Source organism: Flavobacterium sp. ASW18X (assembly GCF_005144745.1).
Taxonomy (GTDB): Bacteria; Bacteroidota; Bacteroidia; order Flavobacteriales; family Flavobacteriaceae; genus Croceivirga.
The window spans coordinates 1-57671 of sequence record NZ_SWKK01000022.1 but is presented as its reverse complement, the minus strand read 5'-3'; the positions used below and the strand labels follow the sequence as shown (position 1 = coordinate 57671).

Here is a 57671-nt window from a genome sequence, read left to right as displayed (position 1 = left end):
AAGAGTTGTACAACTTGTAGGTTATCTTCATTAAACTCTAGCAGTTTTTTACAAACATCTTCGTTGTCCAAAAAATCAAAAGCATTACCGCTATTAGATGGACTAATACCTGCGCTTTTCTCTAAATCATAATAATAGGTTAGGTCGTTGCTACAAAAAATTTCATAAACGGTTTTACAACCATTACAGCAAAATTGTTTGTCATCAAATTCTATATTTTGTGTGGTGCATAAATCGCCACAATGATAGCAAGTTGATTTGTCCATAACCTAGATTTAACTCATACCTTGTGCAAAATTCAAGGATGGACGCTTCTTAAAACATGATAATTGTCATAAATTAGGGCAACCTAACTTTTTACCTTTACCTCGTCAGGTAAAAACAACTTTAGTAGTATGGAAAGCAGATGCGAAAATTGTATTATAAGGCAATTTAATTCCCTCAGGGCCATGAGCAAAGAGGAGTTAAAGCAAGTTTCCGATTCTAAGATTACAAAGAAAGTGAAGAAAGGAGAACCCCTTTTTAATGAAGGGGATAAGCTGAACGGAGTGTATTGTGTTAGAAACGGGGTGTCTAAACTGTCTAAATTAAGTGAAAACGGGAAAGACCAAATTGTTAAATTGGCTTCTAAGGGCGAAGTTATTGGTCAACGTTCCGTGATTGCAGAGGAGCATACCAACCTATCTGCTGTAGCCGTGAGTGATATGGAGCTGTGCTTTATTCCTAAAAATAGCATTACAGATACCCTGCATAAAAATCCAAACTTTACCTTGGAGGTACTTAGACATATGGCGCACGATTTAAAAGAGGCCGATGATGTGATTGTAAACATGTCTCAAAAAACCGTGAAACAACGTATTGCAGAAGCCTTTCTGTACTTAAAGAACAATTTTGGCGAAGACAAAGATGGCTATTTGGCTTTAACATTGAGTAGGGAAGATATTTCTAATGTAGTCGGTACCGCCACGGAATCTGCCATCCGTATTATTTCTGAGTTTAAAAAGAAAGGCTTAATTAAAAGTTCTGGTAAACGTATTGCTATTGCGGATGAGCAAGGACTACTAGATTTGGTAGAAGGTTTTTAAATTTAGATTACCAAACCTGACAATTGTCATAGAATAGGCTTCCATTAGACTTTAATTTTATACCAACTAAAATGAAGTTGGAATGAAAAGTGTCTTAATACCCACAGATTTTTCGGATAATGCATGGAATGCTATTACATATGGTATGCAACTATTTGCAAAAGAGCGCGTAACTTTCTATTTGCTGAATACCTACACCCCAGCTATCACTAGTAGTCGGTTTATGGCGCCCATGGTAGATGGTGTAAGGGTAGAAGATGCGGTAAAAGCCTATTCAGAAAAAGGCTTACAAAAAACGGTTGCTAAGATTAAAACTGTTTTTGACAATCCACTACACGATTTTGAAACCATTTCTAGCTTTAATTTATTGATAGATGAGGTTAAGGATGTTGTTGAAACCTTTAAGATTGATTTGATTTTAACAGGAACCAAAGGAGCATCCGGGATAGATGAGGTGTTTATGGGTAGCAATACAGTACGTATTATAAAGAATACCAAAAAATGTCCCATATTGGTTATTCCACAACACTTTGAGTTTGTAAGACCACAAGAGATTGCTTTTGCTACAGATTTTACACGTTTTTATGCTGCCTCAGAATTGATGCCTTTACTACAGCTGGCGAAGAGTTTTAAAGCCACCATACGCATTGTACATGTTCAATATGAGATAAAACCCCTAACGGAATTGCAACAGTTTAATTTAATCATGCTTAGAAGATACATGGGGGATGTTGAACATTATATACATACGGTATCTGAGTTAAATTCGGTATCTAAAACTTTAGAAGTTTTTTCTGAGGAGATGCAAATTCACCTTTTAGCAATGCTCCATTATCAGCATTCTTACATGGAAAAAATGACAAGAGAACCTGTGGTTAAACGTACTGCGTTCCACGCACAAGTTCCGTTATTAGTAATTCCAGAATTGGGATTGGCTACTTCTAGTAATTTAAATAAAGTGTCAGAACTAGAAGGCACAATAAAAGTATCTTAAAGTTTACTTTTTAAGGGTTGGTCTGCATATCCATCTTTAAAGGTATAAGTGGTAGTATGTTTATCCGTTAAAACTTTATAAACCATTGCAATTACAGCGGCTTGCCCAGCAACAGTTAGGTAAAAAATAATTGAAAAAGATACATTAAAACTGGCTAATAGCGTTAAGGTTACCAATAATAGGGTAGTAAAGAGTACCCAAGACATACTTTTATCTTTCATAGCTTTTTAATTAAAAATTACAAAATTGCAAGAAGATACTTAGGATTCACTGGTGTAATTAACTAAGATTTATACTTTTTTTATTAGGATAAGCACTTGAATATGAATTGATAATAAGAAAGGTGAAAATAGTTTTGTAAATTATTCTTGTAAAAATGTATATAAATAGTAAATTTGCACCGCTCTAATACAGAGTAAATAGGTCGCGTAGCTCAGCTGGATAGAGCATCTGCCTTCTAAGCAGACGGTCGAAGGTTCGAATCCTTCCGCGATCACTAAATAAAAACCACGCAAATAGCGTGGTTTTTTGTTTTGTATACTATCCAATTGAAACTTGAGAAACTAATAAAGCCCAGAATTCACTGGGCTTTTATTTATATTAAGTTGAAAAAGTACTAATTCTTAATAAGGCCTTGCCCTTCTATCCAAGGTGCGCCAGCGGCTTTCAATTCCTTTTCTATCGTAGGAATCGTTGTCTCCACTATTGGGGTTAATTTGCGCTTTACCTTTTTTAGCTGACTCTCCACTCTACTTAGCAACGCTTTATGTTCACCAGTTGGACCATAAGTGTTACCAAAGGCACGCCATCCTAGACTATTGCCATCACTAGCCGTAGGGGCGGAGCGTTCTCCTATTTCGTCTTTTATGCTATCTCCATTCAATTCTTTGTCAATATCTAATAGCTGATTCTTGGTCGTTTTTAGCTGTTGATACAAAGTAGGTGAAAAAGTATTGGATTTATCCATAGTACGCTCCATGGCAGCTACCGTTTTTAAGCTGTTTTCTAAAGCCATACTGGTGGCCATTAAATCTTGCTGAAAAGCAAAAACATCTTCTCTAAAAGAATTTATTTCGTCATAGCTTTTTCTAGGTAAAGAACTTTCTAGCAGCGGTTCTACTTTAAAGCTTTCCGGTTCCTGGAGCTGTATTTGTTCACCATTATGTCTTTTTACCAAGGTTACACTATAGGTGCCTGGTGTTGCCATAATACCACTCCCTCTAAAATTGCCACCCCGACTACTGTCGGTAGTTAAACGTTCTCCGCGCTTACTAGGATAGGTTAAGTCCCAGCTTACACGGTTAAACCCTTTTTTATTGGTACCCTTAACGGTAGCAATTAACTTGTTGTTACTATCCTTAATTAATAGAAAAATAGCAGGTCCGTCTTCTCTGCTTTCTGCCTCTAAATTCTCCCAACCCGGGAATTTACTGCTATTGGTTTTCTCGCTATTTTTTCTCAGGTCTTTTTTTGACTTGTAGTTATCTGCCAAATAATAGGTGAAGTTTGCTCCAAACTCTGGGTTTTTAGCAATCCATTCGGCATCTCCTTGGCTACCCACACGGCTAGCCTGTCTATACCATTTCGCTGTTTTAACAGGGAACAAACGCGCTTCCTTTATTTTAGTTTGGGTAGCAAAATCTCTAAAAGGGGTTATATCATCTAATATAAATATTCCTCTACCAAAAGAGCCCGCTACCAAATCGTTTTCACGACGCTGAATGGTAATATCTCTAATGGGTATGGTGGGCATTCCGTCTTTCAATGCAATCCAATTTGCACCGCCGTTAGTAGTAACATACACACCAAATTCGGTAGCCGCAAAAAGCAAATCTTTCTCTACCTGATCTTGAACCAATCGCCAGATTAATAATTTATTTGGTAAATCACCATTAATGATTTTCCAACTTTTTCCTTTATCGGTACTTTTTATAATGTAGGGTTTATAATCACCATATTTATGATTGTCCAAGGCTGCATAAACCGTATTGGCGTCAAATAAATCTGCTCTTACATCATTTACAAATGGGGTAGAAGGCAACCCTTTAATGGTATTTAATGTGGTTTTACGCCAGGTAGCGCCACCGTCCTCGGTTACTTGTATAAGACCATCGTCTGTACCCGCGTAAATGAGTCCGTCTTGTTTTGGGGATTCAGCTAAAGAAGTGATGGTATTATAGTTAGACATAGCTTTGACATCCCACGCGTTATCCCAACTTTGAGAAGTACCGTAATAAGGAAACGTCATTCGGTTTTCATTCAAGGTTAAGTCGCTAGAAATAGGCTCCCAGCTATCCCCTCGGTTTTCTGATTTCCAAACACGTTGCGAAGCAAAATATAAGCGTTTAGGGTTGTGACTACTCACAACAATGGGTGCATCCCAATTAAAACGTTCATGTGGGTCACCCTCCCTAGCTTGTGGTTGTATAAAAACAGTTTCTCTTGTTTTACTATCTATACGCCATAATGCACCTTGTTGAAATTCACCATAGGTAATATCTGGATTACCGGGCTCTGTGGCGGTTTGTGCACCATCTGCACCCAGAGTCTTCCACCAGTCGGCACTCGCAATCCCATCAGAATAAATGGTTTGTGAAGGCCCTCCGTGAGAACCGTTATCTTGTGTACCACCATAAACATTATAAAACGGAGTAGCATCATCTACCGCTATTTTAAAGTATTGGGTAATAGGTAAATTGCGTACGTACTTCCAACTACCGGTATCATCAAAACTTTCATACAATCCACCATCTGTTCCTATCAATAAATAATTTGGGTCCGATTTTTTAAACACTAAGGCATGACTATCACTATGCTGATTAGACCTTTTCATTCTAGAAAAAGTTTTTCCATGGTCCATGGATTCTAAGGCATAATTATTCATTAAAAATAATCTACCTTCTTGGTGCGGGGATGCAATCAATTCTTGGTAATAGTGCGGACCTGTACCGCCAGATACCGTATTAGATTGCTTAGCCCAGCTGGTACCACCATTAGTAGTCATGAAGATTCCACCTTGAGTACGGTCTAATTCAATTGCGGCATAAATAGTATCAGGATTAAAAGGAGACATTGCTAAGCCAATTTTACCTAGATTAGATTTAGGAATACCATTGGTAAGGGCTGTCCAAGTGGTACCACCATCTGTACTTTTGTGCAGGCCAGACCCAGGTCCACCACCTAAATATCCGGCAACGGTTCTATGTCTCTGCCATGTTGCAGCATATAAAATATTAGGGTTCTCTGGGTTTATTACTAAATCCGTAGCACCTACCCATTCCGCATCACCCAAAGTACGTTCCCAATTTTTGCCGCCATTTGTGGTTTTGTAGACACCACGGTCTCCGCCTTTACTCCAAAGTGGTCCTTGAGAGGCAACCCAAATAGTATTGATGTCTTCTGGATGTACAATAATTTTAGAAATGTGTTCGGAGTTAGGTAATCCCATATTCTTCCATGACTTACCATCATCATGACTCACATATACTCCATCACCAAAACCAGCATGTCTTCCTCCTACATTTTCACCTGTTCCTACCCATATAGTACTAGGGTTAGTTGGGTCTATGGTTACGCATCCGATAGAATAGACCGACTCTTTCTCAAAAATTGGGTCCCAAGTAGTGCCCGCATTGCTGGTTTTCCAGACTCCGCCGGAACCTACAGCTACGTACCACACATTTTCATTGTCTGGATGTATGGCTATATCTGCTATTCTACCGGAAGTCATTGCAGGGCCAATGTTTCTAAAAGCCAAACCATTAAAGGGATTGTTGTTTTTTTCTTGAGCTTGTAAATGTCCTAAAGTACAGACGGAACAGAGCCACAAGAGTACAACTCTTTGTACGTTTTTCATTTGAAGTTGGTTTAAGTTAGTTAAATTCTTAAAAGCTAAATCTAACAAAAAATGAAGTGGATAAGTACTGGTTACAGCTGTATAGAACTTAGATTAACTAGATATTAACAGTATTCCGCAAATAATTGGGGACCTGTCTTTTAAGTGTATAATGGCTTTTTAGTAGACTTGCTTATAAAAACGATAAATCACTCCAAGTAACCAGCAATGGAAATTCTAATTTACTTTTACAACTTGCTCAAAGTAAAAATGGTTAAATTACCTTATGAGAAAGATATTAGTGCTTTTTGCACACCCTAAATTAGAACAATCTAAAGCAAACACCACGCTTGTACAAGAGGTAATGGATTTGGATGGGGTAACCCTACACGATTTATATCAGGAATATCCAGATTTTAATATTCATATAGAACGAGAAAAAGAGCTGCTATCAGTGCATGATGTCGTAGTTTGGCATCACCCTTTTTACTGGTACAGTTGTCCTCCTTTATTAAAACAATGGATAGATATGGTACTAGAATATAATTGGGCGTACGGACCTAAAGGTAAAGCCTTGTGGAACAAAATTTGTTTTAATACCATTACTACCGGCGGTACTAGAGAATTGTATTGTGCCACGGGTAATAATCATTTTACAATACGGGAGTTTCTGAGACCGTTTGAGCAGACAGCCACCTTATGTGGCATGGAATATCTGCCGCCATTTGCATTAATGGGTACACACCAATTAGACCCTTCTGAATATGCAGATTACGCTATCAAATACAAAAAGTTGCTGCAATTAATCAGGGACGGAGAACCATCTGAAGAATTAGCAGAAAGTAGTTTTTTAAACGAACATCTAAAAGTAATATAAGATGGGAGCAGGGATACTTTTACAGGCAATAATTTTTCTACTAGGAGCCATCATTTTTGTGCCACTTGCCAAAAGGCTGGGTTTAAGCTCTGTTCTGGGGTACTTAATCGCTGGGGTGGTAATAGGTCCATTTTTGTTCGGTTTTGTGGGTGAAGAAGGACAAGATATTTTGCATTTTGCAGAGTTTGGCGTGGTAATGATGCTCTTCTTAATTGGGTTAGAGATAGAACCTAAATCTTTTTGGAAAATGAGGAAGCTCATAACCGGTATGGGCGGATTACAAGTAGGGGTAACCCTTGCTACGTCTTTTGTATTGTTTTATTATATCGGCTTTTCTACAGAGGTAGCCCTAACTATAGCTATGGCCGTAGCGCTTTCCTCTACCGCCATTACGCTACAAACATTAAAAGAGAAGAACTTAATGGATACCACCTACGGTACTTCTTCTTTTTCCATTTTGCTTTTTCAGGATATAATCGTTATTCCTATGTTGGCTATTTTGCCTTTACTATCTTCTGTGGAGGTTGTAAAAGCTAATGAGGATGCGCATACAAATGAATCCTTGACCATGTTAGATGGGCTATCTTTAGGTTGGCAGACCTTGGCCATTTTAGGGTCTATCATAGCTATAATTGTGGCTGGGCGTTATTTAATAGTACCTATGCTTAGAGTGGTAGCAAAAACGAGAACGCAAGAATTACTTGCTGCTGCCGCACTTTTTATTGTTTTAGGTATTTCTTTTTTAATGGAGTTTGTAGGGCTTAGTCCTGCTTTAGGCGCCTTTTTGGGTGGTGTGGTTTTGGCTACGAGCGAGTTTAAGCACGAGTTAGAGAGCAATCTAGAACCTTTTAAAGGACTATTATTAGGCTTATTTTTTATTACGGTTGGGGTAAGTATCAACTTTACGGTTATTGCAAACAATCCTGTTTTTATTATTGCCGTAGTATTGGCAGTAATAGCATTAAAAGCGTTGGTTATTTTTATGGTTGGTAGAATATTTAAGCTGAAACTAGACCAAAATTTAATGCTGATGCTTGGCTTAGCACAGGTGGGCGAATTTGCTTTTGTATTGTTCTCCTTTGCTTTTCAGCTGGAAATAATAGACCAGTTTACCTTAGACACCATGTTGGTTGTTACGGCTTTATCCATGGCTTTATCCCCTATACTCTCCTTATTAAATGAGCGATTAGTGTTACCAAAAGTTGGGACTAAAAAAGAGACTAAAAGAACCATGGACCATATTGCTAAAGCACATAAAGTTATTTTAGTTGGTTTTGGACATTTCGGTAGTACTGTGGGCCGTTTTCTACGCTCCTTTGGCGTAGAAGCTACGGTTTTAGACCATGATTCTAATCGGGTAGATTTTCTTAGAAAAATGGGGTTCGAAGTGTATTATGGCGATGCTACTCGGATGGAGCTTCTAGAATCTGCGGGTATTGCAGACGCCAAATTATTGATTTGCGCTACGGGGCTGCCAGAGACCAATTATAAGTTAGTACAGATGGTGAAGCATAAATACCCAAACTTAAAAATCATGACAAGAGCAGAAAACAGATATGATGCTTATGAACTTTTGGAATTGGGAATAGATGATATTTACAGAGAAAGTTTGGATACTTCTGTAAAATTAGCAAGTGATGTTCTAAGCTTTCTAGGACATAGAAATTACACGGTATATAGGCAAGCTCAAAATTTTATTCGGTATGATGAAATTGGTTTACGCAAGTTAGCTCAAGAACCTAAAGACGCTAATGAATATGTGTTCAAGGCACGTAAAGAAATAGAATTGCAAGAAAAATTGTTAGAAGAAGATTGGAAACGTGGACTGGTAAGTTATGATATGCATTGGAATACGGACCAAATGAGAGCTTCTGCCGTGGCAAAAAGAAAAGCAAAGAATCAGCCCGAAAATAACCGGACTGACTCTTAATGGATTTAGCAACAACCACCATTTGGGTCGCAGCTGCCTTGTGCTTGTAAGGTGCTTAATCTTATACGTGGTTTTTCTTCTGGGATGCCGCACTTATCTTTAGCTAAACAATCGGTTTCTGTGGTAGTTAACGTAAAATGCTTGCCATTATAACCCAAACCATAGGTTTCAATGGTGTTACCTTGGTATTCCACTTCAATCTCTAAATCGGATAGTTCTAATGTTTTTTCAGACAATTCAATAATGTGCACTAACTTTTCTGGATGCAATCTATGGTCATAATCATCTGCATTCCAAAGCTGAAAGTTTATTTTCTCTTCCTTTCTAACTGTTCCTCCGCAGTCTATAAAATGTTTACTAACCTTACCCACTTCGGTAACGTGGAAGTGGCTAGGAACTAATTCGCCATTAGGTAACTCAAAAGCAATGGCAGATTCCTTTTTTAAAATTTCTTTTATTTCTGATAGTTTCATCTAAATATTTTTTAAAATGCAATACTACTTCAACAGCAGTTGTTCGCAGTATTATCTTGGTTCAAGAATAAGGATAATTCGGTTTTCATTTTTTTCCAGTTATCGGTATCTATACAATAGCAAATACTGGTGCCTTCTATGGTACCTTTAATCAACCCAATTTGCTTCAACTCTCGTAAATGTTGAGATATCGTCGCTTGCGCTAGACCAATCTCCTCCACCAAATCGCCGCAAATACAACTATCAATCTTAAAAAGATGATTTAATATCGCAACCCGGGCAGGATGTCCTAGTACTTTGGCATAAGTTGCTATACTGTTCTGATTTTGGGTGAATTTTTCTGTTTTTGTAAGCCCCATAGTTAATTTATTAATTGCAATATTACGATGAATATAAGAAAAGAGACAATAATTTGTAAATTTTAACGCAATACCCTACAAACATTAAACAGAAGTTAAGCTTTGCTAATAGATTGCGAACACAGGTGATTTAGTGTAATTTGTAGATCTAATTAATATTTTATAGGATGCGAATTTTTATAGATATGGACGAGGTTATTGCAGATACCTATCAAGCCCATATAGACCTCCATAATAGTAAATACGGAACTAATTTTACTAAAGATGATTGTTATGGAAAAGAATTTTGGATGTGTGTAGAAAAAGAGCACCAACAAGAAGTGCGTGACCATGCCTACCAAATTGGTTTTTTTAAAGATTTAAAAGTGATAGGCAATGCTGTAGAGGTCATTAAGAGCTTAAGTAAAAAGCATGAAGTATATATTGCTAGTGCCGCTATGCAGTTTCCTAATTCTCTCATAGAAAAGTCAGATTGGTTAGATGAACATCTGCCCTTTATACCTTGGCAAAACCGTATTTTACTTGGGCATAAACATGTGCTTAAAGGTGATGTTTTAATAGACGACCGTAGTTTTAATTTGGAAACGTTCGAGGGCAGAGCTATACAATTCACCTCTCCACATAATGTACATACTACGGCATTTGAGCGCGCAGATGATTGGAATATTGTAGCTTCCTTACTTTTGTAAAATGTTACGTATTCTCTTGTTGGGTTTATTTGTTTTTGCGGGCTGTTCCAAAGGGGCTAAAAAACCCATTCAAAAAGGTGAATTTACCACAACTGCATCAGAAACTTTAGAATACTACCTATATTACCCAAGTAATGTAAAAGAAGAACATCCTGGGTTATTGCTGTTTTTACATGGTGGGGGAGAAGCAGGGGCAGAATTAAAGCATTTAAAAATAAGTGGACCACCGAGTTTAATGGAAGAAAAGTACCCCTTTCCTTTTTTAGTTTTAGCGCCACAAAATCCACACGCCCAAAAATGGTGGAATGTGGCTGCGGTACATCAGTTGTTAGAGAAGGTAGTAGAAGAGCATAATATAGACCCTTCTAGAATTTATCTTACAGGTTTAAGTAGAGGTGGCTATGCTGCTTGGGAAATGGCGATGAATTATCCAGACACTTTTGCAGCTACCGCCATTGTTTCTGCTATGGCACCTACACCCTATGCCCATTGGTTAGACCGTTCTACGCCAATATGGGTATTTCATGGTGAAGAAGATGCTATCATGCCAGTAAAAGAAGCAGACGAAATGGTCGCTAAGTTGCAACAATTAAATTTTAATGTACGTTATACTAGGTATCCAAGAACCGGGCATAATGCTTGGGATAAGGCCTATACAACAGATTCCCTGTATATTTGGATGGCCCAACAAAAACGCCTTTAATATGAAATACTTATCCTTAACACTGCTCTTATTTCTAATATTTAGTTGTAGACAAGAGGTTAAAACCAAGGAGGAAGCAACAGATATGCCTTTAATTAATGCTACAGAAGCACTTCAAGATACTAGTAAAAAAGAAAAGACTGAACAGAAATTGGAGTACAAATCTTTAGAAGGATTGTCAGATACCACTTTTGTGCGTTTAAAAGAGTATTCTGGGGACTTTGCTTATGATTTACGCTATGCGACTACCAATAATTTTTTAAAAGCTAAAGTATATGATTGTGCTGAGTGCTATACGCGTGTTAAAACGGCTAAAGCGCTGTTGAAAGCCAATGCCGAATTATTAAAGAAAGGCTACAAAATAAAATTTTTTGATTGCTATAGACCCAATTCTGTTCAATATAAAATGTGGGAAATAGTCCCTAATCCTCAGTATGTAGCCAATCCGGTTAAAGGTAGTATACACAACAAAGGCGGGGCGGTAGACATCACCTTAGTTACAGTAGACGGAGAAGAGTTAGATATGGGGACGGACTTTGATTATTTTGGTAAGCGGGCCTACCATGATAATCTTAACCTTCCAGATACCATTTTAGCGAATAGAAAGTTGTTAAAAGAAACCATGGAAAAATATGGTTTTTGGTCTATAAGAACAGAGTGGTGGCATTACAACTTGTCAGCAGGTTCAAGAGCTAAAATAGCCAACTTTAAATGGCCTTGTGAAGATTAGAGCTTTTCGCAAATTAGAATTATTCGCTCATTTTTAAAATTGGTGGTGAAGAATACATAAAGATTGCCACCGTCTTTAATTTTATGCTTTTTTCTTAGTTGCGCGACGGTTTCTGGAAAGTTGCGTGTGGTTACGTTGGCTTTGGTTAAACCTAATTGTTTTGCGCTTTTTTTGCTGTAGGGGGCGTGTTGGATTATTTTAAAGCTTCTCCCGGGAAAATCGGATAGCAAACAATTACTAGTATATAGGTGACTATGTTCGTGTAGTTTCATAAGTTTAAAACGATGGCCAATGGTTTTAAAGGCACCTGCTTTTAAAAGGGCTGCATTGGGTTCGTAAAGGTAGTTGAAGGGGGCTCCAATTTCGGCTTGATGTTGTTGTTCCTCTTCTTGCAAAAACGAAAAAGTTTCTACAGTTTTATCATCCAAAATATTGGCGCAAATAAGGGTAGGGATTCCGTTAAAATCGCGCTCTAAAACCCATAACAATTCCTTCACCTCATTCTTTACCGCAACTATGTGTATGGCTTTAACAAATTGCAATTCTCGCAATCCGTTGGTTATATCTAAAAGGGGAGAGGTCTTTACTAATACAGCGACTGTTTTCTCTAAAATAACGTTTAGATGTTCCGGTACATTGGGTAGACAGTCTTGTAATAAAAACACTTTACCTTTAACGTTGTCTCGTCTAGAAGGGTCTATATACACCCAATCCATAGCTGTGCTTTGTTGCTTTAAAAATTGCAATCCATCAATAACAGTTGAGTGTATGTTGTTTGCGCCCAAAACGTAAAAATTATGTTTTGCTAATGCAGCAAGTTCAGGGTCTAATTCGGTATGAAAAACGTGTGGTACATGTTGTGCAAAAAAGTAACTATCTATGCCAAAACCACCAGTAACATCTAGCAATCTATTTCCATCCACTAGCTTACTTTTATACTTAGCGGTATATTCAGAACTTGTTTGTTCTAAATTGAGTTTGGGAGGATATAAAATATCTGGTTCTTTGAACCAAGTAGGGAGTTTGCTTTTTGCCTTTTGTTTACCTAATAATTGTTGCCCTAGTTCTTTTTGTGTGATGCCTTTAAATTGTGGTGATTTTAATAAAACTGACACGATGTCAGTATTTAAGTTTTCATTTATAAAATTTTGAACACCAGTATGTAATAAATTTTTATTCAAACTAAAACTTAAACATTTTTTGTAAACTTTTTAACGAACTTATTATCGTTTAAAAACTCCTTTAAAATAACTTTTATTGCGGTATACCCTGGTACGGCAACCACCATACCTACTACACCAAATAGTAAGCCTGCTATTATAATAACAAGAAAGATTTCTAAGGGATGACTTTTTACGCTTGTTGAAAAAATAAACGGTTGTGAAAAGAAATTATCGATAAGTTGTCCTATAACAATTCCTATTAAAACATAAGTTGCTTTTGGTAAGATAACACTACTAAAATCCATTCCTAAGTGACTCGTCATAGTAAGGATAATCATGACCGCACCACCAACTAACGGCCCAACATATGGTATTATGTTAAAAAGTGCACATAAAAATGCAATAACAATGGCGTTTTCGACACCCACTATAAGTAGGGTGATGGTATAGATGACAAACAGAATAGACAACTGTAAAAGAATGCCAATAAAATACCTAGAAAGTAAGCTGTTTATTTTCTCTATGGAAGTAACCAAATTTAGTTCTCTTTCTTTAGGAATAAAGATTAGAATACCGTTTTGCATCAAATTAGAATCCTTTAAAAAGAAGAATGAAATAAAAAGTACAGAGAATAATCCAATGCTAAATTCGCTCAAAATATTAAAGAAGGAATTCAAAAAGTCAGGTATAAAATTTAGGTCTAATCCCTCTACTACACTTTTCTCAATTTCCGTTTCTTTAATCAACTCATCAACATCTGCTTTAGTAGTACCAAAATAGTCCATAACTTCAAAATACAACACATCTAAATCGGACTTTAATTGGTCAATATCAAGTAGCGATAAGCTTTTACTTTGTTCACTAATTAATGGAATAAATAAGGCGATTAATCCTGCCAGTAAACCAATAAAAATAAACATGGTAGCGATTACGGCTAAGGTTTCTGGAAATTTAAGACGTTTTTGTAAAAAACGTTTTATAGGTCTCCCTAATAACGCTAGAACGGCTGCAATAGCTAAGTAGGCTAAAACGGATCCTATGAGATAAAAGAAATAGAGGATGAGTACAATACCGGTAATAATACCTACGGCTTTTAATATACCGTTTGCAATGTTGTTGGCTTGTTGGTTCATGAGCTAAATACGTAGGCTATAATATTGCTGCCCATTTGTAGGGCTTTTGTTCTTATTGCTTCTGGGTCGTTATGTACTGCGGGGTCCTCCCAACCATCTCCTAAATCGCACTCTAAGGTGTACAAAAGTAAAAGTCGGCCATCTTCAAAAATACCAAGTGCTTGTGGTCTTTTTCCATCATGCTCATGTATTTTAGGTAGTCCTTCTGTAAAAGTGTATTTCTGATTAAAAACAGGATGGTCTGCTCCTAGTTCTACAAGCTCTTTATTAGGAAATAACTTTTTCAGTTCTCGTCGTAAGTATTTTTCCATGCCATAGTTGTCATCAATGTGTAAGAAACCACCAGAAAGTAAGTAAGTGCGCAAATTTTGTAGGTCTTCTTCATTAAAAAACACATTACCATGCCCGGTCATATGTAAAAAAGGATATTGAAAAATCTCCGAACTACTTGGTGTTACCGTTTTTGGTTTTTCTGCTAGAGTTGTTCCAATGTTGGCATTGCAAAAGCGAATTAAGTTAGGTAGTGCGGTAGGATTGCTATACCAATCACCTCCACCATTATATTTTAAAATGGCTAATTCTTGCCCAAACGAATGAAGCATACCAAATAAAGAAAGGCATAATACAAAGTGTTTCATCTATAACCTCTTGTAAGTGCTAAAGGTAGAAATAAATTCTGGCTAATTATTAAGTAATGCCATGGTTGCTGCCGTAAAAATTGCAGCAGTTTCTGTGCGTAAACGATTTTTGCCAAGTGCCACTGCTTTGTAACCATTTTTTAAGGATTGTTCTATTTCTTCAGGAGAAAAATCGCCCTCTGGTCCAATAAGAATTGTGCTAGCACAATTAGGTTTAGCTAGGTCTTTTAGTTCTTTTTTATCCAACTCCTCACAATGGGCTATAAACTTTTGAGTGGATTCATGCGTAGCAATAAAATCAGTAAGTGGTATTAGTGGATTTAATTTTGGTAAATAGGTCTGTAAAGACTGTTTCATTGCGGACTGCAATACTTTTTCAAAACGTTCTGGTTTTATTACTTTTCGTTCCGAGTGGTGGCAGAGAATAGGGGTTATCTCTGTAACGCCTATCTCCGTTGCCTTTTCTAGGAACCATTCAAAACGTTCGTTCATTTTAGTGGGGGCAACCGCTAAATGTAAATGATATTTACGTGCTGCGTGCTGTTCTACCTTTGTTATCGCTACCTCGCAACGTTTTTGGTCTGCAAGTGTTAAAGAGGCAGTAAAGAGCGCACCTTTACCGTTGGTAATGTGTAAAAGGTCACCCTCCTTTTTCCGAAGTACACGTGCAATATGTTTGCTTTCGTCTTTGTCAAACGTAAAAGTGTCTTTCTTAGCGTTAATTTCTGAATTGTAGAACAACTGCATGACTATAATTAGATTTTATAGCGGGCCTGAGCAGCAACATTTTGTGCTGCAAATTCCCCTTTTAAAAATTTTAAATAGCCTACTATGCCAATCATCCCTGCATTATCTGTGCAATACGCAAATTTTGGGATGTAAGTTTGCCATCCTTTGGTTTCTTCCGCCTCTTTAAGTTTTGCTCGTATCCCAGAATTGGCAGCTACACCGCCACCTATGGCTACGTGTTTTACTCCGGTTTCTTTCACAGCCCTATTCAATTTTTGCATTAAAATAGTAATAATAGTATGCTGTATTGAGGCGCAGATATCAGCTAAATTTTCTTTTATAAAATTGGGGTTCTTTTGGGTGTTTCGTTGTATAAAATAAAGAATACTCGTTTTTAAGCCACTGAAGCTAAAATTTAGCCCTTCTACCTTAGGTTTTGGAAACTCAAATCGTAACGGATTACCCTCTTTAGCATATTTATCTATCAAAGGACCTCCAGGGTATGGCAATCCTAAAAGCTTCGCACTTTTGTCAAAAGCTTCGCCAACAGCATCATCTAGTGTTTCACCTAAAACCTCCATTGTAAAATGGTCTTTGACCAAAACAATTTGGGTATGCCCACCGCTAATTGTCATGGCAAGAAAAGGAAAAGGAGGTTCTTTTTGAGCATCGTCTTTAATAAAATGAGCTAAAATATGGGCTTGCATGTGGTTAACCTCTATTAACGGAATGTCTAAACCAAGGGCTAAAGACTTGGCAAAAGAGGTGCCAACCAATAAAGATCCTAAAAGTCCTGGACCTTTAGTAAAAGCTATGGCAGATAGCTGTTTTTTATCGATATTTGCTTTAACCAAAGCTTGGTGTACCACAGGTACAATATTTTGTTGGTGCGCCCTTGAGGCCAACTCAGGTACAACACCACCATATTGCTCATGTATCTCTTGGTTGGCTATGACATTGCTCAGCACCGTATTGTTGCATAAAACGGCTGCAGATGTGTCATCACAAGAAGATTCTATGGCTAGTATGTATTTTTTAGAATTGTCCACTGGCTTTGGAATAAAATTTGTTCATACAAAGATAAACGCTTAGGACCTATCAAAAAACTTAGAAAAATACTTATCCGACTTTTATTGGTCATCTTATTGGTGGGGGTACTAACTACCGTAGTGTTTTCTTTGCCGATAGTACAAACCAAATTAGCCCAATATGCTACTGAGCAAATTAATAAAGAGTTTGGAACCAATATTAACATAGATAAACTTAAGTTTTCTCCCTTTACTCTAAACGCAGCACTCAAAGGAGTGTATGTAGAAGATTATAAAAAAGACACCTTAATACACGTAAAAGAACTTTCTACATCTGTGCTTAGCGCCCGTAATCTATTTAAAAGCAGATTAGAGTTTGGAACTATAGATGTAGATGGGCTTTATTTTAAAATGCATACTTATGAGGGAGAATCTAAAACCAATCTAGATGTATTTGTAGAAAAGTTAGATGATGGTAAACCAAGACCTCCTGGCACACCACCCTTTTATATGTCTGCAGAAGCTATCAATTTGCAAAATAGTAGGTATAAGTTGGTAAATGATAATTTAGAACAAAAAGGTATTTTAAATTTTTTTAATCTAAACCTGGCGGCTACAGCATTTCAAATTCTAGGGCCAGAGGTAGATGTTGCCATTGGCGATTTGAATTTTGATACAGAGAAAGGAATCCGCATGCAACAAATGCAAACCAATTTTAGGTATACTAAAGAACGGATGCAATTTGATTCACTATTGATTAAAACTCCGGAGTCTGATTTACATGGAGAATTGGCTTTTATTTATAAAAGAGAAGATTTTCAGGATTTTATAAACAAAGTACAGTTAGCGGCATCTTTTAATGAATCTACCGTTGCTTTTAACGAGCTTAATCGGTATTTTAATGAATTTGGGCAAAATAAGACAGCCACCTTCACGGCAAATTTTGATGGCGTATTAAATGAGCTTGGTGTAAATGATTTATTATTGTTTTCTGATAATACAGGCATTAGAGGAGATTTTGTCTTTAAAAATATGTTTAACGACATGGAGCCCTTTAAGATGACCGCTAAGATGGATGATGTAAGCTCTAGTTATTATCAATTACGTGCTTTGCTGCCAAAAATTCTGGGAGAGACCATACCTTCTTCATTTCAAAAATTTGGTCAATTTACTGTACGGGGTAATGCAGAGGTAACAGAAACTTCTGTAGATGCACAAATAAACCTTACCACAGCTATTGGTAGTAGTTATTCAGATTTACAGATGACCAATATAGACCAGATAGATGATGCTAGTTATCGTGGGTTTATTTCTTTAATAGATTTTGATTTGGGTTCTTTTTTAGAAAATCCATCACTAGGTAAAACTTCCTTAGATGTAAACGTAGAAGGTCGTGGCTTTACTGCAGATTATTTAAATACAGAGGCTATAGGAGAAATATATAGTATCGTCTTTAACAATTACGAGTACAACAACATTAAAATGTCTGGTATTTTTAAAGAAGAACTTTTTGATGGTAGTTTGGTGGGTAAAGATGAGAACCTGCAGTTTAGCTTTAAAGGGTTGGCAGATTTAAGTGAGGAGCAAAACAATTTTAATTTTATTGCCGCTGTTGACTACGCGGATTTTAAAAAACTGAACTTTATTAAGGATAGCGTATCTATTTTTAAGGGAGAAGTAAACATGGATATTACGGGGAACGACTTAGATAACTTGATAGGTGATATTAAATTTAGAAGTACTAGCTATCAAAATGCTAATGACACCTATTATTTTGATGATTTTGCTATCTCGTCATCCAAAGATTCTGAAGGCATCCGAAACATAGAGATAGAATCGCCAGATATTATCACAGGTTATATGCGGGGCGATTTTAAAATTAAAGAGTTAGGTAAGCTGGTACAGAATTCTGTTGGTAGCATCTACACTAATTACAAACCGTTTGAGATTTCTGAAGGTCAAAAAATAGATTTTAACTTTAGAATTTATAATAAAATTGTTGATGTTTTTTTTCCAGAAGTGGCGTTTGGTCCGGATACTTATATCAGAGGAAAAATCGTTGCCGATGAAGGCGATTTTAAACTAACATTTAAATCTCCATTTATAGAGGCTTATAAAAACGAGTTGACCAATGTGGAACTTAAGATTGATAATAAAAATCCACTGTACAATACATTCTTAGCGGTAGATGATTTGGCTACTAATTATTATGACATTAAAGATTTTAGTTTAATCAACACAACTTTAAAAGATACTTTGTTTTTTAGAACAGAGTTTAAAGGTGGCAGTGAATATAATGATAGTTATAACCTTAATTTTTATCACACATTTAACAAGGAGAATAAATCTGTAATAGGTCTAAAAACGTCAGATGTTAGCTTTAAGGGTAATAAATGGATTCTAAATAAAGAGGGGAATCAAAAAAATAAAGTCATTGTAAATAATTCTTTGGATAGTATTCAGATTCAAGAGATTGTAATGAATAATAACAATGATGAACAAATTAGATTGCGTGGAGAACTTGCGGATTCTACCTACAAAGATTTAGAGTTGCAGTTTAAAATAGTGTCTCTAAATAAAATTACGCCCAATATTGATAGTTTGCGTTTAGATGGCAAAGTCAATGGCTTTCTAAATATTCTACAGAAGAACAACAAGTATTTACCATCTTCGAGTATGGAAATTCAAGATTTTGCCGTAAATAATTATGTGCTAGGAGATGTGGATTTGGTTATTTTTGGGAATAATAATCTAACAGAATTTGGGGTTAATTCTTGGATAAACAAGGATGGACAAGAGGTTTTAGGGATTAATGGAAAATTGTTCAATTCTAAAAAAGAAACCACGCTAGAACTTTTAGCCTCCCTTAACAATTTTGATTTAAAACCATTTGCTCCTTTGGGCGAAGATGTTATCAGTAATATTAGAGGAGAAGTCAGTGGAGATGCTCGCATAACAGGGAATATTAATAACCCAGATATTAATGGTTTATTAACCCTAACGGATGCTGGGTTAGGGGTAAAAGAATTGAATGTAGATTATAATTTTGCACCGCTTTCTAGGGTACGGCTGTTTAACCAATCCTTTGCTTTTGAAGATATACAATTAACAGATGTAGCGGAGAACACAAAAGGCACACTAAATGGTACAATTAGCCATAAAGAATTTGCAGATTGGACTTTAGACCTAAACGTGGATACCAATGGTGACCGCTTACTGATTCTAAATACAGATTTTGAAGAAGACGCCTTGTATTACGGTACGGGTTTTGTAAATGGTAAAGGAAGTATTTACGGTCCAACCAATGCCTTAAATATTGAGTTTGATGGCGCTACCGCAAGAGGAACTGTTTTAAAAATTCCGTTGAGTGATGTCACAAGTGTTGGGGATTATTCCTTTATCAATTTTATAGAAGAAAATAATGGTAAACGGGTAGAGCAAGATAAGGCTATAAGTGATTTTCAGGGTATAGAAATGATGTTTGATTTGGCAGTGACACCAGATGCGGAAGTTGAAATTATTGTAGACCAACAAAATGGAAGTTTGCTAAGAGGTACAGGAGAAGGTCTTTTACTGATGGAGATTAACACCAATGGTAAATTTAATATGTATGGGGAATTTGTTGTGGTTACAGGTGAATATCATTACAAATATGGCGGTCTCATAGATAAACGTTTTAGTGTGAAGCCTGGTGGGACCATTAGGTGGGAACAAGATCCCTTAGCTGCTGTATTGAGTTTAGAGGCTATTTATGCGTTAAATGCCAATCCAGCTCCTTTATTAGATGGAGCAGGGTATACACGTAACATACCTACGGAAGTTTTGGTGAGCCTAACGGGCGAGTTGGAGAATCCGAATATTGACTTTAATATTGATTTTCCCGGGACCAACTCCGTAGTAAAATCGGAATTGGAATATAAGTTGCAGGATCCAACAATTGAACGTAACAATGCTTTTTCTTTAATGGCACAAGGTTCTTTTGTGAACGAAAGTTTTGGCATAAATCAGCAAGCAGTAACAGGGAATCTAATACAGACAGCTTCGGGTATCTTAAATTCTGTTTTAGGGAGTAGTAATGATAAACTAAATTTTGGTTTGTCTTACGAGCAAGGTTATCAAGATATTAATGCGGGTATAGACACAGAAGACAGGATAGGGCTATCTGTAACTACAAAAATATCTGACCGTGTGTTGGTTAATGGTAAAGTTGGGGTGCCTGTAAGCGGCGTTTCAGAAACTGTAGTTGCTGGTAATGTGGAAGTCCAGTTCTTGTTAAATGAAGAAGGAACCCTTAGTGCTAAGATATTTAACAGGGAAAACGAGATTTATCAGTTTCTATCAGATGTACAGGGCTATACACAGGGAGTTGGCTTGTCTTATCAGGTTGATTTTAATACGTTTAGAGAATTAATGCAAAAAATATTTCAGAAAAAACCAGAAGAAGCACCACAACCAGAACAACCAAATCAAGAAGGAACTTTGGGAGAAAATGGACTCATCAAATTCCGAACAAAATCGGCTGTTTCCAATAAATAATTCATAATAATTTTAAGAAAATGTGATTAATTTTCAACGAAATCGTTTGAAAAACATATTCTTGATAATTTAGGGTGGTTAGTCCTTTTTTACTTTATTGAAGTTTGCTAGTTTTGGTCTTTCAATTTTTAAAATGGCCGATAAAATCAACAAAATCGCTGTGCTTACTTCTGGTGGTGATTCCCCAGGTATGAATGCAGCAATCCGCTCCGTTGTAAGAACCTGCGCCTTCATGAAATTGGAATGCGTTGCAATTTACAGGGGGTATCAAGGAATGATAGAAGGGGATTTCAAAGAAATGAATGCCCGTAGTGTAAATAACATAATTAATAAAGGAGGAACTATCCTTAAATCTGCACGTTGTGAGGAGTTCCGTACCCCAGAGGGTAGAAAAAAAGCGCACGCCCAACTTATGAAAAACAACATAGATGCTGTTGTGGTTATTGGGGGTAATGGAAGCTTTACTGGCGCGCTAAAACTTAACGACGAATTTAATTTTCCGGTGATTGGTATTCCTGGAACCATTGATAATGATATTCTAGGAACTACATATACACTGGGCTTTGATACTGCTATTAATACCGTTGTAGAAGCTATAGATAAGATTAGAGACACTGCAAGTAGCCATAATCGCTTATTCTTTGTAGAAGTAATGGGTAGAGACGTGGGTCACATAGCCTTAAATGCTGGTGTAGGTGCTGGAGCAGAAGAAATCTTAATTCCTGAACAAAACTTAGGTTTAGAGCGTTTGTTAGAATCGCTTAAGCGTAGTAAGGCTTCTGGTAAATCTTCTAGTATTGTAATTGTTGCAGAAGGTGATAAGACAGGTAAAAATGTTTTTGAGCTTAAGGAGTATGTAGAAGAGCATTTACCTATTTATGATGTACGTGTTTCTGTATTAGGCCACATGCAGCGTGGTGGTAATCCTACCTGTTTTGATAGGGTTTTGGCAAGTAGAATGGGGGTAAAGGCAGTAGAATCTCTTGTGGAAGGTAAAACCAATTATATGGTAGGTATCCGTGATAATAAGTTAATTTTAACTCCTATCAGCGAAGCAATTAAAGCACATACGGCAATAGACGAGGAACTTATACGAGTTTCTGATATAATGACAACATAATATAAATACATAAACATGGCAAAAGTTAAAATTGGTATAAACGGATTTGGTAGAATCGGTAGATTAGTTTTTAGAGCTACCGTTAAAAGAGGTGACATACAGGTTGTTGCAATCAACGATTTGTTAGATGTAGAGCACCTAGCCTATTTGTTGAAATATGACTCTGTTCACGGTAAATTTGACGGTGAAGTAGAAGTTAAAGATGGGAACTTAATTGTAAACGGTAATACAATCAGAATTACAGCAGAGAAAGATCCTAAAGGGTTAAAGTGGGACGAGGCTGGTGCAGAAGTTGTTGCAGAATGTACAGGTATCTTTACCACCTTAGAAACTGCACAATACCATATAGATGGTGGTGCAAAAAAAGTAGTGATTTCTGCGCCTTCTAAAGATGCTCCAATGTTTGTAATGGGGGTTAACCATAAAGAGGTAAAAGCATCAGATAAGATTGTTTCTAATGCATCTTGTACTACAAACTGTTTAGCACCTTTAGCTAAGGTTGTAAATGATAACTTTGGTATAGAAGAGGCATTGATGACTACTGTACACGCTACTACTGCTACGCAATTAACGGTAGATGGTCCTTCTAGAAAAGACTATAGAGGTGGTCGTTCTGCGTTGTTAAATATTATACCTGCTTCTACAGGCGCAGCAAAAGCGGTAGGTAAAGTAATTCCAGAATTAGATGGAAAGCTTACGGGTATGGCATTTAGGGTGCCAACGGCAGACGTTTCTGTAGTAGATTTAACCGTTAAAACGGTAAAAGAAACCTCTTACGAAGAAATTAAAAAGGCTTTTAAAGCAGCTTCTGAAGGAGAACTTAAAGGTATTTTAGGATATACAGAAGAAGATGTAGTGTCTCAAGATTTTGTTTCAGATATTCACACGAGTACGTTTGATGCTGGTGCGGGTATTGAGCTGAATTCAAAATTCTTCAAGTTGATTTCTTGGTACGACAACGAAGCTGGTTTCTCTAACAAGATGTGCGATTTAATGTTGCACGTAAACAGTTTATAAATTTAAACCTATTCCTAAAAACGGATTTTATCCGTTTTTAGGAATACTTTTTCTCATATGATACTAATTGTAGATAGTGGTGCAACCAAATCTGATTGGATTGCATTGGATAGCAATGGGGAACAACTGTTCATGACCCAAACATTAGGGCTTAGTCCAGAAGTGTTAACTAGAGAAGTAATTTGGGACCGTTTGGCTAATAATTTTGAATTGGCTAAGAACAGGGATAAGGTTACTCAGTTACATTTTTATGGTGCAGGTTGTGGAACAGAACGTATGAAGACTTTTTTAAGAGATATCTTTAAAGACTTCTTTCCGCAAGCAAAAGCAGATGTAAGAGAAGATACTTATGCAGCTATCTATGCTACTACAAAAATAGGGGAACAGGGTATTGTATGTATTCTAGGTACAGGTTCTAACTGTAGCTATTACGATGGTCACCAACTGTTCCAGAAAGTAACAGCTCTTGGTTATATATTAATGGATGATGGTAGTGGTAACTTTTTTGGCAGAAAGTTGTTGCGAGACTATTATTACCATAAAATGCCGCAAGATTTGGGCATAAAATTCGCTAAAGAATACAATTTAGAGGCGGATCATATTAAAGAGCATTTATACAAACAACCCAATCCAAATACCTACTTAGCAACATTTGCTCGTTTTATCATAGAAAACAAGGAGCACCCTTACTGCAAAGGTGTTATAGATAAAGGACTGCAGCAGTTTGTAAATAACAATATTATGCAGTTTGAGTTGGCTACAAAAGTACCAATCCACTTTGTAGGTAGCATTTCGCACTTTTTAGAAGAAGAATTGACCACTGTTTTAGAGCGAAATGACCTAATTAAAGGCGTCGTTAGAAGACGCCCTATTGATGGTCTGGTGGAATTTCACCGCAGTACTATTTAACAGCAATCAGAGAAATCTCTACATTAACGAACTTGGGTAAGTTCGCTACCTCTACTGTTTCCCTTGCAGGAGCAGTATCTGGATTAAAGTAATTGCCATACACTTCATTAATTTGTGCAAATTGATGCATGTCTTTTATGAATATAGTGGCCTTTACTACATGCTCAAAAGTCATATCTGCAGCAGCAAGAATGGCTTTTAAATTTTCCATAGATTGTTTTGTTTCGGCCTGTATATCACCAGAAATCAATTCTCCAGTTTTAGGGTCAATAGGTATTTGTCCAGAAACGTAAAGCGTGTCTTTAATTAATGTAGCTTGGTTGTAAGGGCCTATAGGTGCAGGGGCATTGGGCGTATTGATAATTTTTTTCATACTTTGTCATGTTGTATATTGCTATTAAAAGTAAGTACAACACATGGTAATAAAAAATTACCAAGTTAATTTTATTGTTGTGGAGTGCTACCTACGTAGCACGCGCTGGCTACGCTTATCATATTTAAGGTCGCTAAGGATAGAGCTGCTAATACCAATAAAGAAATCCCATCGTTCATTACTGCCAAAAGGCACCCAATTAAACCTAAGATCAAAACTTTTTAATTGTCTAGAGAATCTAAATTGTGTTTGAGCAAATCCCTTGCCTACAAAGTCGTATCCAGAAGATACGCCTAAATCCCAGCGGGGAGCCAGCTGTACATTGCCACTAAACATTAAAGACGCAGTGTTAAATTGATTTTGACGGTTTGAGTTTAAGTAACCCGCAGCAAATTGCAAACTAAAATCCCAAGGAATTTTAGTGCCATACACAGGATTTTCTATATCACCATCGGTTTCTTTTTGTTGGTACCTGCTTTGATCAAAACCAGCACCGAATAAATCATCTGTTCTACCACCACTGGCTGCACGGTAGTAATCGCTAGCTTCTTCTGCAGGGTCATCTTCGTCATCTTTTTTTCTATCCTTGCCAAACATATCACTACTTATAGAATAGCGCATATTTAAAGAAGCGCGGGTAAGTCTAAATAAACTACCTCCATTTTTAACGTTTAAGGTATTTATCCTTCTTCCGTTATTATCGATGGTATATGGGTCTAAGCTACCAGAAAAATTTAAGGTCAATTTTTTGTCTAAAAAAGAGGTACCTCCATTAAGACTCACCGGAGCTAATTTTAAACTATCGGCCTCAAAATTATAAGACGTAGAAAAATTTAAATTGCTAAGGATTGGAATTTTCTTGGGCTCTAATTTAGTACTGTCTTTATCTCTTACTTTAGCTTCTAAGGTATTCTGCAAAGAAAAAGTAACAGAGTTTGCTTTATTTAAACTGGGTGCACCATTTAATGTGCCTTCAAATCTACTGTACAATACTTCTTCACCATTATTGTCCGTGTAAGAATCATAAAATTGTTCAAAAGATGGCGTATAGGCCCAACCAATCTGGGGTCTAACTACATGGCGAATGGCTTGTATTTTCTTGTCTTCGCCAAAATTGAAGGTGCCGTATAGTGTAGTTCCTACACTGGCAGATAAACCGTATCTGTTGTAACGGTCAAAACCAGAAATAGTATCCAGAACTACTTCTGTATTACTGTCAGGATTCTCTGGGTCTAAACCTCTTTGGTAGGTTTCTAAAGACCAAACATCTTCATAATTACCACCAACGGTAACGCTAAAGTACTTCGCTACTTTAAAGTTGGTACTTATGGGTAGCGTGTGTCTTGCTCCAACCCGTGCATCATCAAACATTCCTGGTCTAAACATCAAGGAATCTGTTGTCCTAATTCGGTTCTCTGCTCTTACATTGTATTGAAAATTTACATTCTGTATAATCCCTTTTTTTATGCCATCGCGCTTCGCAAAAGGAAAAATACGTTCCATACTTGCTTGTAGGGTGGGTAAGGTTAAATTGACCTCTTGACTTCTGGTATTTTGATTGTGAGATGCCGTTAAATTTACATTTACAGAAGGATATTCTGGAAATGTCTTGCTATAAGTTATGGAAGAGGATAAATTGTTATTTTGAGTATTCTGTATATTGATTTGGTTAAAAGAATTGGTGTAATATTGACTACTACCTAAGTTTACAGAAGCTGAAAATCTGGAATTTGGATTGGCCTTTGCATCTTGTGAATGCGAAATTTGTAAATTGTATAAAGTACTCCGGCTATAATCACTAAACCCCTTTTGACTGGTAATTTGATTCTCAAATCTAAAATTTATATTTCCCCTAAACCGATATCTTTTGGCGTACATGGATTGCATGCGTATGCCATAACTACCATTCGTAAAGAAATCGCCCATCATGCTAATATCTGCATAATCGCTAATAGGCAAGTAATATCCCCCATTTTGTAAAGAGAAACCTCGGTTGGGGTCTTGTGTAAACGTAGGGAAAATTAAACCAGCAGAGCGGCCACTTGTCAAGGGAAAATAAGCAAATGGTAATGCAATTGGTGTGGGTACATCTACCAGATACATGTTACTAAACCCTGCAATTATTTTTTTGCCAGGGACAAACTTTGCTTTACTAATTTTTATATAGTAGTCTGGGTCAACAGTATCTTTAGCGGTTGTCATTTTACCATCTTTTAAAAAGTAAACAGAATCATTTTCTTTTTTAGTGATGGCTGCTAGTACTTTCATAGCATCGCTACCTATAGAACCCAGCCCCGCTTGCTGTTCGGTTCTAGAGTTCCAAATTAATGCTTTTTGGGTGTCAAAATTAAAACGGATAGAATCTGGAATAACTACATTATCTCCTTGCTTAAAATAGGGGTTTTGGGTGTAGACACCTGTGCTATCTTTAATTCTACCAGCATAAACTTCGTTTTTTATGTAATCCATTACAATAATACCAGCTTTTAATTCTGTGTCTTGGTAATAGATTTCAGCCTCATTATAGAGGTATATTTTTTGGTCTTTCTGACTCAGTTTTACATAATCTTTTGCCTTGTACTCAATTACATCTAACAGTAAAGGCTTTTTATTCTTGGTAGAATCTAGGGCAAGCGTATCTACCACCAAAATAGAATCATTTAAAATATTAGGTGGCAATAAGGGGGCGGTAATAGAGTCTTGTGTATTCTTAATTGGTAAGGGTACAATAGGCAATTCCTGAGCCTTTGCAAAGATGCCGACAAACGCAAGCAGAATAAAGAAAAGTAGCGGGTGTTTATTTGTTTGCAAGATGATTAATCCTATTTTTGTCGAAGTTTGGCTTAATTTTTGGAAGTCAAACTTACATATATTTTTTATTCTGATGAGGAGGTGTTACCATAAATTTAACCTCTAAGGGATATTAAAAAACGAGTATTCTTATGAATAGAAACCGGTTAGTTTTTACCATAGTCTTCGGATTTGTTTTATTACTTTTTTCATTCCGCAAAAATAATACCGAAAAACAAAATGGCGATAAGTTTATTATAGTTTTAGATGCGGGGCATGGAGGGCATGACCCTGGCAATCTTGGTAACGGATATTTAGAAAAAAATATAGCTTTAGATATTGTGTTAGAAACTGGGCGCATTCTCTCTCAGCATCCAGATATAAAGGTAATTTACACTAGGAAAGATGATACCTTTGTTAATTTATATGAACGAGGACAAATTGCAAATAGGGCAAATGCAGATTTATTTGTTTCTGTACATTGTGATTCTCATACATCAGACGCCCATGGTGCAGGTACCTTTGTCTTAGGATTGCATGCCAACAAGCAGAATTTTGAGGTAGCTAAAAAGGAGAACTCCGTAATCTATCTAGAAGATAATTATGAGCAAACCTATGATAAATACGATATTAATTCTCCCGAGTCTGTTATAGGTATGACTGTGATGCAAGAAGAATTTTTAGAACAAAGCATCGCGTTAGCTAAACTTTTACAAGACAATTTTGTAAATCAATTAAAACGTAAAGACAGAAAGGTGAAACAAGCTGGTTTTATTGTTTTGCACCAGACATTTATGCCAAGTGTTTTAGTAGAAACTGGATTTCTGACTAATAAAAGTGAAGGAGCTTTTTTAAATAGTGATAAGGGTAAAAAGTTGATGGGTAGTGCTATAGCTAAAGCCGTATTAAATTATAAAAATGGTGTGGATAGTAGTTTAGAAGAGGTTACCCCCATAATAGAACAACCTATAGAAAAAGCTAATGAGGAAATTGTAACAAGTACAAAACAACCAGAGGTTAATGAAATTACCCCGCCTAAAAAAGAAGTGGTGCCAACACCAAAGGAGCCAGAAGCGGTTGTAGATCAACCAAAGGCAACGGAAGAAGTTGCTGTAGAAGGGGTGACTTTTAAAGTGCAATTAATGGCCAGTTCTAAGGTAATTCCTCTAAAAGCCGAGAATTTTAAAGGTTTATCAGAATTATCTAAGGAACCAGTTAAAAACATGTATCGTTATATGTATGGTAGTACACCTTCTTACTTAAAGGCTAAATTGTTGAAATCCAATGCGGATGCTAAAGGCTACACCACATCTTATATTGTAGCTTATAAGAATGGTACACGTATAACCATGGCAGAAGCGTTAAAAACTGTGTCAAAAGAGTAGGTTATCCTTAAAAATTTATTGCTAATTTTGTTTAGAACCGAAAAAGATATCTTTTGAAATTATCTAGGGAAGTAAAGACGGGTATTTTAGTCCTTTTAGGAATTCTTGCCGTTGTAATGGGGTTTAGCTACTTAAAATCCTCCTCAGTTTTTGATAATTCGCGCACTTTTTACGCCGTTTATGACCATGTAGGCGGTTTACAAAATGGAACCCAAGTTATGCTTAATGGCTTGGTAGTGGGTAGTGTTACCGATATTAAGTTTAAAGACGAAAGCGGTAAATTATTGGTAACCTTTAATGTTAACAATGATTTTGACTTCTCTAACAATAGTAAAGTAGAACTTTTTGATACGGGTATTATAGGCGGTAAAGGCTTACAAATTATACCCGCTTTTGATAATGCTCCACGCGCCAAATCTGGAGATACTTTAAACGCAGCCTCTAAACCTGGTTTAACAGAATTAGTACAGCAAAAATTAACACCCTTACAGATGAAGGTAGAAGGAGCGGTCTCTGGAGCGGATTCTCTACTTACTAATATTAATGAAATTTTAGATGACCCTACCAAAAAACAATTGCAGCAAACTATTGTGGGTTTAAACCAATTGGTAGCATCTTTCCAAGGTAGTGCCAACAAATTAGATCAACTGCTAGACCAAAATAAAGGGCAGTTAGATAATTCTATTAAAAATATAGACCACATAACTAGCAACTTTTCCAAATTATCAGACTCACTTTCTAATGCAGGATTAGCAAAAACTGTTAAAGAATTGCAAAATACTGTCAAAAATTTAAATATATTGCTGGCCAATATTGAAAATGGAGAAGGAACTCTAGGCAAAATGGCAAAAAATGATGAGTTGTACAATAACTTATCTGATGCCTCTAGAGAACTGGACTTATTATTGCAGGATTTTCGTCTGAATCCAAAACGATATGTAAATGTATCCGTTTTTGGAAAAAAGCAAAAAGAGTACGAGTTGCCAGAAGATGATCCTGCTGCAGAGAAGAAGAAGATTAACTAAACTATGCAGTACATACCTAATATTTTATTTGCCTTGGCCCTTGGTTTTGGGGTCTGGTTTTTCTACAACAATGTTCGTAAATTAATTAGAAACATTAAACTTGGTCACGATGCTGATGTAAGCGGAGATTCCGCGCAGCGTTGGAAGAACATGGCTCGGATAGCTTTAGGCCAAACCAAAATGGTGGTAAGACCAATAGCTGGTATTCTACACATAATTGTTTATGTAGGCTTTATTATCATTAATATAGAAGTTTTAGAAATCATCCTAGATGGTTTACTAGGTACACACAGGCTATTTGCTTTTTTGGGTGGTGCTTATGACTTTTTAATCGGGTCTTTTGAGATTTTAGCCTTTTTAGTAATTGTTGCGGTTGTAATTTTTTGGCTAAGACGAAACGTAATTCGCTTAAAAAGATTTTTAAAGCCAGAAATGGAAGGTTGGCCAAAAAAGGATGGTAACCTTATTCTATACATAGAATTGGTGTTAATGGTACTATTCTTAACCATGAATGGTGCAGACTACCAATTACAACAAATGGGAGCTGAACATTATGTTGAAGCTGGTTCATTTCCAATAAGTCAATTTTTAGCGCCTATATTTCAAGGAATGTCAGAAGGTACGCTAATAGCTATAGAACGTGGCGCTTGGTGGATACATATCCTAGGAATATTATTCTTTCTAAATTACCTTTATTATTCCAAGCATTTACACATTTTATTAGCCTTTCCAAATACTTTTTATGGTAGAGTAAAGCCACAAGGTCAGTTTGATAATTTAGAAGCAGTAACCAAGGAGGTAAAGTTAATGATGGATCCAAACGCAGACCCATTTGCAACAGATGCTGGTGGTGACGATGCTGCTGAGCCTGGTAAATTTGGTGCCTCTGACGTGATGGATTTAAATTGGGTGCAATTAATGAACGCGTACACTTGTACGGAGTGTGGAAGGTGCACATCAGAATGCCCGGCAAATCAAACCGGAAAAAAATTAAGCCCAAGAAAAATAATGATGGATACCCGTGACCGTCTAGAAGAGGTGGGTAAAAATATAGATGCTAACAAAGGAACCCTTGTGCCAGATGGTAAACAATTGTTAGATGATTACATTACTAGAGAAGAACTTTGGGCATGTACTACGTGTAATGCCTGTGTACAAGCCTGTCCGGTAAGTATTGACCCGTTATCTATTATTGTAGAAATGCGCAGGTATCTGGTAATGGAACAATCTGCCGCACCTACGGAGCTGAATAATATGATGTCTAATATCGAGAACAACGGAGCTCCTTGGCCTTACAATCAAATGGACCGTTTAAATTGGGTAAACGAATAAATGTAGTATTATGAGTGAGCAGCTTAAGGTAAAAACCATGGAACAATTCATGGCTGAAGGTAAACAGCCAGAGATTTTATTTTGGGTAGGTTCCGCCGGTAGTTATGATGATAGAGCCAAAAAAATAACAAGAGCATTTGTTAAGTTATTAAATAAAGCCGAGGTAGATTTCGCCGTTTTGGGCCCAGAAGAAAGTTCTACAGGAGATGTAGCTAAGCGTGCAGGAAACGAATTTTTGTTTCAAATGCAAGCCATGATGAATATCGAAATATTAAATGGGTACGAGATAAAGCGAATTGTCACCTGTGATCCACATTCTTACAATACCTTTAAAAATGAATATCCTAGTCTGGGTGGGAAGTATGATGTTATCCATCACACGCAGTACCTAAAAGAGTTGATAGATAAAGGCCGTTTAACCATAACGGGGCAAGAATACAAAGGAAAACGTATTACTTTTCATGATCCTTGTTACTTAGGTAGGGCCAATCAAGTTTTTGATGCACCAAGAAGTGTATTAGGAAAAACCAACGCAGAGTTGGTAGAGATGAAGCGCAATAAAAATGGTGCTTTATGTTGTGGTGCTGGTGGTGCACAAATGTTCAAAGAACCAGAAAAAGGGGATATGGATATTAATGTGATGCGTACTAAGGATGCTTTAGAAACAAATCCTAATATTATTGCAACAGGTTGTCCTTATTGTAATACTATGATGACAGACGGTATTAAAGCACATGAAAAAGAAGACAGTGTTACGGTTTTAGACGTTGCAGAACTTTTAGCCAATTCGCTTTAGTATGTTAGTAGATTTTGAATCTTTGCCAGATGAGGCGCGAGTGTGGATTTATCAATGTAACCGGACGATAACAGACAACGAACTTTCTGAAATAAAGGCTAAAACCGAAGCTTTTTTAACGCAATGGACTGCACATGGTGCCGAATTGAAAGCTGGATTTACCATGCCTTATAATAGATTTATTGTTATTGGCCTTGACCAAGCCGCTAATGCTGCTTCTGGTTGTTCTATTGATGCATCTGTGCATTTTATACAAGCTTTAGAAAAAGAATATCAAATAGATTTGCTAGATAAGATGAACGTTTCTTACAAGCAAGGAGAATACATAGCCTACAAACCCTTAGCAGATTTTAGAAAAATGGCGAAGCAAAAAGCGGTTTCTAAAAATATGGTAGTATTTAACAATTTAGTGGCTACAAAGGCGGAATTTCTAGAACATTGGGAAGTGCCTGCATCAGAAAGTTGGCATGCACGTTTTATGTAGTATGCATTAATTTTTCATAAATTTTATCAGTTTTTCCTTAGTTTCATCGGTGAAATACAATAATTTTAATCGCTTTAAGTTCATTTCTTAAGACGATTTATGAAGCAGATTCTAGTATTTTATACCCTAACCCTTTTATATACTTACATTTCTTTTGCCCAAATAGACCCACTGTCGGCTAAAGATACGTTGGCACAAAAAGCATGGGTTAATACCAAGTATAATGCCATGAGTTTAGAAGAGCGCATAGGGCAGCTATTTATGGTTAGTGTAGCTTCTGACCAAAACAAGACCTCTACGGATAAAATAAAGCAACAGATAGAACAATATCATATTGGAGGTGTTATATTTTCTAAAGGAGGACCGGTACAACAAGCCATTCTTACCAATCAATATCAAGCAGCTTCTAATTTACCGCTACTCATTGGCCAAGATGCAGAGTGGGGTTTAGCTATGCGTTTAGATTCTACATTTGCGTACCCTTGGAATATGACCTTAGGTGCCATACAAAAAGATGATATAGTAGCCCAGGTAGGGAAGCATATTGGGGAACATGCCAAACGTTTAGGGGTGCACATTAATTTTGCTCCCGATTTAGATGTTAATATCAATCCTAAAAACCCCATCATAGGTAATCGTTCTTTTGGGGAACATCGGGTAAATGTAGTACGTAAGGCAGTTGCATTTACCAAAGGAATGGAGTCTGCAGGTGTACTGGCATCTGGCAAGCATTTTCCTGGTCACGGCGATACAGCTACAGATTCGCATAAATCACTTCCTTTCCTTGATTTTAGTAAAGAGCGTTTGGATAGTATTGAGTTGTATCCTTTTAAAAAAATGATAGATACTGGCATCAGCTCTATCATGGTTGCACACTTAAACATTCCAGCATTAGAACCGAAAAAGGGACTACCTTCTTCCTTGTCAAAAAAAATAATTAAAGAATACCTTAAGGGAACATTGCAATATAAAGGTTTGGTGTTTACAGATGCTTTGAATATGAAAGCGGTCTCTGAATTTGCACCTAAAGGCGAGGTAGAATTAAGTGCTTTTTTAGCTGGTAACGATATGCTTTTAATGCCGGTAGATGTGGCAAGTGCTCATGCTAAAATGGTGGAAGCTTACCATTCTGGTCGTATTTCTGAAGCGCGATTGGAAAGTTCTGTAAAAAAAATATTAAAAGCGAAGTATAAGGTAGGGTTAAATACGTATCGTCCTGTGGTTGTAGCAGGGTTAGTCAATGATTTGCATACCATTGAGGATGATTTGCTTTACGAGAACGCGATAGAAAACGCCATTACGGTAGTAAAAAACAACTTTTCCATACTACCAGTTCGCCGATTGGATAATAAAAAAATTGCTTATGTTAAATTTGGTGATGCATCTGGAGATACGTTTTTAAATACCTTAAAAACATATGTAGACGTAGATGTGATACAAGCCAAAGATATTGCGGAATATAGAGAGCAACTACGTAATTATAATTTAGTAGTAATAGGCTTTCATAAAAGTAATGCGAGTCCATGGAAAGCGCATAAGTTCTCTGAAAACGAGAAGTATTGGGTTCAAGAAATAGCCAGAATGCGTTCAAATAATACCATATTGAGTGTTTTTACCAAGCCCTATGCACTTTTAGATATCCAAGATTGGTCTGCCATGGATGGTATTGTCATGGCCTATCAAAATAGTGCAATAGCTCAAGAAAAGGCGGCGGAAGTAATTTTTGGTGCTATTGGTGCCAAAGGCAAATTACCGGTAACAGCTCACCCTTCGTTTAAGGTAGGGACAGGCATAAATACAAAACCTATTGCTAGATTAGGTTTTAGTATGCCGGAAAGAGTAGGTTTTGACCGTACCAAACTAAAAGAAGTGGATAAGTTGGTACAGGCAGGTTTAGACTCGTTAATGTATCCTGGAGCACAAGTGTTGATTGCTAGAAAAGGAAAAGTAATTTATAATAAAAGCTTTGGCAAACCCATTTATGAAACCAATGATAGTATTACCAATAACCATTTGTTTGATTTGGCTTCCGTAACTAAAATACTAGGCACACTGCCTTTGGTTATGAAAATGGAAGAAGAAGGTAAAATTGAATTGGATAATACTTTTCAAGAATTAATACCTGCCTATAAAGAATCTGAATTAAAAGATGTTACCGTTCTAAAGGCGTTATCCCATTACGGTAGATTACCGGCATGGATAGCGTTCTATGTAAGTACATTGGATGATAACAGAAAACCTTCGGACTTTTTTTATAGAAGGGAACCTTCCCCAGACTATTCTACCAAAGTTTTTGATGGTATGTATTTGTCTAATGCGTATAAGGATTCCATTTACAACAGAATCGGTAGACAAGAATTAAAAAGTAATAAATACCGGTATAGTGACGTAGCTTATTACGTGATGAAACATTACATAGAGAACACTTATGGCGAGCGGTTAGATGCACTTCTAAATCGGTTTTTACTAAAACCTATAGGAGCAACACACACCGCCTATAACCCTATAGAACAGTTTCCTAGAGCTCAAATAGTACCGACAGAAGAAGACAATTACTACAGGTTTAAAAGAGTACAAGGCTATGTACACGATATGGGAGCGGCCATGCAAGGTGGTGTAGGTGGCCATGCAGGTTTATTTAGCAATGCTTTAGATGTGGCTAAGATTATGCAAATGTATTTGCAAGGCGGATACTACGGTGGTCATCGGTTTTTTAATGAGCGAACAGTAAAGAAATTTAATACCTGCTATTTCTGTGATGAAGATGTAAGAAGAGGAGTAGGGTTTGATAAACCACAATTAAAAAATAGTGGTCCTACCTGCGGATGTGTTTCTAGAGAAAGTTTTGGACATAGCGGATTTACAGGTACTTATACATGGGCAGATCCAGAAGAAGAACTCGTTTATGTCTTTCTGTCTAATAGAACCTACCCAACAATGACCAATAATCTATTGGTAAAATCTGGCTTGCGAACGCGTATACAGCAAGCTATTTATGATTCTCTTATCAATTAGGTTATAAATAAAGACCTACATTTAACCCATGAAAATTGCAATAGTATGTTACCCTACTTTTGGGGGTAGTGGTGTAGTAGCCACGGAACTGGGCATAGCCTTGGCAGAAAGAGGACACGAGGTTCATTTTATCACCTATCAGCAACCCGTGCGTTTAGGACTTTTAAATAATAATATTCATTTTCATGAAGTTCACGTTCCCAAATATCCTTTGTTTCAATACCAACCGTACGAACTTGCTTTATCTAGCAAGTTGGTAGATACTATTAAACAATACGGAATAGAGCTTTTGCACGTGCACTACGCAATTCCACATGCATATGCTGGGTATATGGCAAAAAAAATGCTGAAAGAAGAGGATATTTATATTCCAATGATAACCACTTTGCATGGTACTGATATTACTTTAGTTGGTAAGCATCCGTTTTATAAAACCGCAGTTACCTTTAGTATCAATAAATCTGATGTAGTAACCTCTGTATCTGAGGATTTAAAGCAAAAAACTTTAGCAATTTTTGATGTAGAAAGCGATATTGAAGTAATTCCAAATTTCATCGATTCTAGCAAATACCATAATGGTTTTACAGATTGCCAACGGAGTTTAATGGCTAAGGACGATGAAAAAATAATCACCCACATTAGTAACTTTAGAGAGGTAAAACGTATACCAGATGTGGTAGATATATTTTACCGAGTACAGCAAAAATTGCCTGCCAAACTCATAATGGTAGGGGAAGGGCCAGCTAAGGAAAAAGCAGAACGCCAGTGCGAAAGATTGGGGATAGAGGACAAAGTATTGTTTTTAGGGAACAGCAATGAGATTGATAGAATTCTTTGTTTCTCAGACTTGTTTTTGCTTCCTTCAGAAACGGAAAGCTTTGGTTTAGCAGCTTTAGAAGCAATGGCTAATAAAGTGGCGGTTGTATCTAGCAACACAGGTGGTATTCCAGAAGTGAATGAACACGGTGTAACCGGGTTTTTAAGTGATGTAGGGAACGTAGAAGAAATGGCAAAGAATGCCCTTTATATTTTAGAAGACGATGCGCGTTTAGAAGAATTTAAAGAGAATGCTTTTAAAGTTTCTAAAAAGTTTCAAATACAGAATATATTACCGTTGTATGAGGAAGTTTACGAAAAAGCGTATAAGTCACGCTACCGCAATTCGTACTAAAACAAGCAGATAGTCGATAGAAAGCAAGATTTAAAGGGAAATTTTATCCAGTTTGTTTAAAAAAATTAGATTTGCAGCGTAATCCCCAAGTTACACTATGATGAAAAATGTAAAAAATATAAGTCTTGCTTTAGTAATGGTAATGGTATCCACTTGTTTTGTGCAAGCACAAGAAGAAATACCTGTTCTTACCAAAAAAGATACTATCGTTTTAAGTTCTTGGATTGTTGGCGTTGGAATGAATGCTGTAGATGATGCTGGGTCCGAATTCAGTGATGTACTTAATTTTTCTGATAACTGGAATGTGGTACCACACCCGTCTCGTTTAAGTATTGGAAGATACTTCAAAAATGGTTTAGGATTAGAGGCTATTGGTAGTTATAATAAATATCAAGAAGGCAAAGTAGTTGATGGGTTGGTAGTTACGGAAGAATCAGATTATTATGCGGTTGACTTTAGAGTTAATTACGACTTGAATAAGATATTAGGAGAAACGGGTTTTTTTGACCCCTATGTTGGCATTGGCGCTGGTTATACAGAAGCTAATAACCAAGGTAGAGGAACGTACAACGCCAATGTAGGTTTCAGAACTTGGATTTCAGATAACTGGGGACTAGATTTTAGTTCTACTGGTAAATGGACCATGAATAAAGAAAATTCTACCAATCATATTCAACATGCAGCCGGAGTAGTTTATCGTTTTGGAATAGAAAAAGGTTTATCTCTTAAAGGAGAAGAGAAATTGGCCTTCATTAATGAAATGCAAGCGGAGCAACAGCGCCTTAATGATAGTATTGCTGCAGCAGAAAAAGCGAAGAGAGAAGCTAGAGAATTAGCAGAGCGTTTAAAAAGAGAAGAAGAACAAGCAAAACTTGCAGCTGCAGAAAAGGCAAAGCAAGATGCCTTACAAGCTAAAAAAGATGCTTTGCGTAATGCAATTGATGATTTAGGATTGGTCTATTTTAATTTGAATTCTTCCTATCTAAATAGCGAGTCTAAAAGAACTTTAGATAAGTTAGTGGTGCTATTAAAAGAAAATCCTTCTTTGGTGCTAGAGGTGAGTTCGTATACCGATGCTCGCGGAACAGATACCTATAATCAATGGTTGTCAGAACGGAGAGTTAAACGTACTACAGATTACTTATTGGCTCAAGGTGTATCAAAAGCCAGTTTAAAAACGCAAGCGTTTGGAGAAAGCCAATTGACTAATGAATGTGCTGATGGCGTGTATTGTCCAGAAAGTAAACACAGAGAAAACAGACGTTCAGAATTTAAGATATTGGAGTTTTAAATACTAAAACTTTATAACTAAAAAGGGCTTGGTATTTACCAAGCCCTTTTTAGTTAAGAATAGTCTTTTCATACAACTTTAGGATTGTTTCTTTTTCAAAATCTGTGATTCGTCTTTTTAAAAGTGGCTTTCTTTTAACCAAATAATCTGGTGAATCTAGAACATAATGTATTGCCTTCTGCATCAAAATTACATCTTCTATTGGAGTAAGAATACCATAATCTGTGAACATAATATCATCTGTTTTTGCCTCTTTTAATTCTAGCATTTCATCAGGCCCAGATTTGCAATTGGTACTAATAATTGGTAGTCCACAACACATGGCTTCTAATAATACGTTTGGAAATCCTTCATTTAAAGAACCAAATAAAAAGAAATCTGCAGCCTTTAGATATTGAAAAGGATTGGATTCAAATCCCATTAGAAACACCCGATTTTCCAAACCTAGATTCTTTATTTTTTCCTCCAAAGAACCTCTTAGTTCCCCTTCACCAAAAATGTATAACCGCAAATTTTTAAAAGGTTCTATAGCGTCTAATAAAAAAGTATGGTTTTTTTCTTTTACCAATCGCCCTATACTTACCGCATTAACGTAAGCCGTATTAAAAAAATCGGATTTTGGTTCTATTGCACTGATTCTATCTATAGCAATAGGGTTGTATATGGTGGCTGTTTTGCTTGAATTAACACCAAAATTTTCCACCAAATCTTGGGCACTAGCCTTGGCATTGCTTATCACCAAATCGGATTTAGGATAGAGCCATTTTACTAATCTTCTATTAATACGGGCTTGCGCACTAGAACCACGATATTGCATGCTAGGGTAGTTGCGTTCGCTTATGATTAGTTTGTAGTTATGGTTGGTAAACCATCTGGCCATAATATTTACATAACATGGTCTAGTTAAAAGACTAAAAGAGTGTGTTATTTGTTCTTTTTTTAAAAACTTTGCATAGCGGTAAGCTAAAAATGGAAGGTTCAATAATTTTAATAGTCCATTTTGTTTTTCTTTCTTGGAGCTTAAATAAATAATGGGTATGTCTTCTGGCAATGTATATGCTATAGTAGCGTTGTTGAGTACTACATAAACCTTTTGTTTTTTATGCAAATAAGGAGCTAAATAGGAAACCACACGTTCTGCACCACCACCAGCGAGTGAGTTTATGTAGATAGATATTTTAAGGTCAGTTTGCATTTCGTTTATGCTTTAGTACAAACTTTAATAAATAAGTCTTCGTAATTTTTGATGATAGCTTTGGCGTTATATTTATGTTTAACGTAGTTGCTTACTTTCAATGGTGTAAATTCATTAAGTTTATTTGATAATTCAGTTAATTTAATTACAAAATCCTGCTCAGTTTCAGCTATAAAACCATTTTCATTAATTTGTATAATTTCATTAATACCTCCAGGCGCATTGTAAACCACTGCTGGGGTACCAATTGCAATACTTTCAATTAAGGCATTAGGAAACCCTTCTACAAAGGAGCCTTGTAAATAAATATGACTCTTAGATAAATGCTTATATACCTCAGTAGTTTTTTGAATAAAGGTAACTTGTTCAGTCAGATTTAAACTTTTTACCAAATTTTTAATATTTTCCTTTTCAATACCATCACCGATAATGGTGTAATGAAAAGGAAAAGTTATTTTGGCTAGAGATGATAAAATTCTTTTGTGTCCTTTTTGTTCTACCAATCTACCTACAGTTATAAGCTGTATAGGTTTTACTTGAGGTATACTGTTTTTAGTTTTTATTTCTGATGCTACAGGGTTATTTATCGTAACCAACTTTTTGCCATTGTATTTGGGATTTAATTGTAAATCAATCCGCATATCATCAGATTGGCAAATAAAATAGTTAATTTTTCTATGAGCAAAATTAGAAACCCATTTGTTAATCCTGTGTAAAGGTTTTTCATCCCATTTATTAAATTTTTCCGCACTACTTAATACAAAAGTTTCTCTAGCGATGTTAGTTGTATTTGGAAATAAATAGGACACTAAAGCTAAGTTGTAATTTAGATGAGTTAGAGAACTTAATACAATATCTGGCCTAAGTTTCCAAAACAGTATAAATAGCTTGAAAAGCGATTTTTTTACCCGATAACTATTTAAATAGACTACTTTGACATTCTTAGGATTATAAAAATTATCCTTTTCGTAACCAATAACAGCTAAAGTGATATCAAATAATTTAGGATTTAAATGATGCGATAGGAAAAGCATCACCCTTTCAGCACCGCCTGCTCCCAAAGTAGGAATACAAATTAAAACTCTAATTCTTTTGGTGATAAGTTCCTCTTGACGCAAAAGATAACTTTTTTAAATATGTTTAATAATTCTTTTTATATCAATCGCTTTAATCTTTTTGGCAGGTGAACCGGCAATGAGTACACCATCTTCGTCAAAAGACTTATTTACTGAAGAATTGGCTGCAATAGCGCAATTATTTCCAATTTTAATGTCGCCATATATTTTTACACCTGGTGCTATGTAAACATTATCTCCTATTTTAGGAGCGTTTGGGTTACCACCAGAGGCGCCAATATTAACACAAACTTCCATTCTACAGTTTTTACCAACACTAGCTTTACTGTTCACTACAATAGTTCCATAATGTAAAATACAAAGACCAGGACCAAATACGTTAGGGGGTATTGAATAACCTAATTTTTGGGATAGCTTATTAAACCTTCTTCTGTAAAATATTAAGTAAAGCTTCCAAAAAAAACCATTCTTACAGTTTAAAAGAAATTCGAGTTTTCTTAACATTTTCTGGAATCTCCAGGTAGGATTAGGTATTAATACCTGTTTAATTTTATCCTTAAAACTATCATACTTTTCATTTCTGGCTAAGGCATCTTGTTTTATGTAATTTAAGTAAGCTTGTTTACTATCAATCATGTATTACAGTATAAATCGAAGAAAATACAGGTTGTATTTAATAACGTTAAAATGTTTTTGTTCTTATATTCTTAATCTAATCCTACTTCAACTTAATCGTTTCTTTTATTGATTTTGATAATGTATAGGAAAATTAAAACTGAATTACTTAAATATATTAAAGCCGTAGCTAATGCTATCCCTTTGATTCCGAAAAATTTAATGAAAATGTAATTAAAGATGATATTTAATAAAAGACTAACGAATGAAGAAATTACAAGAAAATTATTTTTATTAATAGCTGTTAGATATTTATTCATAATAATAGCAGCTAAATAAAATGGAAGTTGTAACAAATACATTTGTTGAATTACATATACTTGCTCGGTATCTGTGGCAGTAAAAGTACCTCTCTCAAACACTAAAGTGATAATAAATTTTGACGCTATTACTAAGACTATAGTAACAATACTCATAGCGCCAAAAGTGGTTCTTAAAATTTTTTTTAAATAAATATAAAGTTGAGAATTACCATCAATAGCTTTTTTAGAAAAATAGGGTAATAAGGTGTTGCCAATGACAACACTTGCTAGGGATAATGTTACTACGGGGATTTTACTACCATAATTTAGAGCAGCAATTGCACCTGTAGCTAATTGTGCAGAGAAATACTGATCTACAATAGGGGTAAGTCCCATAATTAGAGCAGAAGACATTTTTGCAGGTATTTGCTTTAAAAGCAATTTTATATTTGAGCTTTTAAAATCTGGAGATGCAATTGTTATTATTTTTTTAGAAAATCCTACAATTATTAGATAAAGAGAACTAAATACACTACCTATAAGCATAGCATATGCTAAAGTTAGTTCCTTAAAAATTGAATAGCAGCTTAATAGTAAAACTACTGTTACTATAGGTACAAATATGGCATTAAGGGAAGAGTATAAAAACTCATTCTCTACCATTAATAAACCTATAATTAATGAGTTAATACCCCATAAAAAAATACAAGGCAAAATAATCCATAATTGTTTTTTAATTAGAGAATAGTAAATATTGCTATTCCCAGGAAAGAGTATTTCTAAATAATAATCTATAAACAAATAAGTGCAAATAATAATAACGATGGTAATACCACTTGTGATTATAAAACTAGTTGCCTGAAAACGCTTTGCCTTTAAAACATCTTTTTTTTCAGATACATAGTTGGGTATAAAGACACTACCGTAAGAATTGATAAAAACGTTTTGTATAAACGTAGGAATGAGAATGGCGATTAAAAAAGTGTCTAAAACCTCTGAGATACCATACGCTTCTGCTATAGCAATTTCTTTGTAAAAAGTTACACCTTTTACTATTACCGTGACTATAGCCACTGTAATCATGTTAGATAACAGCTGCCCTTTACTTTTTAACCATAAAGCTTTTAAAATTCCAACAAACCTTTTTATAAAGGACGACATGTTTAGGCAATTAATGAAAATCTGGATTTTGGAAATTCTTCTTCGTTAGGCCTTTCATTAAGACCACTATGTACCCACATCAATACAAAAAAGGCATACTCATTGGTCATAAAATTATGGTTGGTCATGAAAAATAGTGATAATGAAAAAATAATAAATAAAAAATGTGGACTTGATTTAAATTGTTTAAGACTTAATCTTGTCAATTTAAAAAGAAATATTAAAAATATAACTAAAGGAATTATTCCGCTTTCACCCCAAATAAGTAAATAAGTATTATGCACCCCCCATTGCGAATTTACAACACCATAACCTAAAAAAGATTGATAACCATTACCAAAAAAAGGTTTTTCCATTAAGTCATCATAATATCTTGCCCAGGTTTCTTCCCTAGAATCTTCATCTAATGCAGATGATTTTCTTACAGAATCTCCATTAATTAGTGCTCCTATTTCTTCAAGTCTTGGATTTTTAACTGGGAGAAAATCATTAAAGGTTACAAGTAAAATTAAAGTTAGAAATCCGATTACAAATAATTTGATATTCTTAATGTCCAACTTTAATGAAATTAAATTATACAATACCCATATTACCATAAAAGTTCTAGATAAGGTAAGTAAACCCATGAAAGTAAAATTTAATTTACTAAAAAGGCCTAAAGATTTTACCATGCTAAAACTCAAAGCTAAACCAAATAGACATATGAGACTACCATTATTTGCATCCAAATAAAATCCACTATAACGTCCATGATCAGCAATGGGATTTGGGAATAATGAAATATTGCCTAGAATAGATAAAGATCCTATAAAGAGGAAAAACCAAAGCTCCTTTAAACTTGTATTTTTTACTACTTCGTAGCCTCCCCACACAATTATGAAGTATTTTATAACCGAGACATAGAATGAATATAAATCTTTAATATATGCTTGGCTCACTAAGATACTTATTAGAAAATATAATGCTCCAAAAAGGAGCATTTCTTTACAATTTCCTGTTTTGCCATTTAATAGAACATATATTAATATTAGTGCATAAGAGGTGTAGCTTAACAAGGAAGAAAGTACTCCATTGACATAAACGAGAGTAAATCCAGGAAAATTCCAGATGATTAACCCTAATATTAGGTAACGAATAAATGGAAATGTTTCTTTTTTATTTTCCATTTGATGTGTTAAAAAGATTTTCCCATTTACTAAGAATTACATCTAGGGAGTATTTTTTTACGCTTTCAGCAGAATTATTAGCAAGTCTCTCTCGCAAATAAGAATCCTCTATAAGTCTATTTAATTCAAGAAACATTTGTTTGCCATTTTGGTTCTCAATGAGCAAACCATTCGTTTCATGTTCAATTAGTTCACTGGGCCCTGAAATACAATCGTAAGCAATGCATGCCATCCCATTACTAAGAGCTTCCATTAACCCCATTGGAAGACCTTCATGTCTTGATGGTAAAACAAAAATCTGAGAACTTTGCATTTCTTGCTCGATGTTCGAGCAAAACCCTGCAAATATTACTTGATTAGTAATGTTATTTTCAGAGGCAATTTTTTTTAATAAAGCCATTCCCTCATCCCCATTTCCTAAAATTTTCAACTTCCAATCTTCATGTTTTTTAAGAAGGGGTGCTATTACAGGTAAAAAAGCATCGAAACCTTTTTGATATATTCTATTTAGTGATCCAACTAATAAAATCTGCTTTTTTCTATTTTGGAAAGGATTTATATCATCAGGTATATTAATTGGGTTAGGCATAACACTTACGTTAGCTTTCATATTTTTAAAATACTCAATGTCATATTTTGTTAATACAGTTAAATGTTTTGCAAAACGATAGAATCTTTTTTGGATGAATAAATCCTTTTTAGTTTTTTTATTAAAGGTATGGTTGATATGCTCAGAAACAATTACATCAATCCGTAAAATTAAACCTACTACTATAGCTATTAGGGCATTGTAGGGCATAAAAGTTATCAAGATATCAGGCTTATGACTTTGCGAATAATACCTAATTAAATTATTGATGGATTTTAAAGTATGGTTCTTAAAACTTTTATGATTTAATTTAACCCGTTTAACATTTGAAGAAACTTTATATTTATCCTCAGGTGTAAATGTTATCAACCTTACCTCATGTTTCTCACTTAAACCATTTGCTAGCGTTACCATAACACGTTCTGCTCCACCACCGCTGAGCTTATCTATTGAGAAATCAATTTTCATTATGTGAGATTTAATTCATTCCCTAACTTCAAATCCCACTCTTTTGGAAAAATTGGTTTTCCTCCCCCATGATGGTATAGAGTAAGTTCTCCAAAAAAAAGTTGACCTTTAATTACATACCAATCAATTCTTAAATATTTAAAGTCTTTTGCAAGTAATTCGGATAAACTTTTCATTTCATTAAATGGAATTGGTTTATCTATTTCAGTTTTGCTTTGTTTAATATAGGAACCATCAGCTAATTTCCCTCCCCATTCGAAAATTTCCCTTTCCCAATTTGCATTAAACCAACTACATGTTTGATTTGGGGTGCCTCTGTCTAAATCAACGTTGATTAGCCTAACTTTGCCATTAAAACAATGAACTTTATAATCTGCAGGGAATTGACCGGATCCATCGTCTAATAGTTGCTCTACAATTAACATTGGTTTTATGTCTTTGTAGACAAGTTCTCTCCCATGCCAATAATAATTATCTTGTAAATTAGCTCTTAATTGGTTATGAATGCTAGACCAATTGGTGATTAATTTTTTATCCCTTATAACTATCCCACCAGAACTATTATGATTAGTCTTAATAATAAATGGAAACTCAGGTAGATTTTCGGGAATTATTTTTTTAGGATTGTCTGTTGCATAGGCAAGTGGTATAAGATATTTATCTCCAATTGTTTTTGAAATATACTCCCTTACTTTAAATTTGTCCGCTAAATCACTACCTATAGGGTTATGATAATTGATTTTAAGCCAATTTATCTTCTCGTTTAAAGTTTTTGGATGTTGGTCTAATTTATATCCGAAATTTTTTTTAAATTTTTTTTTGATATAGTGTTTACGAGGTAAATATTTCTCATATAACAAATAGTTGTATAAATTAAAAGCAGGCTTTAAAAGGTAAAAGCCTGCATTTGTTTTTCTATATAACTTCTTAGTTATATTTTTCATACTGCTGTTAGATTGATGTAGTTACCCAACAAATATGATTCATTTTAAAATACTATCAAAAAAAACAGTTTAAACTGTATTTATTTTCGATTATTAAGATTAATTAGCATAATTAATTTGTTTTGATATAGAAAAAGAATTCTTCTATATTGGTATAACCATCATTATTCTCATCATCACTTGAATTGCTATTAAGAGTCCCAAATTCTGTAATTTCCCATAAGTCTGCCATTCCGTCGTTATCAGTGTCAAAACTACTTGAATGCTTATTTTGTGCTACATAGGGCACCCCACCAGCAGAGGCAGTGGAATTGTGGTATCTAGAACCTGAACTATCAATAAATTCTCTTACCAAAGTCTCACCTATTTCATCAGGGAACAATACACTAGCTCCGATATCATATAACAAGTGGTCTACCACAGTGGTCGCTGGCAGTGGATTATAATCACTAGCTGCCACCCTGTTGGATTGGTTTACCTCTTCCCAATGTTGATTCATCATCCCATAAGATGAAAATCCAATTTGTATATTATCACTTTGATGTATTTTTCCATCAGTTACTTTTCCGTTAGGATTTTCGTAACCATTATGCTGGTAAACGTGATCTGCTTGGCTGGGGGGAGAATCTGCATCGCCTTTGAAAACATTGCCAACAGAATCGAATTCTGATTGTCCGAAACTCAATGTTACAGATCGGTTATAGTTATAAATAATATTGTTTACAAATTCAATTCCTTTAGAGCCATCTCCGTAAGTGTGTTCGGGTACCCTATTGCCATTATTAAAGAAACCATTTCCGATAATCGAAATTTTTGATAATCCTGGTCCTATAAGCATTGCATAATTGTTCTCGCCAATTCCGTCAGAAATGAAGCAATTTTGAATTGTAATATTGCTAGCTAATGCATTGGATGCATTCTGAGCATTGCCAGCTAAGGCTAAATTTTCATCCGTTCCTAAAGAAACATCACAATGGTCAACAATAATATTTTCTATTGTGGTATTCGATTTGTTATTGATTATTCTAATTCCGTCAAGATTTCCATCTACATCATCTGCTACTCGTATCCTTAAAAAGCGGACTATAACTTCTGAGGCTCTAATGCCAAAAGTATGTCCTTTAATAGTTATTCCAGGGGAAGGCGCTGATTCGCCAGCTATGGTAATATTTGGATTAGCTATATAATGTTCCTTTGTCCACTCTATAGTTCCAGATACGTCAAAAACAACAATTCTAGGTCCAGAAGCCTCCATTGCAGCGACAAGACTTCCTTCTCCATATTCATTTAAGTTAGTCACATGAATAACACGACCCCCGCGACCCCCAATGCTATTCTTGCCATAACCAACTGCACCAGGAAATGCGAGCAGTTCCCCCATTTCATCAGTAGCTTCATCACTGGAATTATTTTCAAATGAAGCATTAACCGTTACTGTAGCTTGCTTTTGTTCATTAGTATCATTTTTAGTAATCTCAAGCGTATAAGTAAACTCATCGGTAAGCATTCCTTGACTGTCAGCTTTGCTTGCTGCTTCAGCATGAGGCGTATAAGTTATGGTTTTGTCTTCATTTACAACAACCTCACCATTAGTGGCAGTACTTATGGCCACTATTTGATAATCATCTATATCTGTGGTTGGAATGCTATCATTCGCTAACACATTCAATTTAGAACTGGCAATTAGGCCAGATATGGAAAATATATCATCTACTGCTTCAAAACTGACGGTAGGCGAAGTGTTGCTGATTTCTCCTTTCTCATTGATAAAGCCTTCTACCGCCATATCAAACTCATCGTTGTCCTGACTGCAGGACAATGAAATTAATGAAAATAAAAGGGTAATACTCATGTAGGTTTTTAATCTTTGGGGCATCATTGGGGTAATAGGTTAAGTGGGTTAAACTATTTTCTCTGATTTGGTGTGCTAATTTAGAAGAATGATGTGCGGTATCGATGAAATTTCTGTTTTTTTCGATGAAATGCACTTTCATTTCTTTCTTATAATACGCTAGGGGTAAGAATTTATTTTATTGAGCTCGTTTTTTTCGATTAAATACAAGTATTGGAAATTTTATATATTCTCGATACTTCATGTAAATATTTAATCTTTTAATTCGATTTAGCTCCATTTTAAAATGATCCTGATTATAAAGGATTGACTATTTATCTGGATGAGTATTATTCGTAAAATATGGCTGGTAATACATTCATGTATCTAAACTAAGGTTAGTAGTAAGAGCTAAGTAATTAGGTATAGCAGCTTTCTACTTGCATTAGTTTTGTTGCCTAAATTTTATGTTTCCAATTATCAATTAAGTATTGTGCTAGCTTGTTGTTACAATCTGGTATTTAGAAGAAATGTCTAACAAATACAAATTAACTATACCCATTAATTTGGTAGATAAGAGGATAAAAATTGCCCATATAAATGCAGGTATTATCATTAATTGTAAAAGAATGGGAGATAATTGTAGTATTTCTTCTGGTTGTGTTATTAGTAATATTAATACCGATGAAAACAAACTCTTTATAGAGGACAATGAATCTTTTTATATCGGCAATATGGCTTTTGGCAACATTACCATTGAACATAATGCTACCTTATCACCCGGGGCCACAGTAACTAAAAATGTAATAACAAGTACAGTGGTAACAAGCGTGCCGGTAAAAATAATTACAAACAATGGGTAAATGCTTATTGGTAGAAGTTAGTATACCAATCCACAAAGGCTTTTACTCCTTTTTCTACTGGCGTATTTGGAGTGTAATTATAATCCTCTATTAAGGCTGTAACATCTGCCCACGTGCTTTCTACATCTCCTGGTTGTATTGGCATTAGCTCTTTTAGGGCAGTGACGTCCAAAGCCTCCTCTATAGCTTCTATAAAAGCTGTTAATTTTACCTGTTGATTATTACCGATATTGTAAATTTTATACAATTGATTTTTACGCTTACTAGTGGCAATCGGAGTTTCAATTATTTTAGTTAACCCACCCACAATATCATCTATATAGGTAAAATCCCGAGCCATGTTCCCGTAGTTAAATACCTTAATAGGCTTGCCATTTTTTATGGCATCTACAAATAAAAATAGTGCCATGTCTGGTCTTCCCCAGGGTCCGTATACTGTAAAAAATCGAAGCCCAGTAGTCGGTAATTGGTATAAATGACTATAGGTATGGGCCATAAGTTCATTGCTTTTCTTGGTAGCTGCGTAAACACTAATAGGATGGTCTACTTGGTCTTCTGTAGAAAAAGGAATTTTTGTGTTTAATCCATATACGCTAGAACTGCTAGCATACACCAAATGTTTTATTTTACCATGTCTGCAACATTCTAATAGGTTATTAAAACCTACTACATTACTTTGAATATAAGCATCTGGGTTTTCTAAGCTGTAGCGTACACCAGCTTGCGCTCCTAAATTACAAACAACATCAAAGGTGTTGGCATCAAATACAGCTTGTAGACTGTCCTTATCAGCCAAATCTGTTTTGTAAAAAACCATAGCGCTGCTATGTATTGTACTTAAAACTTTTGTGTTAGCAATACTGGCTTCTTTTCTTGGTATGCCTAATTGCGCTAATCTGGCATATTTTAAATTTATATCATAATAATCGTTAATGGTGTCAATACCTACTACTGAGTGTCCATTACGTAATAACGTTTCACATAAATGGTATCCTATAAAACCTGCTGCGCCAGTTACTAAAATGTTCATGATATGTAAAGTTATTTTTCGTTTAAAATTTGTTGTAGGTATTGTTCTGTAGTAGTAGCCATTCGATCAATAGAAAAAGTACTTAAATAGGTGGCTCTAGCATTTGCACCTAATTGTTGCCTTTTTTCTTTATCCTTGATAATACTAGCGAGTTTTTGCGCTAAAACGGTCTCATTTTCTTTTGGAATTAGATACCCATTATAATCGTCCTTTACCATTTCGCTAATACCTCCTACGTTAGAGGCAATTACAGGAAGGCCTACAGACATTGCTTCGCAAATGGATAAGGGTAATCCTTCAAACCTTGAGGTTAATACAAAAGCGTCTGCTTCATTTAAAAATCTAGGGATATCGTTACGTTCGCCATGAAAAGTTACTAAGTGATTAATATCCATTTCCTTGGCCAACATCTTAGTTTCCTCAAAAAGATCGCCATTACCAACCAAATCTACTTCAAAATTTAAATCTCGTAGCTGTTGTATCGCTTTAAATAAGGTTTTATGATCTTTTTGAAAAGAAAACCTAGCAGTCATTAATAGCTTAATAGCTTTGACATTATGCTTTTTGGGTTTGGTAGTTTCTAAATAATCAGGGCTGCCATTGTATATAACTTTTATCCTTTCTGGATTACAGATATTATGTTTAATTGCAAGTTGTTTGTCAAACCCAGATACTGCAATCATTCGGTCACTAAACTTGCCCATTAATTTTTCTAATGCTAAGTATAACTTTCTTCTGGAACTTTTAACACCAGGTGTGAAGGACCATCCATGAATGGTGAAAATATTTCTAATCTTCTTAGTGTGGCAGGCCAATCTACATAGGATTCCAGCCTTGGATGAGTGCGAAATTACAATGTCTGGAGCTTCTTGTTGTAATAAAGCCTTCATTTCTTTATAACACTTATAATCCGTAAATGGATTAATTTCTCTTTGTAAAGAGGATAGGTGAATCACAGGAACTTTAATAGCTTGTAATTTATCAGATAAAGAACCTTTTTGCCCTACAATCACAGTTACCTTATGCCCTTTAGTAACCAACGCTTTGGTATTATTGTACAATACCATTTGAGCACCTCCTATAGGTTCACTTAGCGTTATTACTTGAATTATTTTCACAGCCAGTTATACTTTGTTTTCTGGGCTGATAAAAATCAACCCAGAAATGTAATAGTTTGTTGTTTGTAAGAATTTTGTGGTCAAATACTAACTAGTTTGACCAATTTTATAAAATTTAAAACCAATAGCTTCCATAGGTTCATGGTCCAATATTCTTCTACCATCAAACACAAAAGCAGGTTTTAACATAGCCTCATATACTTGAGCCCAGTCATATGTTTTAAATTCATCCCATTCCGTTAAAATAGCAATAGCATGTGCATCTTTTGCCGCATCCATTGGATTACCAACTACGGTAACAAGCTCTTCTAATTCTTCTCTTGATTTATTCCCTAAATATTCCAAATCTGCTAAAATTCTTTCTTTAGAAACTTTAGGGTCAAAAACGGTTATATGAGCATTTTCTTCAAGAAGGGCATCGGCTACAAATATTGCAGCAGATTCTCTAGTGTCATTCGTGTCTTTTTTAAAGGCCCATCCATAGAACGTTATTTTTTTGCCAGAGACGGTATTGTATAGCGTAGATATGATATTGTCTGCAAACCTCCTTTTTTGGTAATCATTCATAATGACTACCTGTTCCCAATAATCTGCAACCTCTTGTAAACCAAAGCTTTTTGCGATATAGACTAGGTTTAAAATATCTTTTTGAAAACAAGAACCTCCAAAGCCTACAGACGAGTTTAAAAATTTTGAACCAATCCTTGAATCAAAACCAATAGCCCTAGCTACCTCTGCAACGTTAGCATCTGTTCTTTCGCACAAGGCAGAAATAGAATTTATGGATGATACCCGTTGTGCAAGAAATGCATTTGCAACGAGCTTAGAAAGCTCTGAAGACCATACATTAGTCTGTAAAATTCGTTCTTTTGGTAACCAATGCTCATAAACTGAACTTAAGGCGTCCTTTGCGGCTTTTCCAGAAGGTGTATCGTCTCCGCCAATTAATACTCGATCAGCATTAAATAAATCATCTACAGCAGTACCTTCGGCTAAAAATTCTGGATTAGATAATATTTCAAAGTTTACGCCATTACCAGTATTGTGTAAAATACTTTTAAGCGCTTCTGCAGTTCTTACTGGTAACGTAGATTTTTCTACGACTATCTTATCTGTGACAGCAACATTTGCAATGTTGCGCGCACAAAGTTCAATATACTTTAAATCTGCTGCTTGTCCTTTACCCTTACCGTAGGTTTTGGTAGGTGTATTTACGGAGATAAAAATCATATCTGCCTCATGAATGGCCTTATCTACATCTGTACTGAAAAATAAATTTTTACCTCGGGCTTGGCCAACCACTTCTTTTAGCCCAGGCTCATAAATAGGCAGCTGATCTAAGTCTTCATGATTCCAAAGAGCAATCCGTTTTTCATTAATATCTACAACGTTAACTGTTATTTCTGGACACTTGGAAGCAATTACAGACATGGTGGGTCCCCCGACATAACCGGCACCAATACAACAAATGTTTTTAATAGTTTTCATACTAGATTTTGAAAGGTTCAAAAATGGTGAAATTTTAAGTTGTGGTTATTCTAATTAAGACAAACTACAGCTTGTAACGATATAATGTTAAAATTGTTTTGTTTAAGTACTTAATATTTTATTCTGTATAAGTAAGTGCAAAGAAAACAAATAGCGACTAAAAACATTCATAAAAACTATGGTTTATTCCAAACAGTGCATAATTGTGTCATTTATCTATATAATTGTACTACTAACAGATTAAATTTGGAGTTTTTTTACCAGTGTTGTGCTTTTGTACAATAGATCCACTAATCAATTTTTATTTATTATTTAAAAGTAAATAGTAGTAAACAAGAAATAGTATTTTAGCTGCGTCTAACATTAGACGTTAACAATAACCATCAATAAATCATGATTTTAAGAAAAATAGTATTTTACCGTTTAGCGGTTTTTGCAATAGTTTTGTCTTCTTGTGCATCTAAACAAGATGTAGTTTATTTTCAAAATGCCGCTCAGCAAGGATTGGAAACCATAGTGAGAGATGATATAGCAACTACAAGATTTAAAATTGACGATTTAATAAGTATATACGTCTCTACCCTAGATCCAGAAGCGAGTGCTTCTTTTAACCTTTTTAAAGGTAGAGGTTCTGGAAGTGGTGGCGGACAAATGTTGGAACAAGTAGATTACTTAGTTGACAACAATGGAGAAATAGATTTTCCTGTACTAGGTAAAATTAAAGTACTTGGCTTGTCACCAGAAGAACTGCGTGTTAATCTGACCAATGATTTAAAAGATTATTTAAAAGATCCTATAATTAATATTAGGCTGCAAAATTTTACGGTTACTGTTTTAGGTGAAGTAAATAGACCTGGAACCTACCAAGTAAATGGGGAACAAATAACCATTTTAGAAGCACTTGGATTGGCAGGTGATTTAACTATTAAAGGAATGCGAAAAAACGTTTTAGTAATTCGTGACTTTGAAGGTGCAAAAATTTACGATAGAATAGATTTAACCTCTAAAAAAGCCTCAGAGTCTAATATTTATTATCTAACGCAGAATGATGTGGTCTATGTAGAACCCAATAAATCTGCAATTACTTCTTCCGCTTTAGATAATAGAGCAACCATTGCAGTTTCTATAGCTTCTGTTTTAATTACATCTACCGTTATCCTTTTATCAAGGAACAATTAATTTAAAAATTAACAACCTTGCAAGTAGCACCTAGTACATCTAACGCAACTAACGGAATTAAAGAAACCGTAAAGTATTATTTAAAATATAAATATTGGTTTTTACTTTCTTTGGTTATGGCCGTTACTATTGCTTATTTTTTTGTGAGCTACAGTACTCCAAAATACCAAGCTAATGCTACCATACAGGTAGTAGAAGATGATGGAGCAGCGTCTCAATTAAGTTTTTTTAGTGATTTGGGTATTATGCCAGGTGGGGGGCATAATGTAGAAGATGAGATAGAAGTGTTGCGCTCTAGATCTAATTTTATAGCGGTAGTAAAAGCATTAAATTTAAATAAAAGAATTTATCACGTAGGTAGTGTTAAAAGTTCGGAGATTTATAAAAATGTACCTATTACTTTTTCATTTGTATCCAAAGATTCACTAGCCAATGATGCTAAATTTACAGCTGTTATAACACCTAAGTCAGAAACTAACCTTACATTACTAATAGAGGAAAATGGTGAGGAGGTGCAAAAAAAAGCTCTGTTTGGTAAAGAAATTGATACTGAAGAGGGGAAGATTACTTTTTTACCCGGTAACGCAAAAATCTTTAAAAAATTTATTGGCCAAAAGTTGCGAGTAGAATTAGTACCTATTAGTGACGCTGCTTTACAGTATCAGAAAAGTTTTAAGGCAGCAACGATAGATAAGTTTTCTTCTGTAATAAATTTATCAATCCAAGATCCCGTAAAGCAAAAGGCAGAAGATATTCTTAACAGTTTAATTAAGACCTACAATTTTAATGGTAGGGATGATAAAAAGAAAATAGCAGACCGCACAGCTGCTTTTATTGATGACCGTATTGCGGAGATTTATGGAGATTTATCTGATGCTGATAAGAGCGCAGAAGAATTTAAAGCAGGTAGAGGTTTAACGGATATAGCCTCACAATCTAACATTAATTTAAATGTAAGTGCGGCCAACCAGCAAGAGTTACAAGATGCCCAGACACAACTTCAGATTGCTGGTAGTGTTAGTGATTTGTTAGAGGGAAATAATGAATTTGGCATTCTTCCTTCAAATATAGGTTTAACAGATCCATCTATTACAAATACTACCGCTAGGTACAATCAGTTGGTGCTAGAAAGAGAGCGATTATTAAAAAGTTCTAATGAAAAAAATCCTGTAATTGTAAACATAGATGAGCAGTTAGAGAGTTTAAAAACTAGTATGAAATCTAGTTTAAATAGCATGCAGAATAATTTAAGTTTACGGGTAAATAATCTAAGTTCTCAATTAGCGACAATCAATTCTAAAATTTATTCTGCACCAAAGAACGAAAGGGCATTACGAGAAATTACTAGAAAACAGCAAACCGTAGAAGGTTTATACCTGTATTTGTTGCAAAAAAGAGAAGAAGCTCAAATAGCTTATGCTTCTGCAGCTCCAAACTCAAAAGTTATAGATACAGCTTATCCAGCCAGTAAATATGCAGTGTCTCCCAAAAAAAGCATTATATACTTGGCGTCTTTGATTTTAGGCTTCATGCTCCCAATTGGAGTGCTCTATGCATTAGATATTTTAGATGATAAAATTCACAGTGCAGAATCTTTAGAAAAGCTTATAGAAGGAGGCGTTATTGTTGGGGAGTTGCCCAAACTAAAAAAGAAAGAAAATAAAATTATTGGTTCGGGAGATCGTTCGGTTATTTCAGAAGCGTTAAGAATTATCAGAACTAATATAGATTATCTCTTGAAAAAGAATTCTGGCGCAGAGGATAAAAAGAATGTGGTATTTGTAACTTCTAATTTGCCGCAAGAAGGTAAAACCTTTTTTTCCACTAATTTATCTTTTATTTTATCTAATACGGGGAAAAAAATACTATTGATTGGGGCAGATATTAGAAATCCTAAATTTCATGAATTCTTAGAAGAGGCTCAAGGAGCTACGCCCGGGGCAAATTTTAGAGACCAAATTGGTCTGACAGATTATTTGTACAACAGTAAAAAAAGTATTGGTGAAATCACCAATAAGGTTGTGATACATGGTAATGCTATTGATGTTATAGCTTCTGGTAAATTGTATCCTAATCCATCTGAGCTTTTATTGAGTGAAAGGTTTGGGGATTTGATTACCAAAGCGTCTGAATCTTACGATTACGTAATAGTGGATACTGCTCCCACCATGCCTGTTACAGATACATTGTTAATAAGTGCTAATGCAGATGTAGTAGTCTACGTAACAAGGGCTGGTAAGACTAAAATTGACGATATGGCATACCCTATAAAGCTAAAAAAGGAAGGCAAACTTAATAATCTTGCTTTTGTTGTCAATGGGGTTAAGAATTCTGAACTTGGTTATGGTGGAAAGTATGGTTATGGATATGGAGAACCAATTGGAAAATTCAGTTTTTTAAATCTTTTTAAAAGAAAATAATATTTCTCAAATACTGCGTTATAATTTCAAATCATAATTATGAATAGCAATAGACATGCTTATTTAGTAATGGCTCACAATGAACCAGAATTACTAACAAAGTTATTACAAGTTTTAGATGACGAACGTAACGATGTTTTTATTCATCTAGACCAAAAGTTTGACGCTATTTCTGAAGATGATTTGCGCGAATTGCTAAAATTTTCAAAGCTTTACTTTATTGACAGAAAGCCAATATATTGGTCTGGTTTTACACAAATAGATTGTGAATTTAGACTATTAAAAGAGGCTGTAAAAGGGGGATATGATTATTATCACCTTTTATCAGGTGTAGACTTGCCATTAAAAAGTCAAGATTATATTCATAATTTCTTTAAAGAGCATTTTGGTAAAGTGTTTTTGTCTGTAACTAAGGTTACAACATGGAAAATAGCAAGTAGGTACAAGTATTTTCATTTCCAAGGCATGAATAGAAGATTACCTAGGAAAATTTCTAGAAATATACGGTATCCTTTATCTGCATTACAAGCTTTACTATTTATTAATAGGAAACGTAAGATTCCGTTTAAAGACTTTTATTGGGGACAAGCATGGTTTAGTATTCCTCATGATTTTGCAATGTATGTTGCCAATAAGCACGAATTTGTTAGAACGCATTTTAATAATGGTTTTTTTAACGATGAGGTGTTTATGCAAACGTTATTGATGAATTCTGAGTTTAGAGATAGGCACTCGTCTAAAAGTTATATGAGATTGATTGATTGGGATAGAGGAAAGCCTTATACATGGACAATAAATGAGTTAGATGAATTGTTAGAAACTGAGGCATTGTTTAGTAGAAAGTTTTCTATGAATCAAGATAAACAGGTAATTGAGGCTGTTTTAAGTCATATTAAAAATTAGTCAAAAGCCTTAAAATTTCTTTTTTTATTAGCTTCCGTTAGTTGGTTACGTGAAATTGCATTTATTAAATTTTTATAATTAATGTAATTTTCTTCTTACAAAAAATATTAGTATTTATTTAGGTAAATTCAAGATTTAACATAAATAAAATATTAAAAAGCACTTCTTTTTTTTTATAGAATGGGTTAGTGTACTCTTGTCGATAATTTAATGAGTTTAAACGAATTATGTCATTAAGTATTGAATTGGAGGATAACTTTGTGTGTTGATAAGATTCTTTTACTTAAAAAGTAAATACGAGTACTTTTGGCCCGCAAAAAATACACTATGAAAATAAGTAACATTAAATTGTTTCAAACCAAATCTAACGATGACACCACCAAAAATGGTTTATCTAAAGCTTTTAAATTCGGTTTATTCGTTTTTTCGATTATCAATTTCTTTTCATTTACACTTAGAGCGCAATTACCAAGTGCTTTTCAACAAGTTGATTTAGTAACTGGTTTAGAAAACGCTACCACGTTTAAGATAGCTCCAGATGGTCGTATTTTTTTATTGGATAGATATGGGGAGTTAATAGTTTTTAATCCTGAAACACAAACCACGCATGTTGCAGGTGAGTTATCGGTTTTTCATGGTTTGGAAGACGGATTGTTGGGTATAGCTTTTGACCCTAATTTTACTAGTAATAATTATGTGTATTTGCATTACTCACCACTAGACACGGTAAAGAATCGTGTCTCTCGCTTTTTAATGGAAGGGGATGATTTAAACCTTAGTTCAGAGGTAGTAGTGATTGAGTGGGATACGCAGCGCGATAATTATTTTCATTCAGGGGGTGATTTAGGTTTTGATTCTCAAGGGAATTTATATATAGCCACTGGAGACAACTCTAATCATAGTCCTTACGGTCCATTTAATGAAAACGATTCAAAGCAGAGTGCTGAGAACACCTCTTCTAATACTAACGATTTAAGAGGAAAGATACTTCGTATTACACCGCAGTCAGACGGTAGTTACACCATTCCTACTGGTAATTTATTTGCACCAGGAACCCCCAATACCCTACCAGAGATATATGTTATGGGAGCTAGGAATCCTTATCGCATGCATGTAGATGCTGAATTTGACGATTGGTTGTTTTGGGGCGAAGTAGGTCACGATTCAGATGTTGATGGACCAAATGGCGAAGGGCCAGTAGGTCTAGACGAGATGAATTTGGTTAAGGAGGCAGGTAATTATGGCTGGCCTTATTTTGCAGGTAATGGTATTAATGACCCAAATACGGTTGGTGGTAATGATGATTCTTCTCAATATGCTTTTCTAATAGATTACGCAGTCCCAACGTATTATAACGACCCAGTATTGCCAAAAAATATATCGGTATGGAATACGGGACTCACAGATTTACCACCAGCTCAGCCCGCATGGATGGATTTTTTCCATCAATCTTATATGGCAGGGCCACGTTATAAGTACAATCCAAGTTTAAGCGACCAACAACGGCTACCAGTAGAATTTGATGGTCGTTTCTTTTTCTATGATTTTAATACGAGTAAGGTATGGTCTGTAGGGATGGATGTGAATGGGGATATTTTGGATACCGAACAATTGGCTCCAGATGTATTTCCTCAAAACCAAGATGGTTTTATAGATATGGAGATAGGACCAGATGGTTATATGTACATATTGGCATACGGAGCTGGATGTTGC

47 protein-coding genes and 1 tRNA gene (1 of these 48 running past the window's edge) are annotated in these 57671 nt (G+C 35.3%); 25 read left to right on the top strand and 23 right to left on the bottom strand.

The window, feature by feature from the left end; translation table 11 throughout:
- Positions 1-266: the 5' end (the start) of a heavy metal translocating P-type ATPase metal-binding domain-containing protein gene (locus FBT53_RS14045; RefSeq protein ID WP_136951826.1), read on the bottom strand. Its footprint begins 2110 nt before the window's first position; the window shows 266 of its 2376 coding nt (coding positions 1-266); the start codon lies at positions 264-266; its stop codon lies off the left edge, out of view.
- A 183-nt stretch (positions 267-449) separates the two neighbouring features.
- Between FBT53_RS14045 and FBT53_RS14040 the strand changes: the two genes are divergently transcribed.
- Together FBT53_RS14040 and FBT53_RS14035 are read left to right on the top strand one after the other, a co-directional pair.
- Positions 450-1085, top strand: coding sequence for a Crp/Fnr family transcriptional regulator (locus tag FBT53_RS14040; RefSeq protein WP_240729843.1), 636 nt, complete (start codon positions 450-452; stop codon positions 1083-1085).
- An 82-nt stretch (positions 1086-1167) separates the two neighbouring features.
- Complete coding sequence (locus tag FBT53_RS14035; RefSeq protein ID WP_136951824.1) at positions 1168-2079, top strand: universal stress protein; 912 nt, start codon at positions 1168-1170, stop codon at positions 2077-2079.
- On the opposite strand, the gene FBT53_RS14030 is transcribed toward FBT53_RS14035, so the two are convergent.
- Positions 2076-2300, bottom strand: a complete 225-nt coding sequence (locus FBT53_RS14030; protein ID WP_136951823.1) for a hypothetical protein — start codon at positions 2298-2300, stop codon at positions 2076-2078. The genes FBT53_RS14035 and FBT53_RS14030 overlap by 4 nt on opposite strands.
- Before the next feature lie 201 nt (positions 2301-2501).
- On the opposite strand from FBT53_RS14030, the gene FBT53_RS14025 reads away from it, so the two are divergent.
- Positions 2502-2575 (top strand) — tRNA-Arg (locus FBT53_RS14025).
- 120 nt (positions 2576-2695) lie between these two features.
- Here the strand turns inward: FBT53_RS14025 and FBT53_RS14020 are convergent.
- Positions 2696-5935 (bottom strand): glycosyl hydrolase, encoded by a 3240-nt coding sequence (locus tag FBT53_RS14020; protein ID WP_136951822.1) that lies wholly within the window; start codon positions 5933-5935, stop codon positions 2696-2698.
- A gap of 265 nt (positions 5936-6200) precedes the next feature.
- Here FBT53_RS14020 and FBT53_RS14015 point away from each other — a divergent pair, with 265 nt between their 5' ends.
- Positions 6201-6791, top strand: a complete 591-nt coding sequence (locus tag FBT53_RS14015; RefSeq protein WP_136951821.1) for an NAD(P)H-dependent oxidoreductase — start codon at positions 6201-6203, stop codon at positions 6789-6791.
- 1 nt (position 6792) lies between these two features.
- Positions 6793-8721: a monovalent cation:proton antiporter-2 (CPA2) family protein gene (locus tag FBT53_RS14010; RefSeq protein ID WP_136951820.1), complete on the top strand. Its 1929-nt coding sequence runs from the start codon at positions 6793-6795 to the stop codon at positions 8719-8721.
- Between the two features lie 5 nt (positions 8722-8726).
- Here the strand turns inward: FBT53_RS14010 and FBT53_RS14005 are convergent, their stop codons facing one another.
- A complete protein-coding gene (locus FBT53_RS14005) occupies positions 8727-9194 on the bottom strand; it encodes a DUF6428 family protein (RefSeq protein ID WP_136951819.1) in 468 nt (155 codons plus the stop codon).
- 29 nt (positions 9195-9223) lie between these two features.
- A complete protein-coding gene (locus tag FBT53_RS14000; protein ID WP_136951818.1) occupies positions 9224-9553 on the bottom strand; it encodes a helix-turn-helix transcriptional regulator in 330 nt (109 codons plus the stop codon).
- A 167-nt stretch (positions 9554-9720) separates the two neighbouring features.
- Here FBT53_RS14000 and FBT53_RS13995 point away from each other — a divergent pair, with 167 nt between their 5' ends.
- The 3 genes from FBT53_RS13995 to FBT53_RS13985 are packed head-to-tail and all read left to right on the top strand — an operon-like array spanning position 9721 to position 11675.
- On the top strand, positions 9721-10242 hold the full coding sequence (locus tag FBT53_RS13995; protein WP_136951817.1) for a 5'(3')-deoxyribonucleotidase: 522 nt from the start codon (positions 9721-9723) through the stop codon (positions 10240-10242).
- Position 10243: 1 nt separating this feature from the next.
- The gene (locus FBT53_RS13990; RefSeq protein ID WP_136951816.1) at positions 10244-10945 is read left to right on the top strand and encodes a PHB depolymerase family esterase; all 702 of its coding nucleotides are present in this window, start codon (positions 10244-10246) and stop codon (positions 10943-10945) included.
- Between the two features lies 1 nt (position 10946).
- Positions 10947-11675, top strand: coding sequence for a M15 family metallopeptidase (locus FBT53_RS13985; RefSeq protein WP_136951815.1), 729 nt, complete (start codon positions 10947-10949; stop codon positions 11673-11675).
- Here FBT53_RS13985 and FBT53_RS13980 read toward each other — a convergent pair.
- From FBT53_RS13980 to tsaD, 5 genes are all read right to left on the bottom strand, one after another.
- Positions 11672-12790, bottom strand: coding sequence for a class I SAM-dependent methyltransferase (locus FBT53_RS13980; protein WP_370324123.1), 1119 nt, complete (start codon positions 12788-12790; stop codon positions 11672-11674). The two genes, FBT53_RS13985 and FBT53_RS13980, sit on opposite strands and share 4 nt — an antisense overlap.
- A 74-nt stretch (positions 12791-12864) precedes the next feature.
- Entirely contained in the window at positions 12865-13971 is a 1107-nt protein-coding gene (locus FBT53_RS13975; protein ID WP_136951813.1) for an AI-2E family transporter, read from the bottom strand.
- Positions 13968-14609: a DUF4159 domain-containing protein gene (locus FBT53_RS13970; RefSeq protein ID WP_136951812.1), complete on the bottom strand. Its 642-nt coding sequence runs from the start codon at positions 14607-14609 to the stop codon at positions 13968-13970. Before FBT53_RS13970 ends, FBT53_RS13975 begins: the two co-directional genes overlap by 4 nt.
- Before the next feature lie 42 nt (positions 14610-14651).
- Positions 14652-15356, bottom strand: a complete 705-nt coding sequence (locus tag FBT53_RS13965; RefSeq protein WP_136951811.1) for a 16S rRNA (uracil(1498)-N(3))-methyltransferase — start codon at positions 15354-15356, stop codon at positions 14652-14654.
- 8 nt (positions 15357-15364) lie between these two features.
- Positions 15365-16387, bottom strand: coding sequence for a tRNA (adenosine(37)-N6)-threonylcarbamoyltransferase complex transferase subunit TsaD (tsaD, locus tag FBT53_RS13960; RefSeq protein ID WP_136951810.1), 1023 nt, complete (start codon positions 16385-16387; stop codon positions 15365-15367).
- Positions 16388-16471: 84 nt separating this feature from the next.
- On the opposite strand from tsaD, the gene FBT53_RS13955 reads away from it, so the two are divergent.
- The 4 genes from FBT53_RS13955 (at position 16472) to FBT53_RS13940 (ending at position 23948) form a co-directional block, all read left to right on the top strand.
- Positions 16472-20902: a translocation/assembly module TamB domain-containing protein gene (locus FBT53_RS13955; protein WP_136951809.1), complete on the top strand. Its 4431-nt coding sequence runs from the start codon at positions 16472-16474 to the stop codon at positions 20900-20902.
- Between the two features lie 133 nt (positions 20903-21035).
- The gene (gene pfkA / locus FBT53_RS13950; protein ID WP_136951808.1) at positions 21036-22022 is read left to right on the top strand and encodes a 6-phosphofructokinase; all 987 of its coding nucleotides are present in this window, start codon (positions 21036-21038) and stop codon (positions 22020-22022) included.
- 15 nt (positions 22023-22037) lie between these two features.
- Entirely contained in the window at positions 22038-23039 is a 1002-nt protein-coding gene (gene gap, locus FBT53_RS13945; protein WP_136951807.1) for a type I glyceraldehyde-3-phosphate dehydrogenase, read from the top strand.
- Positions 23040-23096: 57 nt separating this feature from the next.
- Positions 23097-23948 (top strand): N-acetylglucosamine kinase, encoded by an 852-nt coding sequence (locus FBT53_RS13940; RefSeq protein WP_136951806.1) that lies wholly within the window; start codon positions 23097-23099, stop codon positions 23946-23948.
- Here FBT53_RS13940 and FBT53_RS13935 read toward each other — a convergent pair.
- Both FBT53_RS13935 and FBT53_RS13930 read right to left on the bottom strand, forming a co-directional pair.
- Positions 23941-24321: a RidA family protein gene (locus FBT53_RS13935; protein ID WP_136951805.1), complete on the bottom strand. Its 381-nt coding sequence runs from the start codon at positions 24319-24321 to the stop codon at positions 23941-23943. The genes FBT53_RS13940 and FBT53_RS13935 overlap by 8 nt on opposite strands.
- Positions 24322-24408: 87 nt before the next feature.
- Positions 24409-27132 carry a putative LPS assembly protein LptD gene (locus tag FBT53_RS13930; protein WP_136951804.1) on the bottom strand — a complete coding sequence of 908 codons (2724 nt, stop codon included), beginning with the start codon at positions 27130-27132 and terminating at the stop codon, positions 24409-24411.
- Positions 27133-27263: 131 nt separating this feature from the next.
- On the opposite strand from FBT53_RS13930, the gene FBT53_RS13925 reads away from it, so the two are divergent.
- The 8 genes from FBT53_RS13925 (at position 27264) to FBT53_RS13890 (ending at position 37610) form a co-directional block, all read left to right on the top strand.
- Entirely contained in the window at positions 27264-28496 is a 1233-nt protein-coding gene (locus tag FBT53_RS13925) for an N-acetylmuramoyl-L-alanine amidase (protein ID WP_136951803.1), read from the top strand.
- A gap of 53 nt (positions 28497-28549) precedes the next feature.
- Positions 28550-29521 carry an MlaD family protein gene (locus tag FBT53_RS13920; RefSeq protein WP_136951802.1) on the top strand — a complete coding sequence of 324 codons (972 nt, stop codon included), beginning with the start codon at positions 28550-28552 and terminating at the stop codon, positions 29519-29521.
- Positions 29522-29524: 3 nt separating this feature from the next.
- A complete protein-coding gene (locus FBT53_RS13915; protein WP_136951801.1) occupies positions 29525-30853 on the top strand; it encodes a 4Fe-4S dicluster domain-containing protein in 1329 nt (442 codons plus the stop codon).
- 10 nt (positions 30854-30863) lie between these two features.
- Positions 30864-31649 carry a (Fe-S)-binding protein gene (locus FBT53_RS13910; RefSeq protein ID WP_136951800.1) on the top strand — a complete coding sequence of 262 codons (786 nt, stop codon included), beginning with the start codon at positions 30864-30866 and terminating at the stop codon, positions 31647-31649.
- Between the two features lies 1 nt (position 31650).
- Complete coding sequence (locus FBT53_RS13905; RefSeq protein WP_136951799.1) at positions 31651-32133, top strand: ABC transporter ATPase; 483 nt, start codon at positions 31651-31653, stop codon at positions 32131-32133.
- 99 nt (positions 32134-32232) lie between these two features.
- Positions 32233-35148, top strand: coding sequence for a glycoside hydrolase family 3 N-terminal domain-containing protein (locus FBT53_RS13900; RefSeq protein WP_136951798.1), 2916 nt, complete (start codon positions 32233-32235; stop codon positions 35146-35148).
- A gap of 28 nt (positions 35149-35176) precedes the next feature.
- A complete protein-coding gene (bshA, locus tag FBT53_RS13895; RefSeq protein ID WP_136951797.1) occupies positions 35177-36319 on the top strand; it encodes an N-acetyl-alpha-D-glucosaminyl L-malate synthase BshA in 1143 nt (380 codons plus the stop codon).
- A 100-nt stretch (positions 36320-36419) separates the two neighbouring features.
- Positions 36420-37610 carry an OmpA family protein gene (locus tag FBT53_RS13890; protein WP_136951796.1) on the top strand — a complete coding sequence of 397 codons (1191 nt, stop codon included), beginning with the start codon at positions 36420-36422 and terminating at the stop codon, positions 37608-37610.
- 49 nt (positions 37611-37659) lie between these two features.
- On the opposite strand, the gene FBT53_RS13885 is transcribed toward FBT53_RS13890, so the two are convergent.
- The 8 genes from FBT53_RS13885 to FBT53_RS13850 form a co-directional block, all read right to left on the bottom strand.
- Positions 37660-38805 carry a glycosyltransferase gene (locus FBT53_RS13885; protein ID WP_136951795.1) on the bottom strand — a complete coding sequence of 382 codons (1146 nt, stop codon included), beginning with the start codon at positions 38803-38805 and terminating at the stop codon, positions 37660-37662.
- Positions 38806-38810: 5 nt separating this feature from the next.
- Positions 38811-39923, bottom strand: coding sequence for a glycosyltransferase (locus tag FBT53_RS13880; RefSeq protein WP_136951794.1), 1113 nt, complete (start codon positions 39921-39923; stop codon positions 38811-38813).
- Between the two features lie 12 nt (positions 39924-39935).
- Positions 39936-40517, bottom strand: a complete 582-nt coding sequence (locus FBT53_RS13875; protein WP_136951793.1) for a serine O-acetyltransferase — start codon at positions 40515-40517, stop codon at positions 39936-39938.
- Between the two features lie 92 nt (positions 40518-40609).
- Entirely contained in the window at positions 40610-41959 is a 1350-nt protein-coding gene (gene murJ, locus FBT53_RS13870; RefSeq protein WP_136951792.1) for a murein biosynthesis integral membrane protein MurJ, read from the bottom strand.
- A 2-nt stretch (positions 41960-41961) separates the two neighbouring features.
- Complete coding sequence (locus tag FBT53_RS13865) at positions 41962-43125, bottom strand: O-antigen ligase (RefSeq protein WP_136951791.1); 1164 nt, start codon at positions 43123-43125, stop codon at positions 41962-41964.
- Complete coding sequence (locus FBT53_RS13860; RefSeq protein WP_136951790.1) at positions 43115-44182, bottom strand: glycosyltransferase family 4 protein; 1068 nt, start codon at positions 44180-44182, stop codon at positions 43115-43117. Before FBT53_RS13860 ends, FBT53_RS13865 begins: the two co-directional genes overlap by 11 nt.
- On the bottom strand, positions 44182-45126 hold the full coding sequence (locus FBT53_RS13855) for an ATP-grasp fold amidoligase family protein (protein ID WP_136951789.1): 945 nt from the start codon (positions 45124-45126) through the stop codon (positions 44182-44184). Before FBT53_RS13855 ends, FBT53_RS13860 begins: the two co-directional genes overlap by 1 nt.
- 112 nt (positions 45127-45238) lie before the next feature.
- Positions 45239-47005, bottom strand: coding sequence for an Ig-like domain-containing protein (locus FBT53_RS13850; protein WP_136951788.1), 1767 nt, complete (start codon positions 47003-47005; stop codon positions 45239-45241).
- A 482-nt stretch (positions 47006-47487) separates the two neighbouring features.
- Between FBT53_RS13850 and FBT53_RS13845 the strand changes: the two genes are divergently transcribed.
- Complete coding sequence (locus FBT53_RS13845) at positions 47488-47820, top strand: hypothetical protein (RefSeq protein WP_136951787.1); 333 nt, start codon at positions 47488-47490, stop codon at positions 47818-47820.
- Positions 47821-47824: 4 nt separating this feature from the next.
- On the opposite strand, the gene FBT53_RS13840 is transcribed toward FBT53_RS13845, so the two are convergent.
- The 3 genes from FBT53_RS13840 to FBT53_RS13830 all read right to left on the bottom strand — a co-directional run bounded on the left by FBT53_RS13840 (position 47825) and on the right by FBT53_RS13830 (position 51456).
- On the bottom strand, positions 47825-48850 hold the full coding sequence (locus FBT53_RS13840; protein WP_136951786.1) for an NAD-dependent epimerase: 1026 nt from the start codon (positions 48848-48850) through the stop codon (positions 47825-47827).
- 11 nt (positions 48851-48861) lie between these two features.
- Positions 48862-49968 carry a glycosyltransferase family 4 protein gene (locus FBT53_RS13835; RefSeq protein WP_136951785.1) on the bottom strand — a complete coding sequence of 369 codons (1107 nt, stop codon included), beginning with the start codon at positions 49966-49968 and terminating at the stop codon, positions 48862-48864.
- An 87-nt stretch (positions 49969-50055) separates the two neighbouring features.
- Positions 50056-51456, bottom strand: coding sequence for a nucleotide sugar dehydrogenase (locus FBT53_RS13830; protein WP_136951784.1), 1401 nt, complete (start codon positions 51454-51456; stop codon positions 50056-50058).
- 393 nt (positions 51457-51849) lie between these two features.
- Here FBT53_RS13830 and FBT53_RS13825 point away from each other — a divergent pair, with 393 nt between their 5' ends.
- The 4 genes from FBT53_RS13825 to FBT53_RS13810 form a co-directional block, all read left to right on the top strand.
- Positions 51850-52635: a polysaccharide biosynthesis/export family protein gene (locus FBT53_RS13825; RefSeq protein ID WP_136951783.1), complete on the top strand. Its 786-nt coding sequence runs from the start codon at positions 51850-51852 to the stop codon at positions 52633-52635.
- 17 nt (positions 52636-52652) lie between these two features.
- Positions 52653-55055 (top strand): polysaccharide biosynthesis tyrosine autokinase, encoded by a 2403-nt coding sequence (locus tag FBT53_RS13820; protein WP_240729842.1) that lies wholly within the window; start codon positions 52653-52655, stop codon positions 55053-55055.
- Between the two features lie 39 nt (positions 55056-55094).
- A complete protein-coding gene (locus FBT53_RS13815; protein ID WP_136951782.1) occupies positions 55095-55958 on the top strand; it encodes a beta-1,6-N-acetylglucosaminyltransferase in 864 nt (287 codons plus the stop codon).
- Between the two features lie 327 nt (positions 55959-56285).
- Positions 56286-57671, top strand: a 1386-nt coding sequence (locus FBT53_RS13810; protein WP_136951781.1) for a sorbosone dehydrogenase family protein, incomplete at its 3' end; no start/stop codon positions are given.

Coding starts and splice junctions, on each gene's coding strand:
- FBT53_RS14040 (WP_240729843.1), top strand. CDS start 450: ATGAGCAAAGAGGAGTTAAAGCAAGTTTCCGATTCTAAGATTACAAAG.
- FBT53_RS14035 (WP_136951824.1), top strand. CDS start 1,168: ATGAAAAGTGTCTTAATACCCACAGATTTTTCGGATAATGCATGGAAT.
- FBT53_RS14030 (WP_136951823.1), bottom strand. CDS start 2,300: ATGAAAGATAAAAGTATGTCTTGGGTACTCTTTACTACCCTATTATTG.
- FBT53_RS14020 (WP_136951822.1), bottom strand. CDS start 5,935: ATGAAAAACGTACAAAGAGTTGTACTCTTGTGGCTCTGTTCCGTCTGT.
- FBT53_RS14015 (WP_136951821.1), top strand. CDS start 6,201: ATGAGAAAGATATTAGTGCTTTTTGCACACCCTAAATTAGAACAATCT.
- FBT53_RS14010 (WP_136951820.1), top strand. CDS start 6,793: ATGGGAGCAGGGATACTTTTACAGGCAATAATTTTTCTACTAGGAGCC.
- FBT53_RS14005 (WP_136951819.1), bottom strand. CDS start 9,194: ATGAAACTATCAGAAATAAAAGAAATTTTAAAAAAGGAATCTGCCATT.
- FBT53_RS14000 (WP_136951818.1), bottom strand. CDS start 9,553: ATGGGGCTTACAAAAACAGAAAAATTCACCCAAAATCAGAACAGTATA.
- FBT53_RS13995 (WP_136951817.1), top strand. CDS start 9,721: ATGCGAATTTTTATAGATATGGACGAGGTTATTGCAGATACCTATCAA.
- FBT53_RS13990 (WP_136951816.1), top strand. CDS start 10,244: ATGTTACGTATTCTCTTGTTGGGTTTATTTGTTTTTGCGGGCTGTTCC.
- FBT53_RS13985 (WP_136951815.1), top strand. CDS start 10,947: ATGAAATACTTATCCTTAACACTGCTCTTATTTCTAATATTTAGTTGT.
- FBT53_RS13975 (WP_136951813.1), bottom strand. CDS start 13,971: ATGAACCAACAAGCCAACAACATTGCAAACGGTATATTAAAAGCCGTA.
- FBT53_RS13970 (WP_136951812.1), bottom strand. CDS start 14,609: ATGAAACACTTTGTATTATGCCTTTCTTTATTTGGTATGCTTCATTCG.
- FBT53_RS13965 (WP_136951811.1), bottom strand. CDS start 15,356: ATGCAGTTGTTCTACAATTCAGAAATTAACGCTAAGAAAGACACTTTT.
- pfkA (WP_136951808.1), top strand. CDS start 21,036: ATGGCCGATAAAATCAACAAAATCGCTGTGCTTACTTCTGGTGGTGAT.
- gap (WP_136951807.1), top strand. CDS start 22,038: ATGGCAAAAGTTAAAATTGGTATAAACGGATTTGGTAGAATCGGTAGA.
- FBT53_RS13940 (WP_136951806.1), top strand. CDS start 23,097: ATGATACTAATTGTAGATAGTGGTGCAACCAAATCTGATTGGATTGCA.
- FBT53_RS13935 (WP_136951805.1), bottom strand. CDS start 24,321: ATGAAAAAAATTATCAATACGCCCAATGCCCCTGCACCTATAGGCCCT.
- FBT53_RS13925 (WP_136951803.1), top strand. CDS start 27,264: ATGAATAGAAACCGGTTAGTTTTTACCATAGTCTTCGGATTTGTTTTA.
- FBT53_RS13915 (WP_136951801.1), top strand. CDS start 29,525: ATGCAGTACATACCTAATATTTTATTTGCCTTGGCCCTTGGTTTTGGG.
- FBT53_RS13910 (WP_136951800.1), top strand. CDS start 30,864: ATGAGTGAGCAGCTTAAGGTAAAAACCATGGAACAATTCATGGCTGAA.
- FBT53_RS13905 (WP_136951799.1), top strand. CDS start 31,651: ATGTTAGTAGATTTTGAATCTTTGCCAGATGAGGCGCGAGTGTGGATT.
- FBT53_RS13900 (WP_136951798.1), top strand. CDS start 32,233: ATGAAGCAGATTCTAGTATTTTATACCCTAACCCTTTTATATACTTAC.
- bshA (WP_136951797.1), top strand. CDS start 35,177: ATGAAAATTGCAATAGTATGTTACCCTACTTTTGGGGGTAGTGGTGTA.
- FBT53_RS13890 (WP_136951796.1), top strand. CDS start 36,420: ATGAAAAATGTAAAAAATATAAGTCTTGCTTTAGTAATGGTAATGGTA.
- FBT53_RS13885 (WP_136951795.1), bottom strand. CDS start 38,805: ATGCAAACTGACCTTAAAATATCTATCTACATAAACTCACTCGCTGGT.
- FBT53_RS13875 (WP_136951793.1), bottom strand. CDS start 40,517: ATGATTGATAGTAAACAAGCTTACTTAAATTACATAAAACAAGATGCC.
- murJ (WP_136951792.1), bottom strand. CDS start 41,959: ATGTCGTCCTTTATAAAAAGGTTTGTTGGAATTTTAAAAGCTTTATGG.
- FBT53_RS13865 (WP_136951791.1), bottom strand. CDS start 43,125: ATGGAAAATAAAAAAGAAACATTTCCATTTATTCGTTACCTAATATTA.
- FBT53_RS13860 (WP_136951790.1), bottom strand. CDS start 44,182: ATGAAAATTGATTTCTCAATAGATAAGCTCAGCGGTGGTGGAGCAGAA.
- FBT53_RS13855 (WP_136951789.1), bottom strand. CDS start 45,126: ATGAAAAATATAACTAAGAAGTTATATAGAAAAACAAATGCAGGCTTT.
- FBT53_RS13850 (WP_136951788.1), bottom strand. CDS start 47,005: ATGATGCCCCAAAGATTAAAAACCTACATGAGTATTACCCTTTTATTT.
- FBT53_RS13845 (WP_136951787.1), top strand. CDS start 47,488: ATGTCTAACAAATACAAATTAACTATACCCATTAATTTGGTAGATAAG.
- FBT53_RS13840 (WP_136951786.1), bottom strand. CDS start 48,850: ATGAACATTTTAGTAACTGGCGCAGCAGGTTTTATAGGATACCATTTA.
- FBT53_RS13830 (WP_136951784.1), bottom strand. CDS start 51,456: ATGAAAACTATTAAAAACATTTGTTGTATTGGTGCCGGTTATGTCGGG.
- FBT53_RS13825 (WP_136951783.1), top strand. CDS start 51,850: ATGATTTTAAGAAAAATAGTATTTTACCGTTTAGCGGTTTTTGCAATA.
- FBT53_RS13815 (WP_136951782.1), top strand. CDS start 55,095: ATGAATAGCAATAGACATGCTTATTTAGTAATGGCTCACAATGAACCA.